We start from the raw sequence: 55,055 nt of genomic DNA on the forward strand, positions 1-55,055 counted from the left end.
CATGACGGAGCCACGGCGCTGCGGCGGCACGAGGGTCATGGTCACCGTCATGAGCAGCGGCATCATAAGCGCCGTGCCGGAGGCCTGAACAATGCGGCCGAGCAGCAACAGCGGGAAGACCGGAGCCATGGCGGCGACGACGGTGCCGACGAGGAACGCGACGACCGCGAAGAGGAAGATCTGGCGGGTGCGCAGTCGCTCCAGCAGGTAGCCGGTCGCAGGGATGACCACGGCCATGGTGAGCATGAAGCCCGTGGTGAGCCACTGTGCCGAAGTCGCCGGAATGCCGAAGTCCGCCATAATGGCAGGCAAGGCAACGGACAGCGAGGTCTCGTTGAGGATCATGATCATCGCGCCGAGGACGAGCACGGCAAGCGTCATGCCTGTGCCCTTCGGCAGGGTCTGTGGTTCAGCCATGAAGTGTCACAACTTTCTTCTCACGCATTAAAAAGGGCGTATCCACGCACAAGGCGCACATACGCGTAATAAAAAGACAAGCGTCTACCTTAACCAGCGACAGCTACCGCTCGTAATTCGAGAATGTGAGTTTGTGGGCAATTCCACAGATGACAGCAGGAGTGAACAGTGTCCACGAGGTCCGTGGGTGAACGCCACCAGCTACGACAGCGATACATGAGGTGAAAGCGTTTCACGCGAAATGCTTTCTTGTTATTGCTCACCCAGTCGCTCTCGTCGTCTTCTCCCCGGCGGGTTTCCCGGCTAGTTCCCCCCCCCAGTTGGTTTTGCCTCCTCATAGCAAAATGGTGTCAGTGCTGTTTTGGCCCCACGCGTCCGCGAGTTTCTCGCCCGCTGGCTGCCCACCAGCGTCACGGTCATCGGCCTGACGTTGCCCGTAGGCGCGATCGTGCTCAAAACAACGCTGGACGACGCACAAGTGAAATGGGAAGCCGAGCATTCCACCGCCAGCACGCGGATAACGGCCGATGACATTGAGCGCGCGACGAACGACTTCCGCGACGACAACAGCGCGACAGCCCTCATCCACAGCTCGGTACTCGCCGACCAGGCACAAAAGTGGGCCGAGCACATGGCCGCCCGCGATGACTTCTCGCATAGACTGCTCACGCCCTATGTCTCTGAGTTCGAAGTGAAGATGACGCCGAGGACATCATCACGTCTTTCGACAATTCAGTGACCGGCCACGCCGAGAAACAGCTGTATCCGCACCACACCGACATCGGAATTGGCGTGGCGTATGACTCCAAGAGGCGACATCTGGGTCGTCCAACGCCGTGGCGTCCCTGCGGCCTACAGCGAGGAGCCTAGGGACGCCATCGGCGGATGGGCTGCGGCGCCGCGTCTACTTGATGAGGACGACGCGCTGCTGGCCGTTATCGGCTGAGCACGTGAAGTGGCGATTTTCCGGAGTATCAGGCTGGCTGTCGAGAGCCGCAAACGAGCAGCCCCAGCCATTGCTCACCGGCGCGATAAGTGCCTGACCGCCCTTTTCGGCATCCGTGTACTCGTCGAGCGCCGCCATCGCCTCGTTACAGTTCGTGTCGTCCTGGGCGACATAGACGAGGAAGTCCTGGTTGCCGATGGGGTTCGCCTGACCACAGACCGTGCCCACACGCGCAGTGCCGTCAGCCGCAGGCTTCGGTGGGAAAGTATCAGAGTGGTACTCGCCGCTACCCGAGATGGTGAACTCATGGCCGTCCTTCGTACCCTTGAGACCGCCATCAGCAAGGGCTTCGAAAGTCACGCCCTCGATGTCGACCGACTCGCCCGGCTGCAGCGAACCGGCCGTGCGATACTCGCCGCCCACGAATGCGGCTGGACTAAAGCCGATATCGGCCTCGTAGTTCAGGCCATTGGATTCCCAAATGGGTATGCCCACCTGGGGGACGAGCGGCGGGTCGTTGAAGGCCAGGCGGCAGGAGACGTGGTCATTGTCCGGGATGACCATGCACCCCGAAGAGCCGTCAGCGTTCGTCACGCCGTAAGAGCTCATGGTGGAGTGGGAGAGCGGGGCGTTGAGGAATTCGTCCGCGGAGCGCTGGCCCGACTTCTTTCCCGAGGTTGCGGGAGCGGCCTTAGCGGTGGAGTTGGGAGCCGGTGTGGCCTCGCTCGACGCCGAAGCGGAGACAGACTCGGAGGGCTGGACGACGACGGTCGAAGTGACCGGCTCACTGGTTCCGGACGAGCAGGCGCTCACAACGAGCGCCATGCCGATGACTGCACTAGGAAAAAGTAGGGATTTCATACGGTCATCTTTACACACGCCCTCGACATAAACGGGACAACAGCGTTGTAGACCCGGCGGTGGGGGTACTCCCCCACGACCTTGCCTCCCACGCGCGCGGCCAATTGATTGTAGAAGCGCACGAGCCCGGGGCCCTCGTCGATTAGAAAGAAGGTCTACATTCTTGCGCCGTATTCGGACGTTGCGGTTGGTTTCCTCCAGATACACGAAACCCGCCCCGGCACACGGCCGTAGACGGGTCGGCGTCGAAGACTAACGTGCCTCCGGTTTCACCAGCGGGAAGAGCACGGTTTCGCGGATGCCCAGGCCAGTGACGGCCATGAGCAGGCGGTCGATGCCCATGCCAGTGCCGGCCGTCGGCGGCATGCCCTGTTCCATGGCGGCGAGGAAGTCCTCATCGAGACGCATGGCCTCATCATCGCCGTTGGCGGCCAGACGGGCCTGGTCCTCGAAGCGCTCGCGCTGGATGACCGGGTCAATGAGCTCGGAGTAGCCGGTGGCCAGCTCGAAGCCGCGGACGTAGAGGTCCCACTTCTCGGTCACGCGCGGCTGCGAGCGGTGCTGACGGGTAAGCGGCGAGGTCTCGACCGGGAAGTTCTTCACGAAGATCGGGCCCTCGAGCTGGTCCTCGCAGAGCACCTCCCAGATTTCCTCGACGAGCTTGCCGTGGCCCCAGCCGCCATCCTTCGGGACCTCGAGACCAATGACGTCAGCGATCGCCTTGAGCTCCTCGACAGTGGAGTCGATGGTGACCTCCGGCTGCCCCGGGAACTTGCGCTGAAGTGCCTCGTTGAGCGAAGGATACATCTCGATTTCCTTCCACTCGCCGCCGAAGTCGTACACGGAGCCATCGGCAAGCGTACGAGTGAGATCCTCCGGCTCCTTGCCCTCAGCCTTATTGAGCTCACGGACGATGTACTGGATGGACTCGCGCGTCGTGCGTGCGCAGTCGTTGTAGTCGCCCCACGCAGCGTAGGTCTCGAGCATGGCGAACTCCGGCGAGTGCGACTTGTCCACGCCCTCGTTGCGGAAGTTGCGGTTGATCTCAAAGACGCGGTCGATGCCGCCCACGACGGCGCGCTTGAGGAAGAGCTCCGGCGCGATGCGCAGGTAAAGGTCGATGTCGAGCGCGTTGGAGTGCGTGACGAAAGGACGGGCAGCCGCACCGCCGTGCAGCGTCTGCAGCATGGGTGTTTCGATTTCCACGAAGTCCTGGCTTTCCAGGTAGTCGCGCAGCGCGCGCAGGACTCGGACACGGGTCATCGCGTTCTTGCGGGCTTCCGGGCGCACGATGAGGTCGTTGTAGCGCTGGCGAACGCGAGTCTCTTCGTTCATGTCCGCGAACGCAACCGGCAGCGGACGCAGGGACTTCGCGGCCATCTGCCACTCGGTGGCCATGACGGAGAGCTCACCGCGACGCGAGGCAATGACCTTGCCGGTCACGGAGATGAAGTCGCCCAAGTCGACGTCAGACTTCCACGCGGCCAGCGCCTCCTCGCCGACCTCGGCGAGGGAGAGCATGGCCTGCACCTGCGTGCCGTCGCCATCCTGCAGCGTCGCGAAGCAGAGCTTGCCGGTGTTGCGCATGAAGATCAGGCGGCCGGCAATGGAGACGACATCCTCGGTCTCGTCGCCCGCGGCCAAGTAGGTCACGCCTTCCTGGGTACCCTTTTCCTCGCCCTCGGCGACCACGACGTACTTGGCGCGCAGGTCAGCCAGGGAGGTAGAACGCGGCACGGTGACCGGATAGGCCTCCACGCCAGAGTCGATCAGGCGCTCGCGCTTCTCGCGGCGGATGCGCAGCTGCTCCGGAACGTCATTTACTTCAGTATTCTTCTGCTCACTCACGCAGACAAGGATAACCCATCGCTCCCGCAGCGACCGTGTTGAGGACAGGCTTCTGACGGCCCGAGAGCCACAACGTACCCCGCGACGCTCAGCGTTACGACGCCCCGGTTAGAGACGCACGCCGCCCCTCCCCATCGCACGCCAGCACCCCGCTCTGTCACTCGAAGACGCCACGGACGAGCACATGGCCCTCGCGGATAAACTCTTCTGGCAACTGCGCCGCAAGGACTTCGGGCCCGTGGCCGTGTACAAGCTTCGCACTCGCAAGCGGCCGCACACCTGAGCACCCTGCGCGTCTTCGACATCATCGTCTGGCGCGAACACCAACAGAACCCACAACACTAAAACGCGGGGTTTACGGAGAATTCACGCATCCGACACCTCGTTTCTACGCACTCGAAACTCACCCCTCCTTTAATAGATGCGTTCTACCCACGTCCCGCGCACCGACCCCACCGCGCGGGCAATAATTTTTGGAGCGCACCCATGGCCTTGCTTGGCAAGAATCTCTTTAACAACCGTTTTACGTCCTCCCGTTCCTCGCTCACCTGCACCTACAAATGCGGTAACGCCTGCTTCGGGGAATGTGAGAACCCCTCGAGCAACGCCTACTTCGGCGACCAGTTCACTACTCCGTTCTCGCGCCGCTCCGCCCTGCGCGCCGGCGGTCTCACCGTCGTCACCGTGGGCGGCGGCGCGGCCCTGGCGGCCTGCAGCCCGGCAGAGGAGGGGGCATCGGCAGGCTCGGCCTCCACGACGACGGCGAAGGTGGAGCTCACCTCGGCCGAGGGCATGCGCTTCGAGGCCGTCCAACCGAACACTAAGGACGAGGTCGTCATCCCGGCCGGCTACGCGCAGTCTATCCTCATCGCCTGGGGCGACCCGGTCATCGAGGGCGCGCCGGAGTTCGACGTCAACAACCAGACGGCCGAGGCCGCAGAGAAGCAGTTCGGTTTCAATAATGACTTCGCCGGCCTTATCGAGCACCCGGATGACCCGAACCGCATGATCTACATGTGCTCCCACGAGTACACGACCGAGCCGATGATGTTCCCGAACTACGACGCAGACAACCCGACCGAGGAACAAGCCAAGATCGGCTGGGCAGGCCACGGCCACACCATCCTGGAGGTCTCCAAGGTCGAGGGCACCGGCGAGCTCAAGCGCGAGTTCGGCCCGCTCAACCGCCGCATCACGGGCACGACGGAATTTAAGCTCGTGGGTCCCGCCAAGGGCACCGACCTGGTGAAGACCACAGCAGACCCGGCTGGCGAGACCGTCAAGGGCACCTTCAACAACTGCTCCGGTGGTGTGACCCCGTGGAACACCATGCTCTCCGGCGAGGAGAACTTCGACCAGTACTTCGCCGCGGACGAGAACATGAAAGACGAGAAGGCGAAGAAGTCGCTCGAGCGCTTCGGCATCAAGGATCCGGAGACCGACCGCAAGTGGGAGCGCTTCGACGATCGCTTCGATGTCGCCAAGGAGCCCAACGAGCCCAACCGCTTCGGCTGGGTCGTAGAAATCAACCCGCTCGACCCGCAGTCCACCCCGATTAAGCACACTGCGCTGGGCCGCTTCAAGCACGAGGCCGGCAATATCCACATCACGAAAGACGGCACCGTCGTGTGCTACTCGGGCGATGACTCCCGCTTCGAGTACATCTACAAGTTCGTCTCCACCAAGAAATTCGAGGAAGGCAACCTCGAACACAACCTCTCCATCCTCGACCACGGCACCCTCTACGTGGCCAAACTTGAGGGCAACTCCCCGGCAGACGAGATTGACGGCTCCGGCGTCCTGCCCGAGGACGGCGCCTTCGACGGCGAGGGCACCTGGGTCAAGCTGCTCACCTCGGACACGGAGAACAATAAATTCGTCTCCCACGTCGACGGTTTTACCGCCGAAGAGGTTGCGGTGTTTACCCGCGAGGCTGCCGATGCCGTCGGTGCGACCAAGATGGATCGCCCCGAGGACATGGAGGTCCACCCGGACACGGAGAAGGTCTACGTCGCGCTCACCAATAACTCGTACCGCGGCGCGACGGGCGAGAACGCCAAGAAGAACAAGGAAGAGCCCATGGAGTGGGCACCGGTCAAAGAAAACAAGAACGGCCTCGTTATGGAAATCACCGACGACCACGCCGGCGAAACGCTGACGTGGAACCTCTTCCTCGTCTGCGGTGACCCGAAGGAGGCCAACACCTACTTCGGCGGCTTCGACAAGGAGAAGGTCTCCCCCATCTCCTGCCCGGATAACCTGGCCTTCGATAACCACGGCAACCTGTGGATCTCCACCGACGGCAACGCACTCGACACCAACGACGGCCTCTACGCCGTGACCACCGAGGGCGACACCCGCGGCGAGCTCAAGTGCTTCCTCACCGTCCCCGCCGGCGCGGAGACCTGCGGCCCCATCGTCGACGACGACCGCGTCATGGTCAACGTCCAGCACCCCGGCGAAGCTGACGATGCCACCTTCGAGTCCCCCACCTCCCACTGGCCTGACGGCGGCGACTCCACCCCGCGCCCGGCCGTCGTGGTCGTCTGGAAGGAAGACGGCAAGATCGGCACCGACGCCTAAATCGACGCCTCACACCGCTCACACACAACACGAACCGCGCACCCGAATCGCCGGGTGCGCGGTGTACTAAACGTAGCGCCCTGAGTACCCCACGCCGGAGGGCACACAGTTCACGCAACTACAGCGCAGCGACCGGTTCAGACCAACCGAATAAGCACGACGCCCGCGAGCACGAAAGCGAGCCCCACGCCTTGCCGGACCGCCACGTTCGCGCCACGGGCGCGCTCGACAATGACAGACCCGACCATGGAGCCCAACAGCGTGGCGACGACCGTGAGCCCCGTGCCAATCTGCGGCACGAGCGAGGCCGTGGCGAAGACGAAGAGCGCGCCCAACACGCCGCCCAGCCACATCCACCACGGATTACGCTCCCCGTGCGGACGGTCAAGGTGTGGACGCCACCGCAGCACGGCATTGATGAACAGCAACGTTGCGGCGCCAATAGCAAAGGACGCGAACGCCGCGGACAGGGCCGAGCCTGCCAGCTGCCCCAGATGCCCATTGATGGCGGACTGGCTCGAGTTCAGGCAGCCGAAGACGAAGCCCGCTATCTGCCACGGCAGCAGGCCCCAGCCCGCCTCCTGGGCGCGCGGGCGCCCCACGGTGAGCATGACGCCGGCGAGCACGATGAGCGCGCCCAGCAGGCGTAGCCACGTCAGCCGAGCGACCGGCGAGCTAAACAGCCCACAGTGGTCGATGACCAGGCCCATGAGGATCTGCCCTGCGATGGGCAGCACGACGGTCTGCACCGCACCCAGGCGTGGAAAGAGCAGGATATTGCCGGTAAGAAACACCACGCCCAGGAGGCCACCGGCCCAGATCCACGGCGGGGCGCCCCACGCGGCCGAGAGCCCAAAGTGCCCGCGCTGGAACACGAGTACCGCCGCGAACAGCGTTGCCGTGCCCACGGCAAACGAAATCATGGACGACGAGAACGGCGTGCCGGTTGACTCACGCAGGCGCGTATTAATGACGGTCTGGACCGGCACGACCAGCCCCGCCACGACGCCGAGCAGGATCCACAGCACGCGCTAGACCTTAAACGTCACGTTCGTGGGGTGCTCCACCGTGCGCGAGACGGTGCAGTCCTTGTCGTGGCTTACCTGCGCCAAGCGTCCCACCATGGCCTGCGCCTGGCGCCCCTCCGGCGTATCGGGGAAGGTGACGTCGAAGGCGAGACGGACATCGGAAAGCCGGGACGCCCCGGCCTCGTTCACGCGGTCGCCCTCCGCGGTAATACGGAACGTCGAAGGCTCACCCCGGCGCGAGGTCACCACGTCCACGTCGACAGCGGTGCAGCCCGCCACCGCGGCGAGCAAGAGCTCCACCGGGCTGAGCAGTCCCTCGCCCGCACCAAACTCCAGCGAGGCGCCCGCGGGGTTGGTCGCGCGGTAGTGCGTCTGAGCGAGGCGTTCGACCTCGACGCTGTAGGTTTTTACAACATTGGGTTCACTCATGCTCATCGAGCCTAGTGTGTTAGAACGGTTCTATGACCCACATAACTTCTGACTTACTCGCCGAGTTGCGTCACCAGGCAGTAAACGACCCGCAGCTGCGCGCGGCCCGCAATGCCGTCACCCAGGTGGGCGTCGGCCGTGCCGCCCTCGATTATGACAAGCTCATCGCCATCCAGCAGGCCACGCAGATTAAGCTCGACACCCTGCCGGTGACCAACCAGAAGCGCTCCGGGCGCTGCTGGATGTTCGCGGCGCTCAACGTCTTCCGCCACCGTGCGGCCAAGGAATTAAACGTCGAGAACTTCGAGTTCTCTTTTATCTACCTGCAGTACTTTGACAAGCTCGAGCGCGTCAACCTGGTGCTCCACGAGCTCATCGAGCACAAGGACGATGACCTCGACGATCGCGTCGTCGCCCACATCCTAGACGACGCGAATGCGGACGGAGGCTGGTGGAACTTCTTTACCAGCCTCGTCGCCAAGTACGGCGCCGTGCCCGCCGAGGTCATGCCGGAGACCCACGCCGCCGGCGATACCCACGAGATGAACCGCACGCTCGCCACCATCGTGCGCCGCGCCGCCCTCCAGGTTCGCGCGGGCGCGGACGCCCAGCAGGCTGCCGATGCCGCCATCGCGGACGCCCAGCGCGTCCTCGCCGTCTACCTCGGCTTCCCGCCCACCGAGTTCGAGTGGTCGTACCGTGATAAGGACACTGAGTTCCACCGCTTGACCTCGACCCCGCGCGAGTTCGCCGCGAAGTTCCTGCCGGACCTCGACGACTACGTCATGCTCGGCGCTGACCCGCGTGACAACGCGCAGACCAACCAGCTCTACGTCTCCACTCCTAGCCGCAACGTCCTCGAGGACGAGGGCTACACGTACCTCAATATCGACGTCACGGAGCTGCGTGCCGCCGCCCGCCGCAGCCTCGAGGCAGACGAGCCTGTCTGGTTCGCGTGCGACGTCAACCGCAACTTCTCGTTCAACGACGGCGTCTGGGACGAGGGCCTTCTCGCTATCGATCTGCTCTACGGCATCGACACCTCCACGACGAAGGCCGAACGCCTCGCCTCCGGCGACTCGACGCCCACGCACGGCATGGTGCTCACCGGCTTCGATGAGGACGCAGAGGGCCGCGGCCGCTGGCGCGTGGAGAACTCCTGGGGCACGAAGGTTCACGGACCGCACCGCTCCATCGATAACAAGGAGATCCCCGGCAAGGGCTACGGCACCGCCACGGATGCCTGGGTGGACAATAACGTCTTCGGCGCCATCGTGCGCAAGAAATACCTCACGGAGGCTCAACTCAAGGGCCTTAAGACCCAACCCATCGAACTGCCCATCGACGACCGGATGATCTAGGAGACCACCCTCATGAACAACGCACAACTAGATCCTCAGTCCATCGCCGCTCGCAACGAAGAACTGGCCCAGGACCCGACGCTCACGCTGCTGCGCAACGCTGCCGCTGGCACGTCGCTCGACCAGGTTCTCCTCGACCACACGCTCGCCACCGAGCTCACTCCAGCCGTGGAGACCAAGGTGGACGCGTGGTCCGCCGCCAACCAGAAGCAATCGGGCCGCTGCTGGATCTTCGCTGGCCTGAACTCCTTGCGCGGCCCTGTCATGGATACCGCCAAGATCAAAGACTTCGAGTTCTCCCAGACCTACATCCACTTCTACGACAAGTTGGAGAAGGCCAACTATTTCCTCACGGCCATGGAGGAGCTCGCAGACCGCGACATCAATGACCGCACCATCAAGCAGCTTCTCGACTCCCCCATCGATGACGGTGGCCAGTGGTCCATGTTCATTGCCATCGTCGAGAAGTACGGCGTCGTGCCGCAGTACGCCATGCCGGAGACCGCCTCCTCCAACCAGACGCGCCTGATGAACCGCAACCTCGAGACCGTCCTCCACCGCGCCGCGATGCGCCTGCGTGCGGCCGCCGAGACAGAGCGCGCCGGCATCCATGAGCAGGCGCTGCGCGACTGCTACCGCATCCTCGTCACCAACCTCGGTGTCCCGCCGGAGAACTTCGAGTGGGCTTATCGCGACAAGGACAATGAGTTCCACCGCGAGGGCACGTTTACCCCGCAGGAGTTCGCCGCACGCATGCTGCCTGCGGATCTCTCCGAGTACGTCTGCGTGGTCAACGACCCGCGCAACGCCTACGGCGAGCTCTACACCGTGGACCACCTGGGCAACGTCGTGGGCAAAGACGTCACGTACTTAAACGCCCCGAGCGATGTCCTCCGCCAGGCCGCATTCGACTCGCTGCAGGACGGCGCCGCTGTGTGGTTCGGCTGCGATACTGACCAGCAATCCAACGGCGACGCCGGTATCTGGGCTGCGAAGCTCTACGACTATGAGTCGGCCTTCGGCATCAAGCTCGACATCGACAAGGCTGACCGCCTGCGCACGCACGAGTCGCTCATGACCCACGCCATGGTGCTCACCGGCGTCGACGCCCCGAACGGCCAGCCCACCCGCTGGCGCGTGGAGAACTCCTGGGGCACGGACAAGGCCGACAAGGGCTTCTGGACCATGCGCGATGACTGGTTCGACGAGTACGTCTTTGAGATTGCCGTCCACCCGTCACGTCTGCCGGAGGAGTACCAGAAGGCGCTCTCCAGCGAGCACGTGAATACATTGCCTGCCTGGGATCCCATGGGTGCGCTAGCATAAAATTTATGATTCGCCCCGCTCGTCCCGAGGACATTCCCGAAATCCACGAGCTCATCTGTGAGCTCGCCGACTACGAGATGGAACCAGGCGCCGTGCGCGCCACGCCCACTGACTTGGAGCGCGCCCTCTTCGGCGACAATCCGCAGGTCTTCTGCCACGTGGCGGAGACCCCTCGGGGCCGGCATCAGCACGGCGCACGCCGCGGCGAGCACGACAGTTCCTCCACTGGCACCTCGCTCGACGGCTTCGCCCTGTGGTTCATCAGCTACTCCACGTGGGAAGGCGTCCACGGCATCCATCTCGAGGATGTCTTCGTCCGGGAGAACCGCCGTGGCCGCGGCATCGGCGGCGATCTGCTCCGCGCACTTGCCCGCGTCGCACACGAGCGGGGCTACGCCCGCATCGAGTGGTCCGTGCTCAAGTGGAACAAGCCGGCCATCGGCTTCTACGAGCACATCGGCGCCGAAGTCCAGGACGACTGGGACACGTACCGCCTCACTGGCCACGAGCTCACGGCCTTCGCGCGCTCGACCGACGCGGCGTTCTAGTCGCACACTGCACAGCGCCGTCGCCTCGACGCAGCGTTGCCACGCAGCACCGACGGAAAAGGCCATCATCCCTCGCCCTAGCTTTCGCCAGGACGGGGGATGATGTCTGTATTCGATTATGGCTTGAGGGGGCGGACGCTATCCCGCCCAGGGTGCGGGGACCTTACTTGGTGGTGCCGCGGTTCGGGTCGTGCTCGGTGACACCCTCGGTCTCGATGCGCTCCTTCTGAAGCTCTTCAGAGACGCGCTCGGTGCCACGGACCTGCTCCTTGTTGAGCTCGACCTTCTCCACGGGGACGGTCTCCTTGTTCACGGTGACGCGCTCCTCGTGCAGAGTGACAGAAGCGTCGCCCTCGGAAATCTCGCTGTTGCCCAGGCGTGCAGCCTCTTCCTCTGAAATCGGAGTGCGCTCAACGCGAACCTCTTCGCGGGTAACCGGAACCTCAACGGTCTCAGTCTCGTTCACAACGTACTTGCGCAGGCGAGCCTTGCCCGTCTTCACGTTTTCCTTCTCGACGTTGAGCTGCTCCTCGGAGCGAACCAGCGCGTCCTTGTCGGTAGCGTCAGCAGCGGCGGGGTTGCGGTCCGTAGCCTCACCAGCGACGCGGTCCTTGTGATCCGGAGCATCAACATCGGCGTGGTGACGGCCAGTCGTGGCGCCAACACCAGCACCGGCGGCACCTACGCCAGCACCTGCTGCATAGTGCTCCTCGTTACCAGCGCGGCCGCCCTGGGCGGTGCGGTTGTCATTCGTGGTGTAACGAACCTCGTCCTTGGCGTCGGTGATGCCGTAGTGGCGGTAAATCTCGTTCTGTTCCTCAACGGACAGGCCAGCATCGGAATCAATCCCCGGTGCGCCCTTGATGCGGTCCTTAGGGAATGCCAGGACGAGCTCGTCGGCGTTGGAGCCGTTGAAGCGGTGACCGCGGAGCGGAACCAGGGAGGAGTTCATGCCGAACAGACCGTGGTTAACCTCAACGAAAGTCGGCTGACCAGAAGCATCATCAACGAAGATTTCCTTAACGTCGCCGAGCTTCTCGCCCTGGGAATCAAAAGCAGTAGCGTTAAATAGGGCCTGGATGTCGCGGGTGTTGTTCTGGGTAGTCATTGTTAAAGACTCACTCTTTCGTGTTTAGCGATTAATTGGACATTAAATTTTTAATCTCACCACCAAGCTCCAAAACCCCTGCTGTGCGCCAGCCGGTCTCTCGCTCGGTGTGGCACCCACCGTACGGGCATCACGAGATTTCGCCACCGCAAAAGCCCAGAAAGATGACCGATTTAAAGAATTTCCTTACAAATCCCCTGCTTATCGCACAAACAACGAAACTATAACGTTCAACAAAGTAGGGCCATGTAGACCTTTAATCCGATCAATGCGAGGGTCTCCGATGTCGCTTCGCCCTTCTCTATCAACAATCGCAAGTTACCCGCCGCCCCGTCCCCAAACGCTCACCATCGTGACATCACTGTCGCGCGCACCCACAGCGCGACAAGGCCGCATCTCCTCACAGGAATTCCCCACGGGCGGCAAGAAAACGGGAACGACCCCCAGCCGACAGAAATCGGTGGGGGTCGTGGCATTTAAGCCACAAGTAAGTCCGAAAGGAAATTACTTGAGCTCGACGGAAGCGCCAGCCTCTTCGAGCTTAGCCTTAGCGGCCTCAGCGTCATCCTTGGAAGCACCCTCGATGATAGCCTTCGGAGCGGACTCAACGAGCTCCTTGGCTTCCTTCAGGCCCAGGCCGGAGACGAGCTCGCGGACAACCTTGATGACGCCGATCTTCTTTGCGCCAGCGTCGGTCAGAACGACGTCGAACTCGGTCTTCTCTTCCTCAGCAGCGCCGCCGGCAGCCGGGGCACCTGCAGCTGCAACTGCAACCGGAGCAGCAGCCTCAACGTCGAAGACCTCTTCGAATTCCTTGACGAACTCGGAGAGCTCGATGAGGGTCATTTCCTTGAAAGCTTCAATGAGCTCGTCCTTGGTGAGCTTAGCCATGATGGCCATCCTTTCTATGCGGAACGCCGCGCGTTCCAAAGTGTGTGTGTTTTAATTGTGTGCGCGAGTATTCGCGACTTTAAGCCTCGGCGGCCTTCTTGTCCTGCAGGGCCGCAGCGGTGCGGACCATCTTGGTTGCAGGAGCGTTGAAGACTGCAGCAGCCTTTGCCATAGAACCCTTCATGGCGCCAGCCAGCTTTGCGAGAGTGGTCTCGCGGTTGTCCAGCTCGGCGATGGCGTTGACCTGGTCGGCAGACAGTGCGTTGCCGTCCATGTAGCCACCCTTGACGACGAATGCCTTGTTATCATCAGCGAACTTCTTGATAACCTTGGCGGCATCCACTGCCTCGCCCTTAATGAACGCAATAGCGGTCGGGCCGGTCAGCAGCTCGTCAAGACCTTCGATGCCAGCTTCAGCGGCAGCGATCTTGAAGAGGGTGTTCTTGGCGACGGAGTACTCAACGTCAAAGCCAAGGTTGTTACGCAGCTCCTGGAGCTGAGCAACGGTCAGACCACGGTACTCGGTGAGCACGACGGAGTTTGCACCCTCGAGCTTCTCCTTCAGAGTAGCCAGGTCAGCGGTATTCTTCGGGTTTGCCATTTTGTTCTCTCGCCTCCTTTCGAAACATCTCTTAATATTTTCCGCCGGAGCCTTTTGCGCAAACAAAAAGCCCCGTGCAAGAGCACGAGGCGCACGGCTTTAAGGCCATGTATATCGCAAGTGTCTCCTGCGTGGGCCGTCCCTCAGAGTGGGAACCTTCGGCCTATTTCTAGGCGACCAACGGTCTTCGGTGAAACTTGAGCTCGACCAATCGGTCGTTCAAACTTCTGGGACTACACTACACCCGCTGCTCAAAACAACAAAATCCCGTGCCGTTGAGCTTGCCGATGCCGCCTTTACTCCACCGTCGCTCCCTCCCTGCGCTGGCCTTGTTGGATATCAGTGCCCCTACACAACCTCATATCAAAAAGCCTCCCTGTCCCGTATTTCATGTTGACTCCTCGGCGCCGCAGGCATTTTATTCTTTCTTCGCGCAAGAACAGGCAGACAATTTCTGCACGCTGAGACGATAACCAGTACCGTTGCAGTATGACCTTTTCTCGCGTCTGTTCGTCAGCGCAACCGCCCATTGGCAGCACTCCCCTCATGCGGCTCGACCGCATCAATCCCCGCGACGATATTCGTGTCTTCGCGAAGCTCGAGCAATTCAACCTCGGCAGCTCAGCCAAAGACCGCACCGCCCAGGCCCTCATCGAGGCGGCGCTCAACGCCGGCGATATTCGCGCAGGATCCACGCTCATCGAGTCCTCCTCCGGCAATCTCGGAATGGCCCTGGCGCGCCAGGCGCATCTGGCTGGCATGCACTTCGTCTGCGTCGTCGATCCACGCGTCAACCGCTCCACGGTGGCAACAATGGAAGCCTACGGAGCTCGCGTGGATATGCTCGAGCACCCTGATCCTGACAACGGCGATTGGCTCACCGCACGCCGGTCGCGCGTGCAGGAACTCCTGCAGGACATTCCGGATTCGTTCAACCTCAATCAGTACGCCAATCAGGCTGCGTTCCACGCACATTCCGAGGGCACCATGGCCGAGATCATCGAGCAGCTCGGTGCCCCGCCCAGCCACCTCCTGGTCGCCATGAGCACGACTGGCACGCTCGGCGGCTGCGTGCGCAAACTCACCGAGCTCGGTGCGGACACAGAAACCATCGGCGTCGACGCGGAAGGATCAGTCCTCTACGGCGGCGCGCGCGGTGCCCGCCTCCTTCCCGGCTACGGCGCTGGTGTAGTCACGGAACTGTCCCAAAGTTTTGAGCCTTCTCTCGTCGCGCGTGTTCCTGACCTCGAGGCGATCATCGGCGCACGTCGTTTGGCACGCTCCGAAGGCATCCTTGCCGGCGCCTCGAGCGGAGCCGTCGTGGCCGCTTTCCTCGAGCGTGCTGCAGAGCTGCCCTCCGGTTCCACGGTGGCGATGGTGCTCCATGACGGTGGCCAGCCTTACCTCGACACCATCTACAACGATGCCTGGGTCACCGAACACTTCGGCAGCTCTGCGGACGACCTCGCGCGCAGAGTAGACGGCCGGGTAGACGACTGGGGATCCGAATGACTCCGCCGCTCAAGATCGCCATCATTGGCGGCGGACCGCGTGGCCTCTGGGCCGTAGAGGAACTCAGCGAGCGCACCGCGGTGCCCCTCGACGTCACTGTCTTTGATCCCTATCCCGCAGGAGCCGGTGCCGTCTATCGCCCGGACCAACCACGGTGTTGGCGGCTCAACGTCACCTCCGCCATCGTCACCACTCAGCGTGACACGTTGGACGCCTGGCGCGCTCGCCACGGCGACGTGGAGCTCGATCCGTTCCCGCCGCGCGCCGTGGTCGGCGAGTACCTCATCGATTGTTGGAACGACGCCGTGCGACGCTTTCCTCGGGACAGCTCCGTGCGCCATATCGCTCGCCGCGTGACCTCAGTACACCACACGGACGCCGGATTCGAGGTCGACGGCGAGGCTTTCGATCATGTTCTTCAGTGCACCGGCCACGCGCATGACCATCCCGGTGCGCTCACGCACCAGCGAAGCCGGGTTCCCGTCACGGGGCTCTATTGGGGCGCCACGGTTCCGTCGCAGCCGCGCGTGATCGGCGTCCGCGGTGCGGCCCTCACCTTCATCGATGTCTGCCTACGCTACGGAGACACTGCGGAGACGATTTATCCGGTAAGCCGCAGCGGCCGCTTCATGGAGGTCAAGCCAGACCCTGCGCGTCCTGCGCCGACGTTTTCTCCCGCCCTCCATGCCCAGGCCCGCACGGCACGGGACGCGAATGCGGCGCGGGAAGTTCTCATCGATGCGGCGCGGACACTGGGCGAATTTTCGATCGAATCACTCGCCAAGGTGCTCGATGGCGCGGATTTCACTGGGGATGCCGTGGCTGAGCTTCGGACTTCCCTGGCCGTGGCGCGTGGCGAGCATGCACTGACTCCGGCTGCTGCCGTCGGCGCCGCGTTTCGGGGCTTGTTTCAAGAATTCATCGATACACATGCGCAAACCGGTCCGATTCCTGGCTTCGCCGAACTTGCACGGACTCTCGAGCGCGTAGCGTTCGGACCGCCACCGGTGACGGCGGACGCGGTGCTTTCCCTCATCGACTCTGGGATTATCGACACCACCTACCTGGGCCGTCCTGACGTCATCGAGGCGTGGCTTAAGGGACATGGCCCGCACATCGACGTACTCATCGATGCCACCATTGCGCCGCAGGGCCAACCCGCGGCGTTCCAGGACGTGCCCGGAGTCATCACCATTGGACGCATGCACGAGCGCGAGCTTCCGGGTCATGACTCGCTCAATCGCACCGTGCATTCAGATATCCCGCAGTGGGCGGAGAAAGTAGGACATCCATGACATCCTTATCGTCGCAGAACCCAGGTCAGTTCGCGGAGTCGCCGCGTCCGCTCGCCGTCCACGGAACGGTGCCGCTCGCGCCCCGTCTCGAGCCATGGATGCAGGAGCTTATCGCAGATCCGCACGTCGTCCGGTCACTCATCGAGGAGCACGGCTCGCCCGTCAACGTTCTTGATCCCCGGCCTTTGGCGCGAAATGCTGCCGAACTCGTCGCCGCGGGAACAGCACTCGGCGTCGACACTCGCGTCTTCTTTGCGCGCAAGGCCAACAAGGCGCTCGCCTTCGTCGACGCGGCGCGGGCTGCTGGCCACGGCGTCGACGTCGCGAGCCTCAACGAACTGCGCCAGGTCCTCGCCGTTGGCGTCCCGCCGAAAGATGTCATTCTCAGCGCGGCCATCAAGGATGAGCGGCTGTTGCGCACGGCGGTGAAAGCCGGCGTGGTGATCTCCTGCGATAGCCGCGACGAGCTGGCACGTATCGCCGCTCTCGGGAGCCCAGCGCGCATCGCGCCCCGCTTGGCACCGGATCCCGCCGTATTGCCGCCAACGCGCTTCGGCGAACGGCTGGATGTCTGGCGCAGCATCGACTGGCCTGACACCGTCGAGGCAGTCGGAGTCCATGTCCATCTCCACGGGTACGCCGAATCCGACCGCCGTCTCGCTCTCGCCGAGGCCATTGCGCTCGTCGAGGGACTGCGCGCAACCGGTCATCCCGCGAGCTTCATCGACATCGGCGGAGGCGTTCCCATGAGCTATCTCCTCCGCGAGACACAATGGGAGCAGTACCACGACCGCATCGAACGCCAGCGCGCGGGAACGGGCGAACCCTTTACGTGGAAGAATGATCCGCTCACCAACACGTATCCGTTCTGGCAAACGCCCACGCGCGGCGAGTGGCTCACCCAGTTGCTCAAGGGTGAGGTGTCCGGCTACGGCACCGCTGCGACTGCGCTGCGCGAGCACTCCATTGCGCTTCACCTCGAGCCAGGACGCAGCCTGCTCGATGGGTGCGGAATGATTCTCGCAGAGGTGTCCTTCCTCAAAGAGCGCTCGGATGGGCTACCCCTCATCGGCCTCGCGATGAACCGCACGCAATGCCGCACGGCCGCCGATGACCTCCTGCTCGATCCCTTCCTCGTCCCCACAGCCGGGGAGGTCGAGCGCGCGCCCCGCACCGGCTTCCTGGTGGGCGCCTACTGCATCGAAGACGAAGTCATTCTGCGACGTGCCCTGGATTTTCCAGACGGCATCGCCGTCGGAGATACCCTCGCCATTCCCAACACCGCGGGCTACTTCATGCACATCCTCGAGTCTGCCTCGCACCAAATCCCCTTGGCGCGCAACGTCGTGCGCACGGAGACCGGGGCGTGGGAGCTCGACGCCATCGACCGCGAGTGAATTCGCGTGTGAGCTAGAGCCCCATCCCCGCGAGATAGCGCCGGGTGATGAGGCTCTGAGCGGCTGCCGCGAGGCGCGGAGCGAGCCGTGCGAACCATCGGTCTGGTTGTGAGAATGCCACGCACCGACCAACGACCGTTCCGTCGTCCTGCAGCTCGATGAGAAAGGCCTCCTCGCCGCGCTCCACGTGTCCGGGCAGCGTCCCGTAGACCAACGCGGTGCGCTGCGGCGTGCGCTCGACATGCAGGATTCTGCAGGGCGAGAGCGTCGGTCCCACGCGCAACCACACCACGTCTGGTTCTGCTTCATCGCGCCGTACACGAACGCCAGCATGACGGTGTGCGCGAAACTCCAGCAGCGCGGCACTCGCGCGTTGGAAGCACTCCTCCTCTGTTCCCAGGACGCGCGCTTCGTCGACAATCCGCCACGCGCTATCGAGCCCGAGTTCCGAGGGACTCGTGCCAGCGGCGAGAGCAAGGCTCGCCAAGCGTAGCTCGGCCGGATACGACCCCGTCATAGCAGTCATAACCGTTAGTCTCGCACGTCCTGCCGCCATGCGGAAGGTGACGCGAGGCATCGGGACATCGGAAAGCCCTGCAACGCAAAAGCGCCCAGTCTCCCGTGCGGGAGACTGGGCGCTTAAAAGAAGTGCGCTTAGAAATTAAGCGGTGTAGTCCTTGGTGACGGACGGGTCGACCGGGATGCCCGGGCCGGAGGTCGTGGTCATGGTGACCTTCTTGACGTAGACGCCCTTGGAGGAGGACGGCTTCAAACGCAGGATCTCGTCGTAGAGAGCGCCGTAGTTCTCAGCCAGCTTCTCAGCTTCGAAGGATGCCTTACCGAGGATGGCGTGCAGGTTGGAAGCCTTCTCCACGCGGAAGGAGATCTTGCCGCCCTTGACGTCGGCAACAGCCTTGGTGACGTCAGCGGTCACGGTGCCGGTCTTCGGGTTCGGCATGAGACCACGCGGGCCGAGGACGCGGGCCACGCGGCCAACCTTGGCCATCTGGTCCGGGGTAGCGATGGCGACATCGAAGTCGATGTGGCCCTCGTTGATGGCCTCGATCAGCTCGGCGGTACCGACGATGTCGGCGCCAGCAGCCTTGGCCTCGTCAGCCTTCGGACCCTCGGCGAAGACGGCCACGCGGACGTCCTTACCGGTGCCGTTCGGCAGGGAGACGGTGCCGCGAACGAGCTGGTCAGCCTTACGCGGGTCAACGCCGAGGCGGAAGACGACGTCAACGGTGGCGTCGTAGTTCTTGGAGGAGGTCTCCTTGGCCAGCTTGGCGGCCTCGAGCGGGGAGTACAGGCGGGACTTGTCGACCAGTTCGGCCGCAGCCTTGTAAGCCTTAGAGTTGGTGCTCATTTAAGCAATTCCTTTTCGTGGATTGTTGTGGTCTGTGCGGGCCGAAAGCTGGCCCTGCCACATGAAGTTATTAGAGGTTTTACTGCGGCAAGTCGGCCGGAGCACCCTTGACGGTAATACCCATGGAGCGGGCGGTACCGGCGATGATGCGGGCGGCGTTCTCGATGTCGCGAGCGTTGAGGTCCTCGAACTTGGTCTGGCCGATCTCCTTGCACTGATCCCAGGTCACAGAAGCAACCTTGGTGGTGTGCGGGGTGCCGGAGCCCTTCTGCACGCCTGCGGCCTTGAGCAGCAGCTTGGCTGCCGGCGGGGTCTTCAGCTTGAAATCGAAGGAGCGATCCTCGTAGACGGTGATCTCAACCGGGACCACGTTGCCGCGCTGGGATTCCGTTGCAGCGTTGTACGCCTTGCAGAATTCCATGATGTTGACGCCGTGGGCACCCAGTGCCGGGCCGACCGGCGGAGCCGGGTTAGCGGCGCCAGCTTCGATCTGCAGCTTGATGAAGCCAGTAACCTTCTTCTTCGGAGCCATCGAATTACCTCAATTCCTGTGTTACCGGCACCCGCCACGATGAATAACGGGCACCGTCCGGATGCCTGCTTTCGCAGGCCACCGGGGATAAACGATTTACTACGCGCGCAAAAAGCGCACGGTGTTCCATCTTAGAACACCGTGCGCCTGGGACAAAATCGCGTTTGCGCAGGTCGCCGCTTACGCGGCGAGAGTCAAACGAGAGATCGCTTCCGGACTCGCTTAGGAGATGCGCTCGATTTCGTTCGGGGAGAGCTCGACCGGGGTCTCGCGACCGAAGATGGACACGAGGCCCTGCATCTTGCCGGTCTCCGGGTCGATCTCGGAGATAGTCGCGGACACCGAAGCCAGCGGACCAGCCAGGATGGTGACGGCCTCGCCCACCTGGAAGTCGTGGTCGAGTTTCGGTGCAGCCTTCTCCTCCGGCATGGCGATGACCTGCTCGCCGTCGGCGGTGGCGGCAGCAGCCTCGCCGGTGGTGGTCGGGGCGACCTGCGGCATGAGGAACTTGGCTACGTCGCGCGGCTTGACCGGGGTGGCGTTGCCCTCGTTGCCCACGAAAGAGGTGACACCCGGGGTGTCACGAACGACGGACCAGACAGCGTCGTTGATATCCATGCGGACGAGGACGTAACCCGGCAGCAGTTTGTGCTTGACGATCTTCTTTTTGCCGTCCTTGAGCTCCATGCGCTGCTCGATGGGAACGACGACCTCGTAGAGGGAGTCCTCGACCTCAAGGGTCTGGGCACGCATGTCAAGGTTGGTCTTCACCTTGTTCTCGTAACCCGAGTAGCACTGGATGATGTACCACTGGCCCGGCTGCTTTTTCAGCTCGCGAGTGAACGCACGCAGGCGCGTCTTGTACTCGCTGTCGTCCTCAGCGGCAGCCTCGGCGCCGACGGCTGCGGCTGCCTCCTCGGCGGTAGCGGGGGCATCGGCAGCCTCAGCGGACGTCTCGGCGTCTGCGGACTCTGCGGACTCAGCGGCCTCGGCAGCTTCTGCCTCAGCGGCGGCCTGGGCCTCGGCAGTCTGGGCCTGGGCGGCCTGCAGATCGTCTTCGAAGCTCGTGTTCTCCGTAGTGGTTTCAGCAGTGTTGTCGGTGGTGTTCTCTTCGCTCATGGGGTGAGTCTCTCCTCTGCGTGCGGGCGTGTACTGCCCAGGGTAATGAATAATCCCGCCGTCCGGACCGGACAGCGGGATGATGAAGTCACTATGTAAGCAGTCTACCTAAGGTGCGAGGACTGCTTCAACTCCCAGGCCGGTGAGCGAATCCACGCCCCACACAAGCGCCGTGAGAACGATAAGGAAGAGGAAGGTAATGAGCGTGTACTGCACCATTTCCTTCGCCGTGGGCCACACGACCTTCTTCATCTCAGAAACGACCTCGCCTGGGAACGCGGCGGCGCCGCCGCCCGGCTTCTCGTCCTTCTCCGCCGCGGCGCGCTCCACGCGCTTGTTCTCATAAGCGGCAGAGGAGGTGGTCGTCGCCGCGCCGGAGAGCTGGCGCTTGCCGGTCGGGCGGGCTGCGCCGGACTGCGGCTGCTGCTCATCACTCATGGGTGAGATGTCCTCCTGGATTGAAAACCTATAACTTTGTCAACTCTAGCAAAGCTGATAGGAGCGTGAATAATTCCCGCCGGTCAATAAAAGCAAAGAACCCGGCGCGAGGCCGGGTTCTTTGCATTCTGCAGGGGCGACAGGACTCGAACCTGCAACCTACGGTTTTGGAGACCGTTGCGCTACCAATTGCGCCACGCCCCTATGGGCTTGTAGAAGTTGACTCTAGCAGAGCCCATGGCCCCTGCCCCCGCGTGCGGGGAAAGAAACCTGTAGCGATGGCGAGAATTGAACTCGCGACACAGCGATTATGAGTCGCTTGCTCTACCACTGAGCTACACCGCCATATTCACTTAGAACTCCACGCCCCGGGTCCGGAGGAACCCTAGACATGAATGGAGCCCCCTGACAGAATCGAACTGTCGACCTTTTCCTTACCATGGAAACGCTCTGCCGACTGAGCTAAGGGGGCACATCCTCGCCGTTGAAGCTGTGCGATATTTCGCGTGCTCTCCGTTGCGGACTTAGAAAGAGTAACCCACTTTCTTCTCGTTACACAAATCCGCTGTACAGGACGGAAAATATCAGTTTTTAGCCGCCTGTATGCGGTGTGCTTGAATGGATTTATGTTGGATGACAAAGACCGGCAATCAATCGACGCGGCGAAGCTCTATTACGGTTCCGGCCTCTCCCAGGCCGAGGTTGCCGCACGCCTGGGCTTGTCCCGCCCCACCGTCTCCAAACTGTTGGGCCACGCGCTCGAGCGCGGCTTTGTCACCATCACCATCCACGATCCCCGCGAGCGTTCTGACGAACTCGTCGCCCAGCTCACCGCGCGCTTTAAGCTTGCCGATGCCCGCGTGGTCACCACCCCAGCCGGCGGCACCCTTCTCACGGACCTGGGCAGCGCCGGCGCCACGCTCCTCGAGGAACTCGTCCACGACGGCATGACGGTGGGCCTGTCCTGGGGCACGACGATGTGCGCCGTCTCGGAGCATTTGCGCCAGCTGCCCCTCCAGGGCGTGCGCGTGGTGCAGCTCAAGGGCGGGCACTCCCACTCGGAACGTTCCACACGCGACATGGAGACCATGCGCGCTTTCGCCCGCGCCTTCAACGCAACGACGGAGCTCCTCCCGCTGCCCGTGATCTTCGACTCCGCAGAGGCCAAGGACTGGGTGACGCGCGACCGTCACATCGCGAGCGTCCTCGAGCTGGGCCGCAGCGTGGACCTTGCCGTCTTTACCGCCGGCGCCATCGCCCCCGAGTCGCTCGCACTCAACTTGGGCTATCTCTCTGCCGCGGAGACGCAGGAGATCTTGGACCACGCCGTGGGCGACGTGTGCTCGCGCTTCTTCACGCGCACCGGGAACATCGCGGCGTCTGACGTCGACGCACGCACCGTGGGCATCACGCTCGCCGATCTCAAGGGCCGGCCCACCCGCGTCCTCGTGGCCGGCGGCGCCGAAAAAGCCCAGGCCATCCGTATTGCCTTGGAGATGGGACTGGCCACCCACCTCGTCATCGATCATCAGACGGCGCAGCGGGTGCTCGACCTGTGACGCACACGCTGCACAACTGTCAATTTAGCTATTGACATTCGTTCTCCACGGTCTCGGCTTGAGGGTGACAGTACTTCTACTTCACCCCGCGTGATCGACTCAAGGAGACACACATCATGGCCGCTTTGCACAGCACCGAAGGTCTTTCCACCCCGCACATCAACCCCAAGGGCGTCGACATCGCAGACACCATTCTGCTGCCCGGCGATCCCCTCCGCGCCAAGTTCATCGCAGACACCTTCCTCGAAGACGTCGTCCAGTTCAACGAGGTCCGCAACATTCTGGGCTTTACCGGCACCTACCAGGGCACGCCGGTCTCCGTCATGGGCACCGGCATGGGCATGCCCTCCATCGGCATTTACTCCTGGGAGCTCATCCACACTTTCGGCGTGAAGAACCTCGTCCGCGTCGGTTCCATCGGCGCCATGCAGGAAAACATCGACCTCCACGACGTCATCGTCGCCGCCTCCGCCTCCACCGATTCCAACTTCCTGTCGCAGTACAACCTGCCCGGCACCTGGGCGCCCACCGCCTCGTGGCGCCTGCTCAAGGGCCTCGTCGATGAGGCCGAGCGCCAGGACGCCCGCATCCACGTGGGCAACATCTTGAGCTCCGACATTTTCTACAACTTTGACGACTCCGTCAACGCCCGCTGGGCCGCCATGGGTGTCCTCGGCGTCGAGATGGAATCCGCCGCCCTCTACGCCACCGCCGCCGAAGCCGGCGTCGACGCCCTCGGCCTCTTCACTGTCTCGGACAACCTCGTCTCCGACTCGCACCTGTCCGCCGAGGAGCGCCAGACGGCCTTCCACACCATGATGCAGCTCGCCCTCCCGCTTGCCGCTCTCTCCTAGCCTTCCGCCCTCAAGGGAAAACCATGTCCAACGTGCAAACCACCCCGGACGGCACTCGGGTCAATCCCAAGGCCGCCGTCCCCATCCTGCTCTTTGTCTTCGTCTTCTCGCTCGTCATTGACAACGGCTTTAAGACGATGACCATGCCCATGGCTGCGGGCCTGGGCATCTCCGATAACACCGCGAGCCTCCAGGCCTCGCTCGCTGGCGTCATCATCGGCATCGGCGCCGTCGTCTACTCGGCGCTCGCGGACTCCATCTCCATCCGCAAGCTCATGCTCACCGGCGTCATCCTCATCGCCGTGGGCTCGGCCATCGGCTTTATCTTCTCCGGCTCGTGGCCCATGGTCCTTGCCGGCCGCCTCATCCAGACCACCGGCCTCGCCGCGGCGGAGACTCTCTACGTCATCTACGTCACGAAGCACCTGAGCGAAGACGACCAGAAGACCTACCTCGGTTTCTCCACCGCCGCTTTCCAGGCCGGCCTGCTCATCGGCGCGCTGACCTCCGGCTTCGTGTCCACGTATATCTCGTGGACCGCGATGTTCCTCATCCCGCTCGTCCTCCTGCTCACCATCCCGCCGATCATCAAGATGGTTCCGGAGGACGAGGCCGTGGAGGGCCACCTCGATGCCCTCGGCCTGTTCTACATCGCGCTGTTCGCGACCTCGCTCATCATGTTCACCCAGGCGTTCAAGCCCCTGTGGCTCATCCCCACCGTGCTGGGCGTCGTCCTCTTTGCCGTCCACATCCGCCGCGCACACTACCCGGTCGTAACCACGGAGTTCTTCACCAACGGCCGCTACATCTGGACCATCGTCATGGTCTTCTTCGTCTACTCGACGCAGATGGGTTACATCTTCCTGCTGCCCTACGCGGCCCAGGATTACCACGGCCTGAGCATTGACGAAGCCAGCCTGCTCATGATCCCGGGCTACGTGTGCGCCATCCTCGTGGGCATCTTCTCCGGCAAGATCGGCCACGTCATATCCTCGCGCGCCACGGTGTACACCGGCATGGCCATGATCATCGGCTCGCTCATCGTCAATGCTCTTTTCGCCCACGCCCATATCGCGGTCCTCGTCGTTACCACCATCGCGTTCGCCTCCGGCTTCGCGCTGCAGTACGCGCCGCTGGTCAACACGGCTCTGCGCAACATCACCGCGCAGAAGTCCGGCATCGCCATCGGTTTCTACAACCTCACCATCAACATCGCCATCCCGCTGGGCATCGCGTACACCGCGAAGCTGCTCGATGCGACCGAGGGCTACACCACCGCGCTGTGGGTGCTCTCTGCCGTCGCCGCCCTCGGCGCCATCATCTACGTCCTCAGCGACCAGGCTATGGCTAAAAACGAATCTAAGGAGTCCCTCCATGTCTAACCAGATTGCACAGCTCATCGACCACACCCTCCTCAAGCCCGAGGCCACCGCGGACCAGGTCAAGGACCTCATCAAGGAGGCCGCCGAGCTCGGCACCTACTCCGTGTGCATCTCGCCCTCCCAGCTGCCCGTTGAGGTCCCCGAGGGCCTCCACGTCGCCACCGTCGTCGGCTTCCCGTCCGGCGCCGTGAAGTCCGAGATCAAGGCCGCCGAGGCCGCCCGCGCCGTCCAGGACGGCGCCGAGGAAGTCGACATGGTCATCAATATCGCGCTCGCCGTCGAGGGCCGCTTCGACGAGCTGCAGGCCGATATCCAGGCCGTACGCGACGCCATCCCCGGTAAGGTCCTCAAGGTCATCCTCGAAACCGCCGCGCTTTCCGATGCCGCCATTGAGGGCGCTTGCCGCGCCGCCGAGGCCGCAGGGGCTGACTTCGTGAAGACCTCCACCGGCTTCCACCCGGCCGGTGGTGCCAGCGTTCACGCCATCGAGATTATGCAGGCCACCGTGGGCGGTCGTCTGGGTATTAAGGCTTCCGGTGGTATCCGCACGGCTGCCGATGCCCTCGCCATGGTCAACGCCGGTGCCACCCGCCTGGGCCTGTCCGCGTCGAAGAAGATCCTCACAGAATTCGCAGCACAGGACGCACAGGAGGCATAAAATGCCCATCTCCGAAGAGCTTCTCACCACCGCCCGCACCTGGGCCGAGCACGACCCGGACCCGGAAACCCGCGACCAGATCAACGCGTGGATCGCTGCCGAAGACGCTGAGGCTCTCGAGGCCGCCTTCGCCGGTCCCCTCGCCTTCGGCACCGCCGGCCTGCGCGCCGCCGTGGGCGCGGGCGAGTCCCACATGAACCGCGCCGTCGTCATCCGCACGACCCACGGCCTCGTGACGTGGCTCAAGAACCAGGTCGACACACCTAAGGTCGTCATCGGCTGCGACGCTCGCCACGGCTCCGCACAGTTCCAGCAGGACGCCGCCGAGGTCATCTCCGCCGCGGGCGGCCAGGCCCTCGTACTCCCCGCGAAGAACCCGACGCCGCTCACGGCCTTTACGGTCAAGGCGCTCGGCGCCGACGCCGGCATCATGGTCACCGCCTCGCACAACCCGCCAGCGGATAACGGCTACAAGGTCTACCTAGGTGGCCGCGTCGCCACCGGTGACGCGGAGGGCGTCCAGCTCGTCTCCCCCGCCGACACGGAGATCGCCGCCGCCATCGCCGCAGCACCCTGTGCGGACGAGGTCGCCCGCGACGACGCCCACATCGAGCACGTCGACACGCGCGCCGAATACCTCGCTCGTGCCGCCATGCTCGTCGGCCCCAACGCGGATGTCACCATCGCACTCACAGCCATGCACGGCGTCGGCGCAGCCCTCGGCGAGGAGCTGCTCACCCGTTGCGGATTCACTGTCTCCCTCGTGCCCGAACAGGCCGAGCCGGACCCGGACTTCCCGACGGTCTCCTTCCCGAACCCCGAGGAGCCCGGCGCCCTCGACTTGGGCAAAGCACACGCGAAGAAGATCGGTGCCGACATCCTCATCGCCTACGACCCGGACGCTGACCGCTGCGCGGCTGCGGTTCCCGACGCCGCCGCCGAGGGCGGCTGGCGGCAGCTCACCGGCGACGAGACCGGCGCCCTCCTGGGCGATTACCTCGCCCGCCGCGGCGTCCCCGAAGGTGCCTCTTTCGCCAACTCGCTCGTGTCGTCCCGCCTGCTTGGCCGTGTCGCCGCGAATTACGGCATCCACCACGAGGAAACCCTCACGGGCTTCAAGTGGATCGCCCGCACGCCGAACCTCGCGTTCGGTTACGAAGAAGCCATCGGGTTCTGCCCCGACCCGCAGGCCGTGCGCGACAAGGACGGCATAGCGACTTCTGTCGTGCTCGCCAGCCTCGCCGCCGAGTGCAAGACCGCCGGCATCACGTTGCTCGACCGCCTCGCCGAGATTCACGAGACCGTGGGCGCGCTCTACACGCAGCCGCTCACCTTCCGCGTCGAGGATCTCAGCATCATCTCCACCGCGATGGAGAAGGTTTCCACGACCCCGCCCACCGAGCTGGCCGGCTCCCCCATTGCCACGGTCGAGAAGTTCGCCCAGGGTTCGAAGTTCTTCACGGAAAACGATGACCGCGTCATCGTCCGCCCGTCCGGCACCGAACCCAAGCTCAAGTGCTACCTCGAGTCTCCCGACCGCAAGCGCCTCGACGCCATTGCCGCAGATCTGCGCGAGTACTTCGGCATCTAACGTCCCCGCATAAAATCCTCTGCTCTCGCAGGGGATTTTATGCGTCTAGGTCACTCGTCAACTCCGAGATCCATTGCCGTACCTCGGCTAAGCACTGTGAAGTCACTTCGCCGACATTGCCATCGAGCCGGACTACCGAACACGCCTTAATCTGTTCTGCCATTGCCCACGAGGGAGGCGCATCCACCTCGTCCTGATATTCCACTGCAATGTGGTTATGCCATCCTCGATCTTTGGTCGTTAACGGCACCCCAATAAATAAGGAATCGATGAGACCGGAAAAATAGTCATTTGACACGACAAGCACAGGACGACGACCTGCTTGTTCCCTTCCCATCGCCGGGATCGCTGGGTCTGGCTTCAACCACCAGACCTGTCCCTCCATAACACTTTCCGGATCCTCGCATGGCAGTTGAGCTGCCGTCGTTGCCATCTCAATCCCACCTCCCCGACTGCCAGTCAAGGAATTCCTCGTAATACTCGTCATCCGGGGGATTACGACGAATCGCTTCACGAGCGGCTAATTTCATTCTCCGTCGACGTTCCCTTCCAGCTAAATCTGCAAGTAGTTCGCCAAGCGTTTGATCGTCGGCTTTCGCCAGGGCCTTAAGCTCATCACGGAGTTCGGTATCAACGCGGATAGTTGTCATAGTCATACAAAAAGTATGACTCTGTCCCAGGTGTTCGTCAATTGCGGTGTCATTATGTGTTGTCGTTGAGGCAGTCATACCCCATTAGACTGAGCTTCGACGCCAAAGGTTCCTGCCCTCGCTCTCGCCGCCGGGCTAGCCATCGTCCTAGGCTGGGATGCGCTGCCTGACCCGCTCCCCCAACACTTCAGCGGGAGGGGCGAACCGGATGCATGGATGGCCAAGACCTATCGCAACGCCGTCGGCATGGCGGTTCTCATGCCCACCATACTCACCGTGGTCTCCGCAGGTGCCCTCGCGCTCACGCAGCAAGCTGCACAGTCCGCAGAAGACTCCTACCCGAAACCTGACCCGGTCGACCTCGAACGCACGCGCACCCAGACCGCGCTCCTTTTACCGGTGATAGCGCGCTGGATGTTCGCTCTCGCCGCCGTATGCACATCCGCCATCATGGCTGGACTCTTCGGCATTGGCAGCGCTCCTTTCAGCATGCCAGCCCTGCTCTTCGCGATTGTGGCGCTATGCGGATGGTTGCTCTGGGATATCAAGTCCATCAACGATCGTCTCGATGCCGATTACCCCACCGCGCAGATGACTGGGAAGATGAAGTGGGGAATGCTCTACTACGACCCCGCCGAGCCGCACGCGATGGTGTCCCACCCCAACGGTTCGTCCTCACTCAATTTTGCCCAGAAGAAAGCTTGGTGGCTGCTCGCCGCATTGCTTGCCCCGACGGCGTTTATACTTGTTCTCGTCATCTTCGCGGCGTGAGCGAACACGCAGAAACCCCGCGCCTTCCTGATGGAAAGCGCGGGGTTTATCTGTGCCAGGTAGAAGATTCGAACTTCTGAAGGCAATGCCGGCGGATTTACAGTCCGCTCCCTTTGGCCGCTCGGGCAACCTGGCGTGCACCTTGCGGTGCGAGAGATAACTTTACTAAGTGCTGGGACGTTCGCCAAATCGGCAGGGTATCTGCCATTTCGCCGCGTCTCCGCTGCGTTTTCAGCAACCTAGCCCACGCGCTTGACGGTGTACTCCGCCAGCCGGCGCAGCGCTGCGGTCGCAGAATTCTGCGGCAGTGAATCGAGCTCGTGCTCCACCTCGTCGAGGTAACCCTGCACGGCTTCGAGCGCCTGCTGGCGTCCCGTGGAGGCATGGAGGAGCTCCAGGGCGCGGTCCACGGCGGCATCGGAAGTCAGCGGGCCCGTAAGCAGACCACGCAACTCCTCACCCACCGGGGTATCTTCCTCGAGCGCGTAGAGCACCGGCAGGGTGAACACGCCCTCGCGCAGGTCCGTGCCCGGGGTCTTACCGGAGTCCTTCGGGTCGGAGAAGATGTCAATGATGTCGTCGACGATCTGGAAAATCATGCCCACGAGCGAGCCGATCTTGCGCAGCGTGGTGGCATGCTCCAGAGTGGCACCCGAGTGGTAGGCGCCAAGGTAGGCCGCCGAGGCGATGAGAACGGCGGTCTTCTCACGGATGACGGCCGTGTAGTGCTCGATGGCATTGGCCTCGCCCGCGCCGATGGTCTCACGCATCTGGCCGGTGACGAGTTCCTCGAAGGTATCCGCGAAGTGCGCCACCGTGTGGGTGTCGAGCTGCGACATGAGGCGCGAGGCGTGCGCGAGCAGCGCATCGCCAGCGAGGATGGCCACGGAGTTCGACCACCGGGAGTTCGCGGACTGCACGCCACGGCGGCGGTCAGCCTCGTCCATGACATCGTCGTGATAAAGCGTTGCCACGTGGACCATCTCCACCGACGTCGCCGCAGTAATGACGTCCGGACAGCCTGGACGCTCGCCATACTCGGAAGCCAGCAGTGCCATCATGGGACGGAAACGCTTGCCACCAGCAGCGGTGAGGTGCAGTGCCTTCTCGCTCACAAAACTTTCGCCGCGATCGATTTCCTCACGCAGGCGGGCTTCCACAGCGGCGACGCCTTCGGCCACACGCGCGGTCAGCTGCGAGTCACCCAGGTCCACTGTGTTGTCGCCCTTGCTCATATTTGTACTGATCCTTTTGTGGCAGTCGTTGACGTCAATAATCTCCTACTAACCTAGTCCACTTGCGGGGTTGAGACATAGTTGAGGTGCCCGCTCTGCCACAATGGGTTTCATGCCCCAGCTTTTTGATGTAGCAATCGTCGGCGCCGGTCCCGCTGGCGCGGCGGCCGCCATCCACGCAGCCCGCGCCGGACACTCGGTGGCGCTCCTCGATTCCGCCGCCTTCCCCCGCGATAAGACCTGCGGCGATGGGCTTACCCCGCGCGCTATGCATCAACTGGATCTCCTCGGCATCAAGGTCAACCCGAGCTACCGCAACCACGGCCTCAAGCTCCACGGCTACGGCGGCTCCGTCACGGCGCCCTGGCCCGACACATACCCGACGAACGAGGGCACGGCACTTCCCCGCCACGAGTTCGACGCGCTCCTCGTACGTGAGGCCGTCGCCAGCGGGGCAACACTGCTCCACGGCACGGCCGCCGCGCCTGAGCTGGACGGAAACCGGATCATCAGTTTTTCTGTCGTTGATGGTTCGGGCGCCACGGACACCATGAAAGCCCGGTGGGTCATCGTCGCCGACGGCGTGCGCTCCACCTTCGGCAAGCAGCTCGGCCGCACGTGGCACAAAGACGAGGTGTACGGCATCGCGGCGCGCTCGTATTCCTCTTCCCCTCGCGCCAGCGAGGGCTGGATGCACTCGCACGTCGAGCTCAAGGACGCCGACGGCGTGGTCCAGCCCGGCTACGGCTGGATCTTCCCGCTGGGCGCGGAGCTCGGCCACGTCAATATCGGCTTAGGCGCGCTGTCCACAAAGTCCCGCCCCGCGAAGATCAACACCAAGAAGCTCCTGGAGACCTACGCCGCGCAGCAGCGCGCTGAGTGGGGTCTGGGACCGGTAGAAAAGGTGGCATCGGCAGCGTTGCCCATGGGCGGTGCCGTAAGCACCGTCGCGGGTGCGAACTGGATGCTCATCGGCGACGCCGCCGCGTGCGTCAACCCACTCAACGGCGAGGGCATCGACTACGGGCTGGAGACCGCCGCCATGGCCGTCTCCCTGTTGGGAGGAAAGGACTTCACTCTCGTGTGGCCGGACCGCCTGCGCGCTGCCTATGGCGAGGCTTTCGTGCTCGCCCGCACCGCCGCACGGCTGCTTACGTACCCACAGTTCCTCCCCGTCGCGGGCCCTGTCGCCCTGCGCGGCCCCGTGGGCCGCATGCTCATGCCCGCTGCGGCGCGGCTCATGGGCAACCTCGTCACGGACGAGGACCGCGATCTCATCGCGCGCGCCTGGAAACTGGCGGGTCACGGCGTGGCGTGGGCGCGCCGTGACACCCCACTGTGGTCTTAAGGGATTTCACATCAAACAAGCCTTCAGATCCGCGTGGATCTGAGGGCTTCGTTGTCGTGAACTGCCGGAACTACGCCGGTTTGACCGCGCTGTGCAACGCCACGATCCCTCCGGTGAGGTTCTGCCAATTCGCACCCGTCCAGCCGTTACGGTTAATGGCAGCGGCGAGTTCCTTTTGCTCCGGCCACGCGCGGATCGACTCGGCGAGGTAGACGTACGCGTCCGGATTCGAGGACACGAGGCGCGCGACCGGCGGGAGCAGGCGCATAAGGTATTCCTTGTACACCGTGCCAAAGATCGGAATGACGGGCTTGGAGAACTCCGCCACAGCCAGGCGGCCACCGGGCTTGGTGACGCGGGCCATCTCGCGCAGGCCGAGCTCGAAGTCGTGAATATTGCGCAAGCCATAAGAGATGGTCACGGCGTCAAACGTGTTGTCCGCGAAGGGCAGCTGCATGCCGTCGCCCGCGACCTTGGGCACGTTGCGCTCCTTGCCCGCCGCGAGCATGCCGCGCGAGAAATCGCAGGCCACGCACCAGGCGCCGGACTTGGCCAGCTCCACCGTAGACACGGCGGTGCCAGCGGCGAGATCGAGGACCTTCTCCCCTGGCTGCAGGCCGAGACGCTCACGTGTGCGCTTACGCCAGAGGCGGTCCTGTCCGAAGGAGAGGACGGTGTTCGTGATGTCGTAGTTCTTGCCCACGCCATCGAACATCTTCGCCACGTCTGCGGGGTCTTTGTCGAGATCTGCCTTGAGGTTAAATTTCGCCACGGAAAACCAGTCTAGGCCACGCGCGCGCCCAGAGCGCGGGCGGCCCAGCGCGGCAGCTCCGGGCGCTGGCCGATGATGGTCAGCGGCACGCGGCGCGTGTCCTCAAGGACTTCCTCGTAGGAGTCCAGGAGCTGGCGGCACAGCGCGTCCCACGTCTTATTCGCAATGGAGGCGCGGGCGTTCTTGCGCAGTTCCGTGTGGATCTCCGGGTTCAGCAGCGCGTCCACGGCGCCGGGCAGGTCCTCGACGAAGGTGTCGACGTCGAGGAGCAGGCCGTTGTAGCCTTCCTCAATCAAATCGATGGGGCCGCCAGCGCGCGGGCCGATGGTGGGCACGCCCGAGGCCTGCGCCTCCTGGATGGCCTGACAGAAGGTCTCGAACTCACCAGCATGAACGAAGATATCGAGCGAGGCGTACGCCTGCGCGAGCTCCTCGCCGCCGAGTGCGCCGAGGAAGATCGCGTGCGGCAGCTGGGCCTCGAGGAGCGGGCGCTCGGGACCATCGCCGACGATGACGACCTGAATATCGGAACGCTCATCGAGCCCGTCCAAGCGGTGCACGCCCTTCTCCGCGGCGAGGCGCCCCACGAAGCCCACAATCTTCTTCGAGTCCGTGGGATCCCACTGGCGGCGCAGTTCTTCCGAGCGCTTGGAGGGATGGAAACGCACCGCGTCCACGCCGCGGCCCCAGTGGCGCACGTTCTTGATGTTGTGTTCTTCCAGGTCCGCGATGGTGGGCGAGGACGGCGCGAGCGTCATCTGGCAGGAATTGTGGATGGTGCGCAGCCACTCCCACACGCCGTAGGCCAGCGCGGAGGCGTGGTACTTCGTGGCGAAGCCGGCCACGTCCGTTTGGTAAAGCGCGACGGCCGGGATGCGCTGCTGACGCGCGACGAAGGCGCCGGCCGCGCCGAGCACGAACGGGCTGGCCAGGTGAATGATGTCCGGCTGAAAGTCACGAATGGCGCCATCCACGGCGGAGGTGGGCACGCCCACCGGCAGGGAATCCACAAGCGGGACCTTCACCGTGGGCACGCGATGGATGGGAAAGCCCAGGTAATCCGGGATCTCTTCCTGGCCCTCGCGCGCGCCCGGCGCCACAACGATGGCCTCGTGTCCTTCCGCATGCAGGTACTCCAGGACGCGCAGCACAGAGTTGGTTACTCCGTTGACGTTGGGCAAGAAAGATTCAGCAACAATGGCGACACGCATGTGTTATACCTTTACAGGTCGAAGAAACCAGTGGGTGAACTCAACATTAATTCTTCTTCCGGCTCGTTGCCCGCCAGGCTAGCCCAAAAATGAGGCTCGCCACCACGGCGACGGAGAGCGCCGGGATGATAGACAGCGTCCATTCGCGCCCTTCCACCTTGACCAGGTCCGGATTCGACAGCTTATACGTCACCCAGACCTTTTGCCCCTCGCCCAGGCCCGTGGGATAGATGAGTCCCGTGGGCGGCGAATGGTAGATCCCCTGCGCGTCCTGGAAATCGACGGACGTGCGCAGCCAGCCCACGTTCGTCACCGTCGCCAGCGCTCGGCCCGGCTCCACCGCAATGGAGCGGTCATTCATGAAGGGGCCTGCGACCATGGCAAAGGCTCCCAGGAGTGCCACCGCGTAGACCGCGAGCAGCACCTGCCGCACGCGCCTCCTAGACACTGGTCTTCGCGGCGAGCTCGGCATGGAGCGCCCGGCGCGTGCCGCGCGTCGTGCGGGCGTCCACAACGGTAATCCCCGTCGAGGTTTCCTTGAGCTCCGCGAGCAGGTCGAGCAGCTCCTGCGCCGAGTTTGCCTCACGATAGTCTGCGCCGTAGGCCTCGCAGAGCTTGCCGATGCCCACCTCCTGCGGCGTCCCAAAAGCCCGCTCGAAAGCAGGGCGCAGGGATTCTTGTCCGATTTCCAGGGTCTCGAAGATGCCGCCACCGTTATCGTCCGCGACAACGATGGTGAGGTTCTCCGGGCGCCGGTCACCCGGCGAGATGAGCAGAGCCGAAGCGTCGTGGAGGAACGTGATGTCCCCCATGAGCGCGACGGTGCGCGGGGCGCGAATCTCCGTGGCCTCGCGGGACTGGGTGGCCAGCGCCACGCCGATGGACTGGGCCACCGTGCCGTCGATGCCAGCGGCGCCGCGCGGCGAGTAAGTCTCCACGCCGTCGAAAGGAAGACCCACGAAGCTGGCATCGCGCACCGGATTCGAGGCGCCGAGGACGAGCGCGTCACCCACGGCGAGCGTGTCCGCCACGGCGGCCGCGACATGCAGGCCGGTAAATCCATAGTCCTTATTTTCTAGGACTTCGCGCACCGCAGCGCCGCCCATTTCGGCCGCGCCCTCGCAGACCTTCATCCAGTCGCGCGTGGGCTCGCCGCTCACCTTGACGCGGGTACCCTTCCGGGCGGCCTCGCCGCGCGGGTTCGTGAAGTCCGCCGTGCGCGAGAGCGTCACGAACTCGATATCGGGATCGCTGAGCAGCGCCAGCACCCCACGGTGCAGCGTCGGATGGCCGACAACGATGACCTGCTCGACACGCGTATTGACCACGTAGTCGTTCGCACTTACTTGGTCCTTGCGGAAGATGCTCGCCGCGAGCGGGTGCACCGGATGGTACGGCGCGGGCGCCGTGGGCTCTGCGATGGTGGGCACGTCTTCAAGGCCCTCGACGTCCCAGGCCTCGTCTCCCGCGATGACCAACGTATTGCGGGTGAGGTCGACCTCGACCTCGCCGTGGTCCACGAAGCGCACGGACGGCGCGCGGCGCAGGGTGCGGTCATCCGGCGTAGCGGGAAGCTCCGTGCCCACGAGCGGCACGTCAAGCGCAACGTTGATATGCACCGCGAAGTCCTGAGTAAAGCGCTGCGCCATCGCCGGAATATCCTCCGGCGACGCGACCTGCGTCGTGTCCGCGAAGTTGCTAAAGATGCCCTGCTGCTCGATGGTTTGCGAAGCACCCGTGCCCACAAGGCGCTCCGGACGATCCGCGGAGACCACCGCGAGCGGCGTGTGCGAGTGGCGCGCCTCGACCAGCGCCGGCAGCGCGTTAGCCACGGCCGTGCCTGAGGTCATGACGACCGCGACGTGGCGGCGCTGCACTCGCGCCAGGCCCAACGCGAGGAACGCGGCGGAGCGCTCATCGACGCGCGTGTGCACCTTGAGATCCGGACGGGCGAGCAGCGCCAAGTTGAGCGGCGCGTTGCGCGAGCCTGGGCAAATGACAACGTCAGTACAGTGGCGCGCGAGCTGCGCGGCGACGGCCTGCGCCAGCTCAATGGATTCGGTCTGTGCGGTCTGGTCCATAGCAGCCCAGTCTAGCCCGTGCCCTAATTTCCGCCGAAGATCTCGTTGAGAAGATCGTCGACGTTATCAGCGCCCTCGCCCAAGTCGCTGGGCAGCGAGGTAGGCAGCTCCCGGGTGAGCTCCGGCGTCTCCGTCACTGTCTCGGTGACGGTCTCCGTCTGGGTCTGCGTGACGGGGCTCTGGGTTTCCGTCACCGTCGCCGTGGCCGTCTGCGTCATGGTCTCCGGCGCAGGCGGCTCCTGGGTCGCGGCGCGCGTATACATATAGGCCAACGCTGCGAGCGCGATGAGCGCCAACACGAGCAGGCCGACAAGAATGCCCGTCATGCCACTTCCCGAGGAGCGCTCCTCCGGCACGTCATAGGAGCGCGGCGGCTCTTGCCGTGGTGCCTGCTGGGACGCCGGTTGGGGTGCCGGTTGGGGTGCTGGCTGCTGGTACTGATAGTTCTGATACTGCGGCTGCGCTGGCTGCACACGCGTCTCGTCTTCCGGGAAGACCTGGCGCGGACGCTCGAACTGCTGAGTATCGTCGCTCATCCGCTCGTTCCGGCCATTATTGGGGGAGTTAGTAGGCATGCATAAAGAGGTACACGGTCAACCTGTGAGTCGGCTGAAGAAACGCCCCCTTAAATGCGTGCACAAATATTTAAAGCGCCGAGTGTTCCGTTATTAATAGGGGGACCGTTCTAGTGTGAACGAGCCACTTAGCCTAGGACCGAGAGCTGTGCTGACCTCCGACTCCCCAGCGATAGCTAAAGCCCACACCCCACCCACACACGGAAATTCCGTACAGGTACCCAGAGTTTGGGTCGGCTCTGGGCGCCAGAGGCACGCCAAACCCCACCCGTACTGTGGATTGCTGTACAGAATCCGTAAGTTCGGGTGGGGTTTTGGCATGCGCGTGGAACCTCCACGTTGCTAGCTCAGTCCAATAGGTCATGACGATCTACACGACGCAACAACTCCGAGAGCTCGGCACAACCAAGACTCGCCAGAACAAGGCGGTAGCCGATGGCCGACTCATTAAACTCAAGGCCGGTATCTACTCAACGACGGGAAGCCTCGCCGACATCGCGAGTTTGTATCCCGAAGGCGCGGTCACCGGACTCAACGCCCTGGCCCTCCATGACTTGACGGAAGAATCTCGCCCCGTCCTCCTGCGCGTGCCGCACACTAGAACTCCATTGGCGAATTCACACATCCGCCTCATCCGCTCCGAGGCCCCAAGCGGATCCATCAACGGCATAAGGACAGTCAACGTCGCGCAAGCCCTCTCCGACGCGCTTTCCCATGAGAAGCTTGAGAATCCAGGAAATCTCCTACTCAATCACTACACAGGCATCCGCGGCGGTGAGCGTCTCGAAGCAGATTTAGCCCAATTAAAGCGCCCCAACGCCATTCGAGAGCTTGCGTTTAAGGCAGGCGTGGGCACCGCCTCCAAGTGGGAACGCACAATGCTGTTTCGCTTGCGCAAGGCCGGCCTCGAGCCTGTGCCCAATTTCAAGCTCGAGGCCTACTACTGGGACCTCGCCTTCCCCGCAGCCCGCGTCGTCATCGACTGGGATTCACTGCATTATCACTTGCCGCACAACAACAATGACACCTTTTATATCGGCCTGTGGAAATCCATTCAGGCCGTGCAACTCGGCTGGGCACCTCTGAAATTCACCGATACATGCACGAACTATCACTTCGAGTTAGTGCGCGACGTTATCAAGGAGACCGTTGCGCACCGCACAACACTGCGCCCACACTCGCCGGTCCCGGGGACGTTGAAGAGTCCAGCCTGGCAGTTCCACGAAGGCTTGAGCTTTGGCACACGCTTCTAGAGATACTTCCAGCTCTCGCGCACACGGTTGAACCACCAGTCGCGACGCTCGGCAGAGGCGGCCAACGCGGTGAGGCGGTCCTCCGACGGCGCGGGGTGCTCCACGCGCAGGAAGCCATCCACGAGCTCGCGCGGCGGACAGACGTCCTCGATAAAGAGCGAGCCGGTGGCCAGGCCCGCGGCGGCCGGGGTAACGTCGATGTCTTCATCGTCGAGGATCTTGGGGAGCGCGGCCACGGCGGCGAGGCCCATGGAGATTCCCACCGAGGTGTCGAGCGCCGAGGCCACCGTGATGTCCATATGGCGCGCTCGCAAGTCGTGGGCGATCTGCAACAGTCGCTTGACCCCGCCGAGGGGGGCGGCCTTGACCACGGCGACATCGGCAGCCTGAAGTTCGGCAACGCGGTAGGGGTCTGCGACCTTGCGAATGGATTCATCGGCAGCAACGCGCACAAAAAGCCCGGAGCGCATGAGGCGCGAGCGGACCTCGGCGAGTTCCTCGGCGGTGCGGCAGGGCTGCTCCATGTAGTCAAGCGGCATGAGCGCCTTGGCGGCCTCGATGGCCTCGTCGACGCTCCAGCCGCCGTTGGCGTCCACGCGCAGGACGGGAATGCGGCCCATGTCTTGGACTGCCTCGCGCACGGCCTGAACGCGCGCAGCGTCGTCCGCGAGCGTCTGGCCCGGCTCGGCAACCTTAATCTTGAAGGTGCGGCAGCCCGGGTAGCGCTGCATGACCTCGGGCACCATCTCCGCCGGCACGGCCGGAATGGTTCCGTTGACCTCGACCTCGGAGCGGACGGGCGAAGGGAAGCCCTCGTACGCGGCCTCGAGGCCAGCGGCCAGCCAGTGCGCGGACTCTTCGGGGCCGTATTCGAGGAAGGGCGCAAACTCGCCCCAGCCGGCGGGCCCCTCGATGAGGAGAGCCTCGCGGGTGGTCACGCCGCGGAATTGTACGGCCAGCGGAAGGGCAACCACGCGCGCGCGGTCAAGGACGTCGTCAACGTTAATCTGCATACGGCCCAGAATAATGCACCCCACGAGGTGCGACTGGTCTACACGGGGTGATAACCTAAGCAGGAAAGGTTATAACAACCGCGGTTAGCCTTCTCTCGCTTTTCGGAGCCCCACCGCCAGCAGCGTATGCCAGGCGGCAGCTCTTCGTACCAGTGAAGGAATTGACTTACCGTGCTCTATCTCATCATTGCCCTCGCGGCCATCGCGGCCGTAGTGTGGCTCATCTATAAAAAGGTTCATGCGGCCGCCGCCATCTTCGGAGTAGGCGTCGTCCTCCTCATGCTCGCCGCACTTACCGGCCGCGCGGACATGCGCACCACCGACATCGAAGCCACCGGCAACGCGTTCTATGACCAGCTCCTCGTCGTCGACGCCCTGTTCAAGGCTCGTTTCAGCGGCATCGGCATGGCGATTATGGTGCTCTTCGGCTTCGTGTCCTACATGCGCCATATCGGCGCGGACGCGAAGACCGTCGTCATGCTCTCATCGCCGCTCAAGCGCTTTAATGGCTCCTATTGGCTGGTGCCCGTCGGCTTCGTCATCGGCTCCCTGCTCACGCTCGTCATCCCGTCCGCCGCAGCGCTCTCCCTGCTCCTCGTCGCGACACTTCTGCCGGCGCTCATAGCCGCAGGGCTCACGCCGCTCACCGTCGCCGCCATCGTCGTGACCTCCTCGACCATCATCCCGACGCCGCTTGAGGCTGGCCTCATTCAAGGCGCGGATCTCACGGGCATGTCTGTCACTGAATTCGTCTACGGCTCCGTCGCCCGCGCCACCGTGCCCACCCTGCTCATTACCGCGTTTGTCCACATGTGGTGGCAACACCGCTGCGACAAGTCGGACCGCAAACACTACGTGGAAGAACACGCCGGAGAAACCATCGAGGAGAGCGAATCCGAACGCACTGCCCGGGAAGCCATCGAGCGCGCCGCCGGATTGCCGGGTTTCTACGCCATCCTGCCGCTGCTCCCGCTGCTACTTATCATCATCTCGGCCATTCTCAATCGCACCGGCGTCATCCCCTTCGAGGCTGACATCCTGCCTGTCACCGTCGTCTCCCTCTTCATTGCGATGATCATCGAGGCTATCCGCGGCCGCTCTATCGAGACCGCCATGGACTCCACCAAGTCCTTCTTCAAGGGAATGGGCGAAGGCGCAGCCGGCGTAGTCGCCCTCCTCGTGGCCGCCGCAGTCCTCGTCGAGGGCATTACCCAAATGGGCGTTATCGACATGCTCATCGACGCCACCAAGGGTTCGTCCGGCGCAGCCGTCATTATCGTGCTCATCTTCGTCGCCGCGACCGCCGCGATGTCCGCGCTCACCGGCTCCGGCACCGCTCCGTACTTCGCTTTCTCCGAGGTCGTCCCTGGCCTCGCAGCCGAGACGTCCATTCACGCGCCACAGATGCTCACCGCGATTTGGGGCACCTCCAACCTCATGCGCCAGGTCTCCCCGGTCAACGCCGCGGTCCTCATCGTCTCCGGCGCCATCAAGGTCAACCCCATTCGCCTGGTCAAGCGCACTTCTGTACCGATGATCACCGCGACCATCCTCAACACGCTCTTCGCGTTCATGTTTATTGGATAATCGTGCGTAACGATACGCTCCCCGCAGACCACAAGCGAGGGAGAAACGAAAGGAACTCACCATGTTGTTAGCTGAAGCCCTCGCCGAGCGCGCTGAAGCCCAGGCCCGCCTCGACGAACTACGCTCACGCATCATCGCCGTGGCCCGCGTCCAGGAGGGCGATACCCCAGACGAGGATCCGGCGGAGCTCCTCACGGAGGCAGAACACCTCGTGGACCGCATCGACGAGCTGGTCAAAGCAATCAACGCGACAAACTCGGCCACCGCGTTCGACGCCGAGCGCAACCTCACCGCGGCGCTCGCGGACCGCGACGGACTCATCCGGCGTCGCCGCCTGCTTGCCGATGCCGCCGAAGCCGCCGCCGCGCGCCAAGACCGGTTCTCCCGCAGCGAGATTAAGTTCGTCTCCACCCTCGACGTCGCGGCGTTGCGAAAGAAGATCGACGAAGTCTCCAAGGCCTACCGGGAGCTCGACACAAAGATTCAGCAGAAGAACTGGAGCACCGAAGTCGTCTAAACGTAGTTGGTAGTCCACGCCACCCCACATCAGCGAGCGCACCTCGGCCTTGGACGAGAAAACCCAAGGATTCTGTTGGCAGCCTGGTAGCGGAGCAGGCTGGGAAGTTCAAGTCTTCCCACCGTATTGCGCAGTCCGCCGCACATGTCACAGGAGCACAAGCGGGTAACAACCCCGCGCACCGCTCACATATCACCACCGCCGCGCTGGGATGAGGGAACGTGGACGAGGGTTGGGCAAGGGGACTACACGTTCAAAACAGCGGGGACGCGATGACGCGTCCCCGCTTTTCGCATACTCACGGGGTCTAAATCACAATCACTTGCAATAAGTGTAGGAGGTATGTACGTTTTTCAATGTTCAATCAATTGAACTCTTTACTTCAATTTTAGAGAAATGAGAGATACGCACGTGAAACGCATTCCTGCGCTTGTCACCCTGTGCGCCGCCGCGCTGGCCTTGAGCGCGTGTTCGAGCGATGCGAGCGCCAACAAACCGAAGGACCACCTCACCGTTTTTGCCACGACGGGCTACCTGGCTGACGCCGTGCACAACATCGCGCCGGACGCCGAGATCACCACGATGGTCGGCCCGGGCGGCGACCCGCACACGTACCAACCCACGACGAAAGACATCGAGGCCATGCAGTCCGCGGACCTCGTCGTGTGGAACGGCCTGCACCTCGAGGCACAGATGATCGACCAACTCGAGTCGCTGGGCGACAACCAGATCGCGGTCGGCGACAAGGTGGACCAGGCGGGCCTGCTGCCCTGGCCGGAGCGCAGCGCGAACGGCGAGAAGCTCTACGATCCGCACATCTGGAACAGCCCGGAGCTGTGGACCCAGGTCGTCGACGCGCTGGGCGCCAAGCTCGGCGAGGTCGATAAGGACAACGCCGCCGCCTACGTCCAGGCCGCGGATGACTATGAGAAGCAGATTCAGGCCGCCGAGGACAAGGCGCGTGCGGAGCTGAAGAACGCCACACCCCGCGTCCTCATCACCGGCCACGACGCCTTCAACTACTTCGGTAAGACCTTCGACTTCGAGATTCATGCGACGGACTTCGTGACCTCCGAGGCCGCGAAGTCCCCGACGGAAATCTCGGAGCTCGCCGATACCATCGCGGAGAAGAAGATCCCCGTCATCTTCCAGGACAACCTGGCGAACCCGCAGGCGGTGACCTCCCTCAAGGAGGCCGTGGGCGCCCGCGGCTGGATCGTCACGGTCTCCCCGGAAGAACTGTTCGCAGACACGCTGGGCCCCGACGCCCCGAATGACACCTACTTGGGCGCCTTTGAGCACAACGCTCACGCCGTCGCGGAGGCGCTCACCAAGTGATAAGACTTGCAGGTCTCACCGTCGCCTACGGGTACACACCGGTGCTCGAGGATGTAGCCATTACCTTTCGCACTGGAGCGATGACGGGGCTCATTGGCGCCAATGGCGCTGGTAAGTCCACGCTCATCAAGGCGGCGGTGGGCCTACTACCCGCTCCCGGCGCGCAGATCGACATAGACGGCACCGTGGGCTATATGCCACAACATGCGGATATCGATTGGGACTTCCCCGCCACGCTTTTTGACGTCGCGCTCATGGGCCGCACGCCCCACCTCCTCTGGTGGCAGTGGCCGAGCCGCAGCGACAAGAAGATCGCGGACCACATGCTCGAACGCGTTGGCCTAGCTGACAAGCGCAACGATCCCATCAGCGCCCTGTCCGGGGGCCAGCGCCAGCGCACGCTGCTTGCGCGCACCCTCGCATGTGAGCCGGACATCCTCATCCTCGACGAGCCCTTCGCCGGCGTCGACCAACAGAGCCAGGCCACGATCACAACAATCCTCCGGGAGCTGCGAGACCAGGGCACGACCATCATCCTCGTCCACCACGACCTCGCCGAGGTCGCCGAGCTCTGCGATGACGTCGTCCTCGTGGCGAACCGTAGAATCCTCGCCGCGGGCCCCACCGAGACCACGCTCACCGAGTCCGCCATCTCCGAGTTGTTTAGTCTGCCATGATCCTCACCGAGCTCTTCACCAACTACACCTACCAGCAGGCGCTCGCGGGCACCGTCACGATCGGTGCATGCGCCGGGGCGCTCGGCCCGCTGGTCTACCTGCGCCGGCAATCCTTGCTTGCCGATGCCGTCTCCCACTCCAGCCTGCCCGGCCTCCTCATCGCCTTTGTCACGGCTACCGCGCTTGGCATGAACGGCCGCACTGTCGCGGTCCTCGTGTGCGGCGCCGTGGCCACCGGGCTGCTCGCCGTCGCCGCCATCCACGCTCTCCCCAAGGTCACCCCCTTGAAGCAAGATGCCGTCATGGCCGCTGTGCTCACCACGTTCTTCTCCGTGGGCATGCTCATCCTGCAGTACGTCTCGCGCACGCCGTTGCCGGGCAAGGCCGGCATTCAGGACTTCTTGCTCGGCAACGCCTCGACGCTCACCCGCGCCGACGTCGTCGCCTCCCTCGTCATCGGCGTGGGCATCCTCGTCCTGCTTGCCGCGGTGCACAACCATCACTCCGTCATGATTTTCGATCCCGCCTTCGCCCGCGTCACCGGCACGCATACAAGAATCATCAACGCACTCGCCTTCGTCGCCATCACGGTCATCACCGTCCTCGGCGTCAAGGTCGTGGGCGTCGTCCTCATGGTCGCCGTCGTCGTGAGCCCCGCCGCCGCGGCCCGTCAGTGGATCCACCGCCTCCCCGTCTTCATCGGTCTCGCCTCCCTTCTCGGCGCCGCCTGCGCCGCCCTAGGAACCGCACTGTCGATCCGCTTCGCCATTCCCACCGGCCCCACCATCGTCCTCGTGCAGGCGGCCGTCGTCGCCGTGTCGCTCGCCTTCTCCCCGCGCCGCCGGGCGGTGATCGCATGAGTCTCGCACTTGCCGCCTGCCTCCTCGCCGTCGCCACGGCGCTCGCCTGCGCGCTGCCCGGCGTCTTCGTCGTACTCAAGCGCGAATCCATGGTCATCGACGGCATCGGCCACGCGGTCCTGCCTGGCATCGCCTTGGGCTACCTGTTTACTGCGGACATTGACTCGCCAGTCCTGATCGTAACGGCGGCATCGGCAGGCTTAGTCGTCGCCCTCGGCACGGAATGGCTGGGACGCTCCGGCCTCCTTGCGGGCGATGCCCCGCTGGGCCTTATCTTCCCGGCGCTCTTTGCCGCCGGCGTCATCCTCATCTCCACGCGCATGAGCCACGTCCACCTCGACGTGCATGCGGTCCTGGTCGGCGATCTCAACCTCGTCGCGCTCACGCATCCGGGCTACGCGCTCGTCATGGCCATCATCGCGATTCTCAACGTCACTTTTTGTGCCGTTGCCCTCCCGCGGCTCACAACCAGCACCTTCGATCCCGCCTTCGCACACAGCGCCGGTCTGCGCACTCGCGGGCTCCACGTCGCGTTCATGGCACTCGTCTCGCTCACAGCGACGGCCGCGTTTCAGGCCGCCGGCGCCATGCTCGTCATTGCGCTCATGGTCATTCCCGCGTGTGCCGCACGCCTGCTCACCACGCGCGTGATGTCCATGCTCGCCGCCGCGTGCGGGATTGGCATCCTGGGCGCCCTTGGCGGATTTTGGCTGTCCTATCACCTCAACGCGGCGACGTCCGCAGGCATGGCCGTCACCGACGCGGGGCTGGGTGTCCTCGCTTTCCTGCTCTCACGGCTGCGAACGACTAGATTTGTCAGTCATGAGCGAGAAGAGAACTTACAGCACGGACAACCCGTTTAAGCCGGAATTGTGGACTAAGGTCCCCGGCTTCGAGGATCTTACGGACATCACGTATCACCGCTTGATCGGTGACAGCCGCGCCGACGGCATCGTCCGTATCGCCTTCGACCGCCCGGAAGTGCGCAATGCCTTCCGCCCGCACACCGTGGACGAGCTCTACCGCGTCCTCGACCACGCGCGCCGCACCCCCGACGTGGGCACGGTTCTGCTCACCGGCAACGGCCCCTCCGTAAAAGACGGCGGCTGGGCCTTCTGCTCCGGCGGCGACCAGCGCATTCGCGGCCGCTCGGGCTACCGCTACGCGGATGGTGAGACCGCGGACACCGTCGATACCGCCCGCGAGAAGGTCGAGGGCGGCCGCCTCCACATCCTGGAGGTCCAGCGGCTTATCCGCACCATGCCCAAGGTTGTCATCGCCGTGGTCAACGGCTGGGCCGCGGGCGGCGGGCACTCCCTCCACGTCGTCTGTGACATGACGGTCGCCTCGCGCCAGGAGGCCCGCTTCAAGCAGACCGACGCGGACGTGGGATCCTTCGACGCCGGCTACGGCTCCGCCTACCTCGCAAAGATGGTGGGTCAGAAATACGCCCGCGAGATCTTCTTCTTAGGCCGCACCTACGACGCCCAGCGCATGTACGAGATGGGCGCCGTCAACGAGGTCGTCGACCACGCCGACCTTGAAGACGCCGCCATCCAGATGGGCCGCGAGATCAATATGAAGTCCCCCACCGCCCAGCGCATGCTCAAGTTCGCCTTCAACCTCACCGACGATGGACTTATGGGCCAGCAGGTCTTCGCCGGCGAGGCCACCCGCCTGGCCTACATGACGGACGAGGCCGTCGAGGGCAAGAACGCCTTCCTCGAGAAGCGCGACCCGAACTGGGACGAGTTCCCGTATTACTACTAGTCAGGTTCCACAGACTGCCATGGTTTATCTCGCCATCGCCTTCGCCGTCGTTGCCCTCTGCGGCATCATCGGCGCCCGCGTCTGGATGATCAAAGGATTGCGCGACGCCCGCGACACGGACGAGCGCCCTTTTGATCACGACGATGAGCTGGGAAATCCCTACCAATAGGGACACGAGTCACTTTATCTTTAAAGTAAAAATCCCGCACAAGGATTGGCCATCGCCCTTACTTCAAGGTTAAAGTCACTCCCCATGAAGTATTCCGGCATTTCCGTATCGACCATGAACCTCGCGAGCTCGTTTGTCATGCTCGCCGCTCGTCTCATCGTGGGCATCGTCCTCGCTGCCCACGGCTGGCAGAAGTTCACCGAGTGGACCATCGCGGGCACCACCACCGCCTTCGAGGGCATGGGCGTTCCGGCCCCGGGCATCGCCGCTCCGGTCGCGGCCATCATCGAGCTCGTCGGCGGCATCCTGCTCATCATCGGCCTACTCACCCGCTGGGTTGCTGGCCTCGTCGCCGTCGACATGATCGGCGCCTGGGCCATCGCCCACGCCGGCAACGGCATCTTCGTCGACGGCGGCGGCTGGGAGCTCGTCGGCATGATTCTTGCCGCAGCCCTCATGCTCATCGCCGCGGGCCCTGGCATGCACTCCGCTGACCAGTTCATCGCAAAGGCGCGCGCCCGCGCCTAAACACTTACTGCTCGCGGTAGCCTACATACCGTGACTCATCTTCTCGCCCCGCTTACCGTTAGTCTCCACGACCCGTCCGCCATCCTGGACGATCTGGAGGCAGCGATAGCGGGGCGACATTCCTATGTGCCCGTCCCCGCCGAGGATAAGACGAAGGCAGAGCTACTGCGCAACCACATGCGAGTCGGCGAATCCATCGCCGAGGACATCGCCCTCGTCGTCCCCACCTCCGGCTCCACGGGCACACCAAAGGGCGCACAACTGACCGCCGCCAATCTCGTCGCGAGCGCCGATGCCACCCACGAGCGCCTCGGCGGCCCAGGCCAGTGGCTACTCGCCATGCCCGCCCACCACATCGCGGGAATCCAGGTCCTCGTCCGCTCGCTCGTCGCCGGCGTCGAGCCGCTCTGTCTCGATCTCAGCCACGGCTTCGACGTCCCCGCCTTCGCACAGGCCGCGGCAGAGCTCGCCGCCACGGGCGACCGCATGTACACGGGACTGACCCCCATGCAGCTCGCCAAGGCCATGGACTCGCTCCAAGGCATCGATGCCCTCCGCGAATTCGACGCCATTCTCGTCGGCGGCGCCGCCACGCACCCCCAGCTCCTCGAATCCGCCCGCAAACTGCGCATTCATCCCGTTACCACCTACGGTTCCTCGGAGACCGCCGGTGGCTGCGTCTACGATGGCGTCTCACTTCGTGATACGGAAATCCAGATCGACGATGACGGTCGCATTCTCTTGGGCGGGCCCACCATCGCGCACGGTTACCGCAATGTGCCTTCCGATGCCTTCCACGACGGGTGGTTCGCTACCTCCGACGCTGGCTACCTCAACGGCGACACCCTCACCGTCACCGGACGCCTCGACAACATTATCAACTCCGGAGGGCTCAAGCTCCACCCCGAAGCCCTCGAACAGCTCCTTCTCCACATCCCCGGCGTCGATGCCGCCTGCGTCGTGGGCATCCCCGATAAGCGCCTGGGCCAGATGATCGTCGCTGCCTACACCGGCTGGGCCTCCCGTACAGATATCCTCACGGCCCTCGACGACCTGCCCCGCTGGCAGGTGCCGAAGGACGTAAAACGCCTGCCCGAGATGCCGCTCACTGGCCCCGGCAAGGTCGACCGCCGCGCCGTCACCTCCCTTTTTCAGAAAGCATAGACACGAACCACAGCTTTTACTAAGGTTACGGGAGTGAAATTTGTTAACTTCTGGGGCCGCGCGAAGACAGCCATGCTCTTCACCGGCCTCCTCTCCCTCGCCGCCCCAATCGCCACCCCCATCGCCACTGCCGCGCCCCTCGATGATCTGCAGCACATGAGCAGCCAAACGGCAAACCAACTCAACCGAGCCGCCGCCGACCTCACCGCGCAGGTCAACGAGCAGCTCGGCGCCATCCCCGGAAGTTCCCAGGCGCAGCTTCCTGCCGCGCCGGCCCCGCGCGTGGGTAACGCGAAGCCCACCCCGTTCTTCGTCAACGGCACCGGCGGCCAGGTCTTCACCCAGTCCACCGGCCGCACGCGGCGCTACCTCATCGAGATGCCCACGCACTATAACCCGGCGCGCCCCACCCCGGTCATCTTCGGCTTCGACGGCTGGCGCGATAGCCCGGAGAATTTCCGCCGCTACTCACGCCTCAACGAGACGGGTGCAGCTCGCGAGGCCATCCGCATCTACCCCGAGTCCATCAACCACGGCTGGGAGGGCGCGCCCTACGCGGTCGTGCGACCCGGCGAGGACCTCGCGTTCATCACGCAGATCATCGATGAGCTCGACCGCACCTACAACGTGGACCGCCGGCGCATCTACGCCACGGGTCACTCCAACGGCGGCGGCATGACCGCGGTCGTCGCGTGCCACCTGCCCCACGTCTTCGCGGGCGTGGCCGCCGTGGGCGGCGCTTACTACGACCCCGTCAACATGAATTGCCGGAACGAGGCCATCCCGTTCCTCATCATGCATGGCACCGGCGACACGATGATGTTCTATCACGGCGGCTAACGCCACAACGGCGCGCACTTCCTCGACGTGGACCACCTCATGAGCAGCTACATCAAGCGCAATGCCTGCGCGTTCCCGCCACGCATCGAGAACATCCCCGGCGGCCAGCGCCATGTCTACGCGTGTGCGAAGGAAGAACTGCAGCTCATCACGAACCCACAGAATCATACGTGGAATCGGACGCCGGACGCGTCGCAGGAGGCGTGGAACTTCTTGTCGCGCCAACGCCTCTAACAGCCCGCCACACGGCGTCCACGATAAGGAAGACCACGAGCGAGATGCCAAAGAGCGGCGCGATAACGGCGTAGACGACCAGGCACAGCACGAGCGTCACCAGCGCTGACCTCGAGAGCTTGCCGATGCCCTGGGGGCCCGCGAAGCGCCGCCCCCTCCGGAACCACATGACAAGGCCCAGAATGCTCACAACGAGCAGCGCGAGCGCGATAAGCGCCAGCACAATCTGATTGACCAGTCCAAAGAGGAAGCCCATGTGGAGATTGATAAGCCACTCGGTAAGCTTCGCCGCGAGCGGCCAATCAGAGAAATTGACACGCTCCACGACGTGGCCGTCCGCCACGGCGACGGCGTCGTTATGGAGGACAAAGGGAGCGCGCGCCTCCGTAATATTCCACGCGGCACCGTTCGGCTGGAGGTTGAAGATTCCGCGCAGCCCAGCCTCGCGCGCCACGTCATAGGCGCCATCAAGCGACGCAAGATCCGGCCCCATGTCCATGTGCTCCATGGAACCCGCACCGTGACCAGCATGCTCGCTGGCCGAGGTCGACAGCTGTGGCGCCTTCCAGTGGAGCTGTGTGCGTAGCGCGCCAATGTTCCCGCCGGCCACGGAGGACCATGTCAGTCCCGTCACCGTGAGGAAGAGGAATCCAGCAGAGCACAGGGCACCCAACCACGCATGCGTGCGCAGCGTGCCGCGAGTGCGCTTCCGGCGGCCGAGCCAGAGCACGAGTCCGCCGATGGTGAGTGCGCCCATCCAGCTCGCGGCGATCTCCGAGTAGAGCCGGCCTGGCTCGCCGAGCCACAGCGAGCGGTGGCCATTGGATAGCCACGCGCGCAGCGGCAGCGCGCGGGAGCTGCCGTACTGGACCCGTTCGCCGCGAACCTCACCCGTCGCCGGGTCCACGAAGACCGCGTGCGTGTAGCTCTTCGAGGGCAGCGCGTCATCCGCAAAGAGCACGCGAGTGTTCTCCCCCGGGATGACCTGGACGGTGTTGAGCGCGAGATCCGGATACACCTCGCGCGCTGCCTCGACCTGGTCCTCGAGCGAGACAACTGCGTCACCCGAGGGCCGGGTGAGGTCGGCATAGACGACCTTCTCCATGCTCGGCGCGAGCGCATAGAGCACGCCCGTGAGCGCGGCAGCGATGAGGAAGGGCGCAACGATAACGCCCGCGACAGTGTGGAGCCTTCTGAGAACGCCGAAGCTCCTCGGCGACAAATGAATTATTGAAATCACGTGTCAGTTGTCGGCAGGGAACCCCCAATGGTTCCCAACAATTTGTTTCTATTCACCCCCGACGCATAGTTCAATGGAATGAACACTATGGTTCATAGCATAGATAACCTGCAGGTATAGGCAGCACACGAGGAACCGTGCAGCCGCGAAAAATCTACATTCCCGAGACCGTAATCTCGCGTGCCGCGTCAAGCGCGAGCGGCATCACGGTGTCTGCGACCCGTACCCGCACGAGTCCCGCGACGACTGCCTCAACGGTCACGCTCTCGCCCACACGCACCCCATGCTCCTGGAGATAGCGCAGCAACTCGGCGTCCTCGTCGCGGACCCGCTCGATAGCGACGGTGGCGCCCACGGGGGCATCGGCAAGCGTGGCCGTGCCCAGGTCCTCGATGCGACCCTCCGGATCTGGGATGGGATCGCCATGCGGGTCGCGCGCGGGCGAGCCGAGCAGCGCGTCGAGACGCTCAACGAAGAGATCCGAGCACGCATGCTCGAGCTGGTCCGCGTCCTCGTGGACCTCGTCCCACGTGTAGCCCAGCGTCGTGACGAGGAAGGTCTCCAGGAGCCGGTGGCGGCGCACCATCCCCATCGCGAGGCGGCGGCCTTCCTCCGTGAGCTGCACGCCCGAGTAGCGCTCGTGATAGACGAGCCGCTGCGCCGCCAGACGCTTCACCGCCTCCGAGGCCGTGGGCAGCTTCTGCCCCGTGCGCCGCGCCAGTTCGCCCAGCGGCACCGCGTCCCCGCCGGTATGCTCCGCAATATCCCACAGGACCTTGAGATAATCCTGGGTGCGCTCGGGCAAGTCCGCCAGCCGAAGGTGTTCATCCATGAACAACAGTCTAGCGATCCTGCGTTCAGAGTCCGCACCCGCGCGTGGCACAATATGTTCCATGACCACACCCGCTCAGAAGTATCCCGCGACCGCTCATGACTGGCTCGAAGGCGCCCGCCCGCACACATGGGCCAACGCCTTCGCCCCCGTCGTCGCGGGCACGGGCGCTGCCGCAGCGCTCGGTGGATTCCACATCGGCCGCGCGCTCCTCGCGCTCATCGTCGCGTGGGCTCTTATCGTGGGTGTCAACTACGCGAACGACTACTCGGACGGCATCCGCGGCACGGACGAAGACCGCACCGGCCCGCAGCGCCTTACCGGTGGCGGATTAGCGAAACCGCAGCACGTCAAGTACGCGTCCTTCGCCTGCTTCGGCGTCGCCGCACTCGCGGGCATCGCGTTGTCTATCTCCGCGGATGCCTGGTGGTTCATCCTCGTCGGCGCCCTGTGTATCGCGGGCGCGTGGTTCTACACCGGCGGCAAGAACCCCTACGGCTACAGGGGACTGGGCGAGGTCGCCGTCTTCGTCTTCTTCGGCCTCGTCGCCGTCCTCGGCACGCAGTTCACGCAGGCTCACGCCATCTCCTGGACCGGCGTGCTCCTCGCCATCGGCGTGGGCGGCATGAGCTCCGCGGTAAACCTGGCGAACAATATCCGCGACATCCCCTCGGACACCGAGGCCGGCAAGATCACCCTCGCGGTGCGCCTCGGCGACCAGAAATCTCGCCTGCTCTTTACCGCGCTGCTGCTCCTGCCCACCGTGTACACAATCATCATTGCGTTCGGTTCCTGGGCAGCGCTCGCGGGCCTGCTCTACTTCCCGTTCGCGCTGCAGGCGGTGCGCACCGTCAACCGTGGCGCCCGCGGCCCCCAGCTCATCCCGGTCCTCGGCCTCGCTGGCCGCGCGATGCTCATCTGGGCGCTGCTCACCGCAATCGCCGTGGCGTTCATCTAGCGCATGCAGGGCGTCCTCACAGGCTTTGCCATCATCCTGGCGGTCATCTTCCTTGGTTGGTTCCTCGCCGTGCGCGGAGTCATTGCCAGCGACCGAGAGCGTCTCATGTTCAACCGCGTGGCGTTCTACGCGGCGACCCCGGCGCTTCTTTTTGACTCCGTCGCGCGTTCCGATCCGGCGAACGTCTTCACACCGGTCACACTCATTATCATCGTGACGACCGTCATCGTCTCCGGGCTCTATCTTGCGCTCTTCTGGCGCAAGGGCCTCGCCAACGCCACCTCCGGCGCCGCCGCCGCGAGCTACTTCAACTCGGTCAACATTGGCCTGCCGGTCTCCGTGTACGTCCTCGGCGACTCGACGTACGCCATCCCCATGGTCTTTATCCAGATGGTGCTCTTCACGCCCATCATCCTGGGCGCGCTGGGCGGAAAGTCGCTCCTCGGCGCGGTGAAAACCGGCCTGCTGTCCCCCATGGTCGTGGCGAGCATCCTCGGATTCATCGTCGCGTACACAGGCATTCACGTCCCCGGACCCATTACGGAACCCATTCACCTGCTGGGCGGCGCCTCCATCCCCATGATCCTCATGAGCTTCGGCGCCTCGCTCAAGACCTCCGGTGTGCTTTCCGATGCCACCGTGCGCACCCAGGTGCTCGTCTCTTCCGGCCTCAAGCTCGCAGGCATGCCCGCCATCGCCTTCGCCGTAGCCACCCTCGTTGGCCTCGACACAGACGCGGTCTATGCGGCCACGATCCTCGCCGCGCTCCCGACGGCGCAGCAGGTCTACAACTATGCGGCGACCTTCCAAGCGGGCCAGACCGTCGCGCGCGACACCGTCTTCATCACGACCTTCGGCGCGCTGCCGGTCATGCTCATCATCGCCGCACTCTTCGGACGTTAGTTTTTCTGACGGTCGCGCCCGCGACAGTAAAAGGTGTGCCTAGGAAGGTGTATTTCATCCTCTAAGGACCGAAATGCACCATCTCACTTACACCTTCTTGGGCTCCACGCTTGGGTTCCACGCGGAAGCCAGGTTTAACGGCCCGCGAGCTCCTGTTCGACCCACGCCTTGTGCGCCTTGCGCTGCGCGGAGTACGCGGCGAGCGATTCGGTGGCCTCCACGCGCCACGTGGTGAACATGAGCATGGACAGCGGCAGCGCAAGGAAGAGCGCAAGCATCGCCGAGATGAGCAACATGACGGGGGCGTTCACGAGCAGCACGATGCCGTGAATGATGACCGTGAGCACGAGGAAGAGTCCCAGGCGGGCCAGGCCGTATTTCACCATGGCGCGACGCGACTTCTTACGCAGCTCCGGATCCGGTGCCGGCGGCTCGGGGTTCGTATTCTCCTCAATCATTCGTATGATTCTACGCGCCCCGCGCGAAACCCGAAAAGCTAGAATGGCCCCCATGGGTAGAATCCTCCTCCTCGTCCTCATCGTCGTTGCCGTCATCCTCGTCTGGAAGGCCTTTGGCCCCGGCACGTGGAACAACAACCGGAAAAACGTGCAAGGCCCGGCCACCCCGCAGATCAAGGGGCCGGACGATGATGAGAACTTTTTGTGGGAGCTCGACAAGAAGCGCTTCAAGGAGCGCCGCGCACGCGAACGGGAGCAGAAAAAGAACGAAGACGAAAAATAGCGCTGAAGATTAGCGCTGCGTAAAGGCCATCTCGAGGCCCAGCGCGTCTGCGACGGCCACGACTTTTTCCCAGCGCACGCCCGTGCCACCATGCTCAATGGTGTGGAGGGTGGAGCGGGAGATACCGGCGGCATCGGCAAGCTGTTGCTGCAAAATGCCCAGCTCACGGCGGCGCGCGGCGAGCTGCGCGCCAAGGTCAAGCAACGCCGGATTATCGCCAGCAGGCTTGCCTTGTTTATTGCGCGTACGGTTTAACGGGCTTTCCTCAGACACGGGGAACCTCACTCAAGCAGAAGCTAGTTCAGGCCCGCGTAGGAATGCAGGCCGGAGACGACCATGTTGATAAAGAACAGGTTAAAGACCATCGTAGCCATAGCCACGATATTTATCCACGGAGCAGCCTTCCGCATTGATGGAGTAGCGCGTGCGTGGAGGTACGCGGCGTACAGAACCCACGTCGCAAAGGAGACGGTTTCCTTCGGGTCCCAACCCCAGTAGCGACCCCAGGCGGCCTCGGCCCAGATGGCGCCGAGCACAATGCCCAGGCCCAGCGTGGGCAGCGTAATGACCGCGGTACGGTAGGCCAGGGTGTCCAGCTTCGTCGCGGTGGGCAGCGGCTTGACGATGCCCCCAATCACGCCATGCTCCTTCCCCTTCGGCTGCCAGCTGCGCAGGATGCTCAGCAGCGAGGACAGGCCAGAGAAGATGCCGATGGCGGCGCCGAGGGAGACAACGGAGACGTGAACCGGCAGCCAGTAGGAGCGCAGCGCCGGGACGACGGGGGCGGATTCGGCGTAAAGCTTCGTGCCGCCGAAGAACATGAGTGCCAGGACTGGGACGAGGATCCACGGCCACAGGGTGCGCCACTCCTTGCGCTGCAGCGCGATGGAGGAGACGATCATGACGCCCGCGGTGACCATGAGCACGTACTCGTAGAGGTTGCCGAACGGGAAGCGGTGCGCGGACAGGCCGCGCAGCACGATGGCGACGACATGGACAGCAATGCCGATCCACAGCAGCGACTGCAGCATGCCGCCAATCTTGTTCGCGGTGGCTTCTGCCTTCTCCGCATTTTCTTGCAGGTTGCTGGGGCGTTCCTCGAGGAGAACGTCGCCAGACCGCGTGGCGCCGACCGCAGCTTCCTTCTTCAGGGCGCGTCGCGCGTCGATGACGGCCTGGATGCGCACGTAGTAAAAGAGGGACAGGAACAGAGAAATCACGTAGAGGACAAGGGCGGTCCTAAACGATAAGTCCGAGAAGTTGGACAGGTTCTGATCGACGAGCATGGTAAAACAGGCTACCCCGCGGTCGCGACCGAGTCCAACTTTTGGCGGAGTTTTCCATCCTGCTAATGACCTGGATACGGGGGGTAAGACGCTAGTCGTCGACCCAGATATCGTCCTCTTCGACCTCATCCGCGTCCGGCAGCTCCATGAGCGTGCGGTAGAGCTTGTCGAATTCTTCGGACCAGCCGGCGCGGTCCGTGCGCGCGAGACCGCCCATCTCCACCTGGGTGGTGCCATCCTCATTCGGGCGCAGGCGCACCCACACGCGGCGGCGCTTGATGACAAGCGAGCCGACAAGCGAAAGCAGCATGGTAAGCGCCGCAATGAGCAGCGGAGTTTGGGCCGGGTTGTGCGAAATCTGGTAATTCGCGAACTCGGAGGCGCCGTCGAAGGTGAGCTTTGTGCCGTCGTCGAGCGTGACCGACTCGCCCTGTGTGAGGTTGACGCGGTCGACTTTCTGAAGCTGACCCGAGTGCATGAGCGAGGAGTCGAGCGAGAAGATAGACTGCGCGACACCTGTGTCGAGGCCCGCGTCGCCGCGGTAGATGTCAATGGCGAGCGCCGGGTCCGTCAGTGCCGGGTATGCCGAGGCGAGCATCGTGCCGTTCTCACCCGTCCACTCGGCGGTCGGTGCAAAGAGGCCCTGCAGCGCAATCTGGTTCTGGCGGCGCTCGTAGAGGTCCGGGTACATGCCTGCTGGCGGGTCGAAGCGCATGGCGCCCGAAGAGAGGAAGCGAGTCGTCTCCGTGGGCTGGAACTGCATGGTCTGCGTGCGCTTCTCGCCGTTGGGCCACTCGATGGTCACGGTCGGCGCGTAGCCATGGCCCTGGAGGTAGACGCGATCCGTGGACA

At 63.7% G+C, this 55,055-nt stretch carries 57 protein-coding genes, 4 tRNA genes and 1 pseudogene (2 of these 62 cut by a window edge); 30 read left to right on the plus strand and 32 right to left on the minus strand.

What is annotated here, in order from left to right:
• Nucleotides 1–417, minus strand: the 5' portion of a protein-coding gene (locus ABJ196_RS00260) for an MDR family MFS transporter (protein WP_347304714.1). Its footprint begins 1,008 nt before the window's first position; the window shows 417 of its 1,425 coding nt (coding positions 1–417); the start codon lies at nt 415–417; its stop codon lies off the left edge, out of view.
• Nucleotides 418–778: 361 nt separating this feature from the next.
• Between ABJ196_RS00260 and ABJ196_RS00265 the strand changes: the two genes are divergently transcribed.
• Nucleotides 779–1,156, plus strand: a complete 378-nt coding sequence (locus ABJ196_RS00265; RefSeq protein ID WP_347304715.1) for a CAP domain-containing protein — start codon at nt 779–781, stop codon at nt 1,154–1,156.
• Nucleotides 1,157–1,321: 165 nt separating this feature from the next.
• Here ABJ196_RS00265 and ABJ196_RS00270 read toward each other — a convergent pair whose 3' ends face one another.
• Together ABJ196_RS00270 and lysS are read right to left on the minus strand one after the other, a co-directional pair.
• On the minus strand, nt 1,322–2,224 hold the full coding sequence (locus ABJ196_RS00270; protein WP_347304716.1) for a hypothetical protein: 903 nt from the start codon (nt 2,222–2,224) through the stop codon (nt 1,322–1,324).
• 252 nt (nt 2,225–2,476) lie between these two features.
• Entirely contained in the window at nt 2,477–4,072 is a 1,596-nt protein-coding gene (gene lysS / locus ABJ196_RS00275) for a lysine--tRNA ligase (RefSeq protein ID WP_347304717.1), read from the minus strand.
• 486 nt (nt 4,073–4,558) lie between these two features.
• On the opposite strand from lysS, the gene ABJ196_RS00280 reads away from it, so the two are divergent.
• Nucleotides 4,559–6,655: a PhoX family phosphatase gene (locus ABJ196_RS00280; protein WP_347304718.1), complete on the plus strand. Its 2,097-nt coding sequence runs from the start codon at nt 4,559–4,561 to the stop codon at nt 6,653–6,655.
• 137 nt (nt 6,656–6,792) lie between these two features.
• Here the strand turns inward: ABJ196_RS00280 and ABJ196_RS00285 are convergent, their stop codons facing one another.
• Nucleotides 6,793–7,683, minus strand: coding sequence for a DMT family transporter (locus ABJ196_RS00285; protein ID WP_347304719.1), 891 nt, complete (start codon nt 7,681–7,683; stop codon nt 6,793–6,795).
• A gap of 3 nt (nt 7,684–7,686) precedes the next feature.
• Entirely contained in the window at nt 7,687–8,112 is a 426-nt protein-coding gene (locus tag ABJ196_RS00290) for an OsmC family protein (RefSeq protein WP_347304720.1), read from the minus strand.
• A gap of 32 nt (nt 8,113–8,144) precedes the next feature.
• Here ABJ196_RS00290 and ABJ196_RS00295 point away from each other — a divergent pair, with 32 nt between their 5' ends.
• The 3 genes from ABJ196_RS00295 to ABJ196_RS00305 are packed head-to-tail and all read left to right on the plus strand — an operon-like array spanning nt 8,145 to nt 11,347.
• Nucleotides 8,145–9,473 (plus strand): C1 family peptidase, encoded by a 1,329-nt coding sequence (locus tag ABJ196_RS00295; protein ID WP_347304721.1) that lies wholly within the window; start codon nt 8,145–8,147, stop codon nt 9,471–9,473.
• Between the two features lie 12 nt (nt 9,474–9,485).
• Nucleotides 9,486–10,799, plus strand: coding sequence for a C1 family peptidase (locus tag ABJ196_RS00300; RefSeq protein WP_347304722.1), 1,314 nt, complete (start codon nt 9,486–9,488; stop codon nt 10,797–10,799).
• Nucleotides 10,800–10,804: 5 nt separating this feature from the next.
• Entirely contained in the window at nt 10,805–11,347 is a 543-nt protein-coding gene (locus ABJ196_RS00305; protein WP_347304723.1) for a GNAT family N-acetyltransferase, read from the plus strand.
• 163 nt (nt 11,348–11,510) lie between these two features.
• Here the strand turns inward: ABJ196_RS00305 and ABJ196_RS00310 are convergent, their stop codons facing one another.
• The 3 genes from ABJ196_RS00310 to rplJ all read right to left on the minus strand — a co-directional run bounded on the left by ABJ196_RS00310 (nt 11,511) and on the right by rplJ (nt 13,947).
• Nucleotides 11,511–12,455 (minus strand): PRC and DUF2382 domain-containing protein, encoded by a 945-nt coding sequence (locus tag ABJ196_RS00310; protein ID WP_347304724.1) that lies wholly within the window; start codon nt 12,453–12,455, stop codon nt 11,511–11,513.
• Between the two features lie 504 nt (nt 12,456–12,959).
• A complete protein-coding gene (rplL, locus tag ABJ196_RS00315; RefSeq protein ID WP_303936975.1) occupies nt 12,960–13,346 on the minus strand; it encodes a 50S ribosomal protein L7/L12 in 387 nt (128 codons plus the stop codon).
• A gap of 79 nt (nt 13,347–13,425) precedes the next feature.
• Nucleotides 13,426–13,947 (minus strand): 50S ribosomal protein L10, encoded by a 522-nt coding sequence (gene rplJ, locus ABJ196_RS00320; RefSeq protein WP_066509750.1) that lies wholly within the window; start codon nt 13,945–13,947, stop codon nt 13,426–13,428.
• 489 nt (nt 13,948–14,436) lie between these two features.
• Between rplJ and ABJ196_RS00325 the strand changes: the two genes are divergently transcribed.
• From ABJ196_RS00325 to ABJ196_RS00335, 3 genes are read left to right on the plus strand one after another with little or no spacing between them, the layout of a single operon-like run.
• A complete protein-coding gene (locus ABJ196_RS00325; protein ID WP_347304725.1) occupies nt 14,437–15,459 on the plus strand; it encodes a pyridoxal-phosphate dependent enzyme in 1,023 nt (340 codons plus the stop codon).
• Nucleotides 15,456–16,754 (plus strand): FAD/NAD(P)-binding protein, encoded by a 1,299-nt coding sequence (locus ABJ196_RS00330; RefSeq protein WP_347304726.1) that lies wholly within the window; start codon nt 15,456–15,458, stop codon nt 16,752–16,754. Before ABJ196_RS00325 ends, ABJ196_RS00330 begins: the two co-directional genes overlap by 4 nt.
• A complete protein-coding gene (locus ABJ196_RS00335; protein WP_347304727.1) occupies nt 16,751–18,151 on the plus strand; it encodes a Y4yA family PLP-dependent enzyme in 1,401 nt (466 codons plus the stop codon). Before ABJ196_RS00330 ends, ABJ196_RS00335 begins: the two co-directional genes overlap by 4 nt.
• Before the next feature lie 13 nt (nt 18,152–18,164).
• On the opposite strand, the gene ABJ196_RS00340 is transcribed toward ABJ196_RS00335, so the two are convergent.
• From ABJ196_RS00340 to ABJ196_RS00375, 8 genes are all read right to left on the minus strand, one after another.
• Complete coding sequence (locus ABJ196_RS00340; RefSeq protein WP_347304728.1) at nt 18,165–18,677, minus strand: DUF1990 domain-containing protein; 513 nt, start codon at nt 18,675–18,677, stop codon at nt 18,165–18,167.
• A 135-nt stretch (nt 18,678–18,812) separates the two neighbouring features.
• Entirely contained in the window at nt 18,813–19,517 is a 705-nt protein-coding gene (gene rplA / locus ABJ196_RS00345) for a 50S ribosomal protein L1 (protein ID WP_347304729.1), read from the minus strand.
• A gap of 79 nt (nt 19,518–19,596) precedes the next feature.
• Nucleotides 19,597–20,049, minus strand: coding sequence for a 50S ribosomal protein L11 (gene rplK, locus ABJ196_RS00350; protein WP_347304730.1), 453 nt, complete (start codon nt 20,047–20,049; stop codon nt 19,597–19,599).
• Between the two features lie 222 nt (nt 20,050–20,271).
• Nucleotides 20,272–21,168, minus strand: coding sequence for a transcription termination/antitermination protein NusG (gene nusG / locus ABJ196_RS00355; protein ID WP_347304731.1), 897 nt, complete (start codon nt 21,166–21,168; stop codon nt 20,272–20,274).
• A 108-nt stretch (nt 21,169–21,276) separates the two neighbouring features.
• Entirely contained in the window at nt 21,277–21,606 is a 330-nt protein-coding gene (gene secE / locus ABJ196_RS00360) for a preprotein translocase subunit SecE (RefSeq protein WP_347304732.1), read from the minus strand.
• Nucleotides 21,607–21,737: 131 nt separating this feature from the next.
• Nucleotides 21,738–21,810 (minus strand) — tRNA-Trp (locus ABJ196_RS00365).
• Between the two features lie 69 nt (nt 21,811–21,879).
• Nucleotides 21,880–21,951, minus strand: a tRNA-Met gene (locus tag ABJ196_RS00370).
• A 51-nt stretch (nt 21,952–22,002) separates the two neighbouring features.
• A tRNA-Thr gene (locus ABJ196_RS00375) sits at nt 22,003–22,078 on the minus strand.
• 154 nt (nt 22,079–22,232) lie between these two features.
• Here ABJ196_RS00375 and ABJ196_RS00380 point away from each other — a divergent pair.
• The 5 genes from ABJ196_RS00380 to ABJ196_RS00400 all read left to right on the plus strand — a co-directional run bounded on the left by ABJ196_RS00380 (nt 22,233) and on the right by ABJ196_RS00400 (nt 27,650).
• On the plus strand, nt 22,233–23,165 hold the full coding sequence (locus ABJ196_RS00380; protein WP_347304733.1) for a sugar-binding transcriptional regulator: 933 nt from the start codon (nt 22,233–22,235) through the stop codon (nt 23,163–23,165).
• A gap of 116 nt (nt 23,166–23,281) precedes the next feature.
• Nucleotides 23,282–24,019, plus strand: coding sequence for a purine-nucleoside phosphorylase (gene deoD / locus ABJ196_RS00385; RefSeq protein ID WP_347304734.1), 738 nt, complete (start codon nt 23,282–23,284; stop codon nt 24,017–24,019).
• A 23-nt stretch (nt 24,020–24,042) separates the two neighbouring features.
• Nucleotides 24,043–25,401: an MFS transporter gene (locus tag ABJ196_RS00390; protein ID WP_257071496.1), complete on the plus strand. Its 1,359-nt coding sequence runs from the start codon at nt 24,043–24,045 to the stop codon at nt 25,399–25,401.
• Nucleotides 25,394–26,059 carry a deoxyribose-phosphate aldolase gene (gene deoC / locus ABJ196_RS00395; RefSeq protein WP_347304735.1) on the plus strand — a complete coding sequence of 222 codons (666 nt, stop codon included), beginning with the start codon at nt 25,394–25,396 and terminating at the stop codon, nt 26,057–26,059. Before ABJ196_RS00390 ends, deoC begins: the two co-directional genes overlap by 8 nt.
• Before the next feature lies 1 nt (nt 26,060).
• Nucleotides 26,061–27,650: a phospho-sugar mutase gene (locus ABJ196_RS00400; protein ID WP_347304736.1), complete on the plus strand. Its 1,590-nt coding sequence runs from the start codon at nt 26,061–26,063 to the stop codon at nt 27,648–27,650.
• A gap of 37 nt (nt 27,651–27,687) precedes the next feature.
• Here ABJ196_RS00400 and ABJ196_RS00405 read toward each other — a convergent pair whose 3' ends face one another.
• Both ABJ196_RS00405 and ABJ196_RS00410 read right to left on the minus strand, forming a co-directional pair.
• Entirely contained in the window at nt 27,688–28,083 is a 396-nt protein-coding gene (locus tag ABJ196_RS00405; protein WP_347304737.1) for a type II toxin-antitoxin system PemK/MazF family toxin, read from the minus strand.
• Between the two features lies 1 nt (nt 28,084).
• On the minus strand, nt 28,085–28,378 hold the full coding sequence (locus tag ABJ196_RS00410) for a hypothetical protein (RefSeq protein ID WP_347304738.1): 294 nt from the start codon (nt 28,376–28,378) through the stop codon (nt 28,085–28,087).
• Between the two features lie 51 nt (nt 28,379–28,429).
• Between ABJ196_RS00410 and ABJ196_RS00415 the strand changes: the two are divergent.
• Nucleotides 28,430–29,071: pseudogene (locus tag ABJ196_RS00415) on the plus strand (DUF1648 domain-containing protein); the annotation flags it as partial.
• A gap of 53 nt (nt 29,072–29,124) precedes the next feature.
• Here ABJ196_RS00415 and ABJ196_RS00420 read toward each other — a convergent pair.
• Nucleotides 29,125–29,206: transfer RNA gene (locus ABJ196_RS00420), tRNA-Tyr, on the minus strand.
• Between the two features lie 104 nt (nt 29,207–29,310).
• Nucleotides 29,311–30,306: a polyprenyl synthetase family protein gene (locus ABJ196_RS00425; RefSeq protein WP_347304739.1), complete on the minus strand. Its 996-nt coding sequence runs from the start codon at nt 30,304–30,306 to the stop codon at nt 29,311–29,313.
• 112 nt (nt 30,307–30,418) lie between these two features.
• On the opposite strand from ABJ196_RS00425, the gene ABJ196_RS00430 reads away from it, so the two are divergent.
• Nucleotides 30,419–31,654, plus strand: coding sequence for a geranylgeranyl reductase family protein (locus ABJ196_RS00430; protein WP_347304740.1), 1,236 nt, complete (start codon nt 30,419–30,421; stop codon nt 31,652–31,654).
• Between the two features lie 70 nt (nt 31,655–31,724).
• Here the strand turns inward: ABJ196_RS00430 and ABJ196_RS00435 are convergent, their stop codons facing one another.
• From ABJ196_RS00435 to ABJ196_RS00455, 5 genes are read right to left on the minus strand one after another with little or no spacing between them, the layout of a single operon-like run.
• Complete coding sequence (locus ABJ196_RS00435) at nt 31,725–32,426, minus strand: demethylmenaquinone methyltransferase (protein WP_347304741.1); 702 nt, start codon at nt 32,424–32,426, stop codon at nt 31,725–31,727.
• Nucleotides 32,427–32,437: 11 nt separating this feature from the next.
• A complete protein-coding gene (locus tag ABJ196_RS00440) occupies nt 32,438–33,637 on the minus strand; it encodes a glycosyltransferase family 1 protein (RefSeq protein WP_347304742.1) in 1,200 nt (399 codons plus the stop codon).
• A 46-nt stretch (nt 33,638–33,683) separates the two neighbouring features.
• Nucleotides 33,684–34,109 (minus strand): DUF3592 domain-containing protein, encoded by a 426-nt coding sequence (locus tag ABJ196_RS00445; protein ID WP_347304743.1) that lies wholly within the window; start codon nt 34,107–34,109, stop codon nt 33,684–33,686.
• Nucleotides 34,078–35,718 carry a 2-succinyl-5-enolpyruvyl-6-hydroxy-3-cyclohexene-1-carboxylic-acid synthase gene (gene menD, locus ABJ196_RS00450; RefSeq protein ID WP_347304744.1) on the minus strand — a complete coding sequence of 547 codons (1,641 nt, stop codon included), beginning with the start codon at nt 35,716–35,718 and terminating at the stop codon, nt 34,078–34,080. Before menD ends, ABJ196_RS00445 begins: the two co-directional genes overlap by 32 nt.
• Nucleotides 35,719–35,741: 23 nt before the next feature.
• Nucleotides 35,742–36,254, minus strand: a complete 513-nt coding sequence (locus tag ABJ196_RS00455) for a hypothetical protein (RefSeq protein WP_347304745.1) — start codon at nt 36,252–36,254, stop codon at nt 35,742–35,744.
• A gap of 401 nt (nt 36,255–36,655) precedes the next feature.
• On the opposite strand from ABJ196_RS00455, the gene ABJ196_RS00460 reads away from it, so the two are divergent.
• Nucleotides 36,656–37,546, plus strand: a complete 891-nt coding sequence (locus tag ABJ196_RS00460) for a hypothetical protein (protein ID WP_347304746.1) — start codon at nt 36,656–36,658, stop codon at nt 37,544–37,546.
• Here the strand turns inward: ABJ196_RS00460 and ABJ196_RS00465 are convergent.
• The gene (locus tag ABJ196_RS00465) at nt 37,543–38,559 is read right to left on the minus strand and encodes an o-succinylbenzoate synthase (protein ID WP_347304747.1); all 1,017 of its coding nucleotides are present in this window, start codon (nt 38,557–38,559) and stop codon (nt 37,543–37,545) included. The genes ABJ196_RS00460 and ABJ196_RS00465 overlap by 4 nt on opposite strands.
• A 171-nt stretch (nt 38,560–38,730) precedes the next feature.
• Here ABJ196_RS00465 and dcuC point away from each other — a divergent pair, with 171 nt between their 5' ends.
• The 11 genes from dcuC to ABJ196_RS00520 all read left to right on the plus strand — a co-directional run bounded on the left by dcuC (nt 38,731) and on the right by ABJ196_RS00520 (nt 48,009).
• The gene (dcuC, locus tag ABJ196_RS00470; protein WP_347304748.1) at nt 38,731–40,146 is read left to right on the plus strand and encodes a C4-dicarboxylate transporter DcuC; all 1,416 of its coding nucleotides are present in this window, start codon (nt 38,731–38,733) and stop codon (nt 40,144–40,146) included.
• Between the two features lie 61 nt (nt 40,147–40,207).
• Entirely contained in the window at nt 40,208–40,663 is a 456-nt protein-coding gene (locus ABJ196_RS00475; protein WP_347304749.1) for a DIP1984 family protein, read from the plus strand.
• A 411-nt stretch (nt 40,664–41,074) separates the two neighbouring features.
• On the plus strand, nt 41,075–42,001 hold the full coding sequence (locus tag ABJ196_RS00480) for a metal ABC transporter substrate-binding protein (protein ID WP_347304750.1): 927 nt from the start codon (nt 41,075–41,077) through the stop codon (nt 41,999–42,001).
• On the plus strand, nt 41,998–42,678 hold the full coding sequence (locus ABJ196_RS00485; RefSeq protein WP_347304751.1) for a metal ABC transporter ATP-binding protein: 681 nt from the start codon (nt 41,998–42,000) through the stop codon (nt 42,676–42,678). Before ABJ196_RS00480 ends, ABJ196_RS00485 begins: the two co-directional genes overlap by 4 nt.
• Entirely contained in the window at nt 42,675–43,538 is an 864-nt protein-coding gene (locus tag ABJ196_RS00490) for a metal ABC transporter permease (protein ID WP_347304752.1), read from the plus strand. Before ABJ196_RS00485 ends, ABJ196_RS00490 begins: the two co-directional genes overlap by 4 nt.
• Nucleotides 43,535–44,401 (plus strand): metal ABC transporter permease, encoded by an 867-nt coding sequence (locus tag ABJ196_RS00495; protein ID WP_347304753.1) that lies wholly within the window; start codon nt 43,535–43,537, stop codon nt 44,399–44,401. The genes ABJ196_RS00490 and ABJ196_RS00495 overlap by 4 nt, the downstream gene beginning before the upstream one ends.
• Complete coding sequence (locus ABJ196_RS00500; RefSeq protein WP_347304754.1) at nt 44,361–45,308, plus strand: 1,4-dihydroxy-2-naphthoyl-CoA synthase; 948 nt, start codon at nt 44,361–44,363, stop codon at nt 45,306–45,308. Before ABJ196_RS00495 ends, ABJ196_RS00500 begins: the two co-directional genes overlap by 41 nt.
• Nucleotides 45,309–45,327: 19 nt before the next feature.
• Nucleotides 45,328–45,477 carry a hypothetical protein gene (locus ABJ196_RS00505; protein ID WP_196131257.1) on the plus strand — a complete coding sequence of 50 codons (150 nt, stop codon included), beginning with the start codon at nt 45,328–45,330 and terminating at the stop codon, nt 45,475–45,477.
• An 84-nt stretch (nt 45,478–45,561) separates the two neighbouring features.
• Nucleotides 45,562–46,005 (plus strand): DoxX family protein, encoded by a 444-nt coding sequence (locus ABJ196_RS00510; RefSeq protein WP_257052899.1) that lies wholly within the window; start codon nt 45,562–45,564, stop codon nt 46,003–46,005.
• A gap of 30 nt (nt 46,006–46,035) precedes the next feature.
• Nucleotides 46,036–47,169 (plus strand): o-succinylbenzoate--CoA ligase, encoded by a 1,134-nt coding sequence (gene menE / locus ABJ196_RS00515; RefSeq protein ID WP_347304755.1) that lies wholly within the window; start codon nt 46,036–46,038, stop codon nt 47,167–47,169.
• A gap of 33 nt (nt 47,170–47,202) precedes the next feature.
• Nucleotides 47,203–48,009 (plus strand): PHB depolymerase family esterase, encoded by an 807-nt coding sequence (locus ABJ196_RS00520; RefSeq protein WP_347304756.1) that lies wholly within the window; start codon nt 47,203–47,205, stop codon nt 48,007–48,009.
• A gap of 148 nt (nt 48,010–48,157) precedes the next feature.
• Here ABJ196_RS00520 and ABJ196_RS00525 read toward each other — a convergent pair whose 3' ends face one another.
• On the minus strand, nt 48,158–49,465 hold the full coding sequence (locus ABJ196_RS00525; RefSeq protein ID WP_347304757.1) for a PepSY domain-containing protein: 1,308 nt from the start codon (nt 49,463–49,465) through the stop codon (nt 48,158–48,160).
• Between the two features lie 172 nt (nt 49,466–49,637).
• Entirely contained in the window at nt 49,638–50,315 is a 678-nt protein-coding gene (locus ABJ196_RS00530) for a metal-dependent transcriptional regulator (protein ID WP_347304758.1), read from the minus strand.
• A gap of 61 nt (nt 50,316–50,376) precedes the next feature.
• Here ABJ196_RS00530 and ABJ196_RS00535 point away from each other — a divergent pair, with 61 nt between their 5' ends.
• Both ABJ196_RS00535 and ABJ196_RS00540 read left to right on the plus strand, forming a co-directional pair.
• The gene (locus ABJ196_RS00535; RefSeq protein WP_347304759.1) at nt 50,377–51,273 is read left to right on the plus strand and encodes a 1,4-dihydroxy-2-naphthoate polyprenyltransferase; all 897 of its coding nucleotides are present in this window, start codon (nt 50,377–50,379) and stop codon (nt 51,271–51,273) included.
• Between the two features lie 3 nt (nt 51,274–51,276).
• Nucleotides 51,277–52,176: an AEC family transporter gene (locus ABJ196_RS00540; RefSeq protein WP_347304760.1), complete on the plus strand. Its 900-nt coding sequence runs from the start codon at nt 51,277–51,279 to the stop codon at nt 52,174–52,176.
• A 134-nt stretch (nt 52,177–52,310) separates the two neighbouring features.
• On the opposite strand, the gene ABJ196_RS00545 is transcribed toward ABJ196_RS00540, so the two are convergent.
• Nucleotides 52,311–52,634: a DUF4229 domain-containing protein gene (locus ABJ196_RS00545; RefSeq protein ID WP_257052921.1), complete on the minus strand. Its 324-nt coding sequence runs from the start codon at nt 52,632–52,634 to the stop codon at nt 52,311–52,313.
• Nucleotides 52,635–52,686: 52 nt separating this feature from the next.
• Between ABJ196_RS00545 and ABJ196_RS00550 the strand changes: the two genes are divergently transcribed.
• Nucleotides 52,687–52,917 (plus strand): hypothetical protein, encoded by a 231-nt coding sequence (locus ABJ196_RS00550; RefSeq protein WP_066489764.1) that lies wholly within the window; start codon nt 52,687–52,689, stop codon nt 52,915–52,917.
• Nucleotides 52,918–52,926: 9 nt separating this feature from the next.
• On the opposite strand, the gene ABJ196_RS00555 is transcribed toward ABJ196_RS00550, so the two are convergent.
• From ABJ196_RS00555 to ABJ196_RS00565, 3 genes are all read right to left on the minus strand, one after another.
• Complete coding sequence (locus ABJ196_RS00555; RefSeq protein WP_257044759.1) at nt 52,927–53,190, minus strand: helix-turn-helix domain-containing protein; 264 nt, start codon at nt 53,188–53,190, stop codon at nt 52,927–52,929.
• A 23-nt stretch (nt 53,191–53,213) separates the two neighbouring features.
• Nucleotides 53,214–54,203: a c-type cytochrome biogenesis protein CcsB gene (gene ccsB / locus ABJ196_RS00560; protein ID WP_347304761.1), complete on the minus strand. Its 990-nt coding sequence runs from the start codon at nt 54,201–54,203 to the stop codon at nt 53,214–53,216.
• A gap of 91 nt (nt 54,204–54,294) precedes the next feature.
• Nucleotides 54,295–55,055, minus strand: the final stretch of a protein-coding gene (locus ABJ196_RS00565; protein WP_347304762.1) for a cytochrome c biogenesis protein ResB. 871 nt of this gene lie beyond the right edge of the window; the window shows 761 of its 1,632 coding nt (coding positions 872–1,632); its start codon lies off the right edge, out of view; its stop codon occupies nt 54,295–54,297.

Source organism: Corynebacterium sp. SA-MJD20WY100, assembly GCF_039822565.1.
Lineage (GTDB): Bacteria > Actinomycetota > Actinomycetes > Mycobacteriales > Mycobacteriaceae > Corynebacterium > Corynebacterium phoceense_A.

Excerpts from the sequence above, each read along its gene's own strand:
- ABJ196_RS00270 (WP_347304716.1), bottom strand. The coding sequence starts at position 2,224 with ATGAAATCCCTACTTTTTCCTAGTGCAGTCATCGGCATGGCGCTCGTT.
- ABJ196_RS00280 (WP_347304718.1), top strand. The coding sequence starts at position 4,559 with ATGGCCTTGCTTGGCAAGAATCTCTTTAACAACCGTTTTACGTCCTCC.
- ABJ196_RS00290 (WP_347304720.1), bottom strand. The coding sequence starts at position 8,112 with ATGAGTGAACCCAATGTTGTAAAAACCTACAGCGTCGAGGTCGAACGC.
- ABJ196_RS00295 (WP_347304721.1), top strand. The coding sequence starts at position 8,145 with ATGACCCACATAACTTCTGACTTACTCGCCGAGTTGCGTCACCAGGCA.
- ABJ196_RS00300 (WP_347304722.1), top strand. The coding sequence starts at position 9,486 with ATGAACAACGCACAACTAGATCCTCAGTCCATCGCCGCTCGCAACGAA.
- ABJ196_RS00305 (WP_347304723.1), top strand. The coding sequence starts at position 10,805 with ATGATTCGCCCCGCTCGTCCCGAGGACATTCCCGAAATCCACGAGCTC.
- ABJ196_RS00310 (WP_347304724.1), bottom strand. The coding sequence starts at position 12,455 with ATGACTACCCAGAACAACACCCGCGACATCCAGGCCCTATTTAACGCT.
- rplL (WP_303936975.1), bottom strand. The coding sequence starts at position 13,346 with ATGGCTAAGCTCACCAAGGACGAGCTCATTGAAGCTTTCAAGGAAATG.
- rplJ (WP_066509750.1), bottom strand. The coding sequence starts at position 13,947 with ATGGCAAACCCGAAGAATACCGCTGACCTGGCTACTCTGAAGGAGAAG.
- ABJ196_RS00325 (WP_347304725.1), top strand. The coding sequence starts at position 14,437 with ATGACCTTTTCTCGCGTCTGTTCGTCAGCGCAACCGCCCATTGGCAGC.
- ABJ196_RS00330 (WP_347304726.1), top strand. The coding sequence starts at position 15,456 with ATGACTCCGCCGCTCAAGATCGCCATCATTGGCGGCGGACCGCGTGGC.
- ABJ196_RS00335 (WP_347304727.1), top strand. The coding sequence starts at position 16,751 with ATGACATCCTTATCGTCGCAGAACCCAGGTCAGTTCGCGGAGTCGCCG.
- ABJ196_RS00340 (WP_347304728.1), bottom strand. The coding sequence starts at position 18,677 with ATGACTGCTATGACGGGGTCGTATCCGGCCGAGCTACGCTTGGCGAGC.
- rplA (WP_347304729.1), bottom strand. The coding sequence starts at position 19,517 with ATGAGCACCAACTCTAAGGCTTACAAGGCTGCGGCCGAACTGGTCGAC.
- rplK (WP_347304730.1), bottom strand. The coding sequence starts at position 20,049 with ATGGCTCCGAAGAAGAAGGTTACTGGCTTCATCAAGCTGCAGATCGAA.
- nusG (WP_347304731.1), bottom strand. The coding sequence starts at position 21,168 with ATGAGCGAAGAGAACACCACCGACAACACTGCTGAAACCACTACGGAG.
- secE (WP_347304732.1), bottom strand. The coding sequence starts at position 21,606 with ATGAGTGATGAGCAGCAGCCGCAGTCCGGCGCAGCCCGCCCGACCGGC.
- ABJ196_RS00380 (WP_347304733.1), top strand. The coding sequence starts at position 22,233 with ATGTTGGATGACAAAGACCGGCAATCAATCGACGCGGCGAAGCTCTAT.
- deoD (WP_347304734.1), top strand. The coding sequence starts at position 23,282 with ATGGCCGCTTTGCACAGCACCGAAGGTCTTTCCACCCCGCACATCAAC.
- ABJ196_RS00390 (WP_257071496.1), top strand. The coding sequence starts at position 24,043 with ATGTCCAACGTGCAAACCACCCCGGACGGCACTCGGGTCAATCCCAAG.
- deoC (WP_347304735.1), top strand. The coding sequence starts at position 25,394 with ATGTCTAACCAGATTGCACAGCTCATCGACCACACCCTCCTCAAGCCC.
- ABJ196_RS00400 (WP_347304736.1), top strand. The coding sequence starts at position 26,061 with ATGCCCATCTCCGAAGAGCTTCTCACCACCGCCCGCACCTGGGCCGAG.
- ABJ196_RS00405 (WP_347304737.1), bottom strand. The coding sequence starts at position 28,083 with ATGGCAACGACGGCAGCTCAACTGCCATGCGAGGATCCGGAAAGTGTT.
- ABJ196_RS00410 (WP_347304738.1), bottom strand. The coding sequence starts at position 28,378 with ATGACTGCCTCAACGACAACACATAATGACACCGCAATTGACGAACAC.
- ABJ196_RS00425 (WP_347304739.1), bottom strand. The coding sequence starts at position 30,306 with ATGAGCAAGGGCGACAACACAGTGGACCTGGGTGACTCGCAGCTGACC.
- ABJ196_RS00430 (WP_347304740.1), top strand. The coding sequence starts at position 30,419 with ATGCCCCAGCTTTTTGATGTAGCAATCGTCGGCGCCGGTCCCGCTGGC.
- ABJ196_RS00440 (WP_347304742.1), bottom strand. The coding sequence starts at position 33,637 with ATGCGTGTCGCCATTGTTGCTGAATCTTTCTTGCCCAACGTCAACGGA.
- ABJ196_RS00445 (WP_347304743.1), bottom strand. The coding sequence starts at position 34,109 with ATGCCGAGCTCGCCGCGAAGACCAGTGTCTAGGAGGCGCGTGCGGCAG.
- menD (WP_347304744.1), bottom strand. The coding sequence starts at position 35,718 with ATGGACCAGACCGCACAGACCGAATCCATTGAGCTGGCGCAGGCCGTC.
- ABJ196_RS00455 (WP_347304745.1), bottom strand. The coding sequence starts at position 36,254 with ATGAGCGACGATACTCAGCAGTTCGAGCGTCCGCGCCAGGTCTTCCCG.
- ABJ196_RS00460 (WP_347304746.1), top strand. The coding sequence starts at position 36,656 with ATGACGATCTACACGACGCAACAACTCCGAGAGCTCGGCACAACCAAG.
- ABJ196_RS00465 (WP_347304747.1), bottom strand. The coding sequence starts at position 38,559 with ATGCAGATTAACGTTGACGACGTCCTTGACCGCGCGCGCGTGGTTGCC.
- ABJ196_RS00475 (WP_347304749.1), top strand. The coding sequence starts at position 40,208 with ATGTTGTTAGCTGAAGCCCTCGCCGAGCGCGCTGAAGCCCAGGCCCGC.
- ABJ196_RS00490 (WP_347304752.1), top strand. The coding sequence starts at position 42,675 with ATGATCCTCACCGAGCTCTTCACCAACTACACCTACCAGCAGGCGCTC.
- ABJ196_RS00495 (WP_347304753.1), top strand. The coding sequence starts at position 43,535 with ATGAGTCTCGCACTTGCCGCCTGCCTCCTCGCCGTCGCCACGGCGCTC.
- ABJ196_RS00500 (WP_347304754.1), top strand. The coding sequence starts at position 44,361 with ATGAGCGAGAAGAGAACTTACAGCACGGACAACCCGTTTAAGCCGGAA.
- ABJ196_RS00505 (WP_196131257.1), top strand. The coding sequence starts at position 45,328 with ATGGTTTATCTCGCCATCGCCTTCGCCGTCGTTGCCCTCTGCGGCATC.
- ABJ196_RS00510 (WP_257052899.1), top strand. The coding sequence starts at position 45,562 with ATGAAGTATTCCGGCATTTCCGTATCGACCATGAACCTCGCGAGCTCG.
- ABJ196_RS00530 (WP_347304758.1), bottom strand. The coding sequence starts at position 50,315 with ATGGATGAACACCTTCGGCTGGCGGACTTGCCCGAGCGCACCCAGGAT.
- ABJ196_RS00535 (WP_347304759.1), top strand. The coding sequence starts at position 50,377 with ATGACCACACCCGCTCAGAAGTATCCCGCGACCGCTCATGACTGGCTC.
- ABJ196_RS00540 (WP_347304760.1), top strand. The coding sequence starts at position 51,277 with ATGCAGGGCGTCCTCACAGGCTTTGCCATCATCCTGGCGGTCATCTTC.
- ABJ196_RS00545 (WP_257052921.1), bottom strand. The coding sequence starts at position 52,634 with ATGATTGAGGAGAATACGAACCCCGAGCCGCCGGCACCGGATCCGGAG.
- ABJ196_RS00550 (WP_066489764.1), top strand. The coding sequence starts at position 52,687 with ATGGGTAGAATCCTCCTCCTCGTCCTCATCGTCGTTGCCGTCATCCTC.
- ccsB (WP_347304761.1), bottom strand. The coding sequence starts at position 54,203 with ATGCTCGTCGATCAGAACCTGTCCAACTTCTCGGACTTATCGTTTAGG.